This is a genomic window from Leptothoe kymatousa TAU-MAC 1615 (genome assembly GCF_018739865.1).
In the GTDB taxonomy this organism is placed as follows: Bacteria; Cyanobacteriota; Cyanobacteriia; order Phormidesmidales; family Phormidesmidaceae; genus Leptothoe; species Leptothoe kymatousa.
In genome coordinates this window covers 1-57671 of record NZ_JADOER010000011.1, presented here as the reverse complement: position 1 = coordinate 57671, position 57671 = coordinate 1, and the positions used below count along the sequence as shown (strand labels likewise).

At 50.7% G+C, this 57671-nt stretch carries 53 protein-coding genes and 1 riboswitch (1 of these 54 running past the window's edge); of the genes, 34 read left to right on the top strand and 19 right to left on the bottom strand.

The genetic code is table 11. From position 1 onward, the window contains the following. Positions 1-891, top strand: partial view of a serine/threonine-protein kinase gene (locus IXB28_RS11870; protein WP_215618815.1) — the 3' portion only. The gene continues 882 nt to the left of window position 1, outside the view; only the last 891 of its 1773 coding nucleotides appear in the window; the start codon falls outside the window, past its left edge; its stop codon occupies positions 889-891. 84 nt (positions 892-975) lie between these two features. On the opposite strand, the gene IXB28_RS11865 is transcribed toward IXB28_RS11870, so the two are convergent. Continuing rightward, positions 976-2790 (bottom strand): DUF1565 domain-containing protein, encoded by a 1815-nt coding sequence (locus IXB28_RS11865; RefSeq protein WP_215618814.1) that lies wholly within the window; start codon positions 2788-2790, stop codon positions 976-978. A 355-nt stretch (positions 2791-3145) separates the two neighbouring features. On the opposite strand from IXB28_RS11865, the gene IXB28_RS11860 reads away from it, so the two are divergent. From IXB28_RS11860 to IXB28_RS11840, 5 genes are all read left to right on the top strand, one after another. Next, the gene (locus IXB28_RS11860) at positions 3146-4183 is read left to right on the top strand and encodes a thiamine phosphate synthase (RefSeq protein WP_215618813.1); all 1038 of its coding nucleotides are present in this window, start codon (positions 3146-3148) and stop codon (positions 4181-4183) included. A gap of 10 nt (positions 4184-4193) precedes the next feature. Continuing rightward, positions 4194-4427 (top strand): sulfur carrier protein ThiS, encoded by a 234-nt coding sequence (gene thiS, locus IXB28_RS11855; RefSeq protein ID WP_215618812.1) that lies wholly within the window; start codon positions 4194-4196, stop codon positions 4425-4427. 263 nt (positions 4428-4690) lie between these two features. Continuing rightward, positions 4691-5650 (top strand): DUF1517 domain-containing protein, encoded by a 960-nt coding sequence (locus IXB28_RS11850; protein WP_215618811.1) that lies wholly within the window; start codon positions 4691-4693, stop codon positions 5648-5650. 269 nt (positions 5651-5919) lie between these two features. Further along, complete coding sequence (locus IXB28_RS11845; RefSeq protein WP_215618810.1) at positions 5920-7014, top strand: YdcF family protein; 1095 nt, start codon at positions 5920-5922, stop codon at positions 7012-7014. Between the two features lie 90 nt (positions 7015-7104). Beyond that, positions 7105-8853 (top strand): ABC transporter ATP-binding protein, encoded by a 1749-nt coding sequence (locus tag IXB28_RS11840; RefSeq protein WP_215618809.1) that lies wholly within the window; start codon positions 7105-7107, stop codon positions 8851-8853. A gap of 68 nt (positions 8854-8921) precedes the next feature. On the opposite strand, the gene IXB28_RS11835 is transcribed toward IXB28_RS11840, so the two are convergent. From IXB28_RS11835 to IXB28_RS11825, 3 genes are all read right to left on the bottom strand, one after another. Beyond that, a complete protein-coding gene (locus IXB28_RS11835; protein ID WP_215618808.1) occupies positions 8922-10145 on the bottom strand; it encodes a type II secretion system F family protein in 1224 nt (407 codons plus the stop codon). 122 nt (positions 10146-10267) lie between these two features. Then, positions 10268-11410 carry a type IV pilus twitching motility protein PilT gene (locus tag IXB28_RS11830; protein ID WP_215618807.1) on the bottom strand — a complete coding sequence of 381 codons (1143 nt, stop codon included), beginning with the start codon at positions 11408-11410 and terminating at the stop codon, positions 10268-10270. 143 nt (positions 11411-11553) lie between these two features. Beyond that, a complete protein-coding gene (locus IXB28_RS11825; RefSeq protein WP_215618806.1) occupies positions 11554-13563 on the bottom strand; it encodes a GspE/PulE family protein in 2010 nt (669 codons plus the stop codon). 454 nt (positions 13564-14017) lie between these two features. Here IXB28_RS11825 and grpE point away from each other — a divergent pair, with 454 nt between their 5' ends. From grpE to rsgA, 5 genes are all read left to right on the top strand, one after another. Then, the gene (gene grpE / locus IXB28_RS11820) at positions 14018-14698 is read left to right on the top strand and encodes a nucleotide exchange factor GrpE (RefSeq protein ID WP_215618805.1); all 681 of its coding nucleotides are present in this window, start codon (positions 14018-14020) and stop codon (positions 14696-14698) included. A gap of 406 nt (positions 14699-15104) precedes the next feature. Next, positions 15105-17213, top strand: coding sequence for a molecular chaperone DnaK (gene dnaK, locus IXB28_RS11815; RefSeq protein WP_215618804.1), 2109 nt, complete (start codon positions 15105-15107; stop codon positions 17211-17213). Between the two features lie 104 nt (positions 17214-17317). Continuing rightward, positions 17318-18445: a molecular chaperone DnaJ gene (gene dnaJ / locus IXB28_RS11810; RefSeq protein WP_215618803.1), complete on the top strand. Its 1128-nt coding sequence runs from the start codon at positions 17318-17320 to the stop codon at positions 18443-18445. Between the two features lie 18 nt (positions 18446-18463). Continuing rightward, positions 18464-18715, top strand: a complete 252-nt coding sequence (locus IXB28_RS11805) for a sulfurtransferase TusA family protein (protein WP_215618802.1) — start codon at positions 18464-18466, stop codon at positions 18713-18715. A gap of 10 nt (positions 18716-18725) precedes the next feature. Continuing rightward, positions 18726-19832 (top strand): small ribosomal subunit biogenesis GTPase RsgA, encoded by a 1107-nt coding sequence (gene rsgA / locus IXB28_RS11800; protein ID WP_215618801.1) that lies wholly within the window; start codon positions 18726-18728, stop codon positions 19830-19832. A gap of 9 nt (positions 19833-19841) precedes the next feature. Here the strand turns inward: rsgA and IXB28_RS11795 are convergent, their stop codons facing one another. The 4 genes from IXB28_RS11795 to petC form a co-directional block, all read right to left on the bottom strand. Continuing rightward, complete coding sequence (locus IXB28_RS11795; protein WP_215618800.1) at positions 19842-20546, bottom strand: TrmH family RNA methyltransferase; 705 nt, start codon at positions 20544-20546, stop codon at positions 19842-19844. A gap of 45 nt (positions 20547-20591) precedes the next feature. Next, complete coding sequence (gene cysS, locus IXB28_RS11790) at positions 20592-22040, bottom strand: cysteine--tRNA ligase (RefSeq protein WP_215618799.1); 1449 nt, start codon at positions 22038-22040, stop codon at positions 20592-20594. Between the two features lie 160 nt (positions 22041-22200). Further along, positions 22201-23169 (bottom strand): cytochrome f, encoded by a 969-nt coding sequence (gene petA / locus IXB28_RS11785; RefSeq protein WP_215618798.1) that lies wholly within the window; start codon positions 23167-23169, stop codon positions 22201-22203. Between the two features lie 54 nt (positions 23170-23223). Beyond that, positions 23224-23766: a cytochrome b6-f complex iron-sulfur subunit gene (petC, locus tag IXB28_RS11780; protein ID WP_215618797.1), complete on the bottom strand. Its 543-nt coding sequence runs from the start codon at positions 23764-23766 to the stop codon at positions 23224-23226. A 398-nt stretch (positions 23767-24164) separates the two neighbouring features. Between petC and IXB28_RS11775 the strand changes: the two genes are divergently transcribed. From IXB28_RS11775 to IXB28_RS11765, 3 genes are all read left to right on the top strand, one after another. Beyond that, a complete protein-coding gene (locus tag IXB28_RS11775; protein WP_215618796.1) occupies positions 24165-24476 on the top strand; it encodes a DUF3067 family protein in 312 nt (103 codons plus the stop codon). 631 nt (positions 24477-25107) lie between these two features. Further along, positions 25108-26100, top strand: a complete 993-nt coding sequence (locus tag IXB28_RS11770; RefSeq protein ID WP_326521026.1) for a ribose-phosphate pyrophosphokinase — start codon at positions 25108-25110, stop codon at positions 26098-26100. 335 nt (positions 26101-26435) lie between these two features. Continuing rightward, positions 26436-27233, top strand: a complete 798-nt coding sequence (locus IXB28_RS11765) for an ankyrin repeat domain-containing protein (protein WP_215618795.1) — start codon at positions 26436-26438, stop codon at positions 27231-27233. A gap of 11 nt (positions 27234-27244) precedes the next feature. Here IXB28_RS11765 and IXB28_RS11760 read toward each other — a convergent pair whose 3' ends face one another. The 3 genes from IXB28_RS11760 to IXB28_RS11750 form a co-directional block, all read right to left on the bottom strand. Then, positions 27245-27679, bottom strand: a complete 435-nt coding sequence (locus tag IXB28_RS11760; protein WP_215618794.1) for an NUDIX hydrolase — start codon at positions 27677-27679, stop codon at positions 27245-27247. Between the two features lie 88 nt (positions 27680-27767). Then, positions 27768-28517 (bottom strand): DUF561 domain-containing protein, encoded by a 750-nt coding sequence (locus tag IXB28_RS11755; protein WP_215618793.1) that lies wholly within the window; start codon positions 28515-28517, stop codon positions 27768-27770. A gap of 127 nt (positions 28518-28644) precedes the next feature. Then, positions 28645-29190, bottom strand: coding sequence for an adenylate kinase (locus IXB28_RS11750; RefSeq protein WP_215618792.1), 546 nt, complete (start codon positions 29188-29190; stop codon positions 28645-28647). 161 nt (positions 29191-29351) lie between these two features. Between IXB28_RS11750 and rpmI the strand changes: the two genes are divergently transcribed. From rpmI to IXB28_RS11725, 5 genes are all read left to right on the top strand, one after another. After that, positions 29352-29549, top strand: a complete 198-nt coding sequence (gene rpmI / locus IXB28_RS11745; RefSeq protein ID WP_193992679.1) for a 50S ribosomal protein L35 — start codon at positions 29352-29354, stop codon at positions 29547-29549. Positions 29550-29632: 83 nt separating this feature from the next. Next, positions 29633-29986: a 50S ribosomal protein L20 gene (rplT, locus tag IXB28_RS11740; protein WP_215618791.1), complete on the top strand. Its 354-nt coding sequence runs from the start codon at positions 29633-29635 to the stop codon at positions 29984-29986. A gap of 62 nt (positions 29987-30048) precedes the next feature. Next, on the top strand, positions 30049-30774 hold the full coding sequence (locus IXB28_RS11735) for a transporter substrate-binding domain-containing protein (protein WP_326521025.1): 726 nt from the start codon (positions 30049-30051) through the stop codon (positions 30772-30774). A 59-nt stretch (positions 30775-30833) separates the two neighbouring features. After that, entirely contained in the window at positions 30834-31382 is a 549-nt protein-coding gene (locus tag IXB28_RS11730) for a tetratricopeptide repeat protein (RefSeq protein ID WP_215618789.1), read from the top strand. Between the two features lie 8 nt (positions 31383-31390). Continuing rightward, positions 31391-31954: a hypothetical protein gene (locus IXB28_RS11725; RefSeq protein WP_215618788.1), complete on the top strand. Its 564-nt coding sequence runs from the start codon at positions 31391-31393 to the stop codon at positions 31952-31954. Positions 31955-32218: 264 nt separating this feature from the next. Here IXB28_RS11725 and IXB28_RS11720 read toward each other — a convergent pair whose 3' ends face one another. Next, positions 32219-33106 (bottom strand): 6-carboxytetrahydropterin synthase, encoded by an 888-nt coding sequence (locus IXB28_RS11720; RefSeq protein ID WP_215618787.1) that lies wholly within the window; start codon positions 33104-33106, stop codon positions 32219-32221. A 328-nt stretch (positions 33107-33434) separates the two neighbouring features. Further along, a riboswitch (Glutamine riboswitch) is annotated at positions 33435-33542 on the top strand. Between the two features lie 42 nt (positions 33543-33584). Between IXB28_RS11720 and IXB28_RS11715 the strand changes: the two genes are divergently transcribed. From IXB28_RS11715 to IXB28_RS11695, 5 genes are all read left to right on the top strand, one after another. Beyond that, positions 33585-34007: a DUF4278 domain-containing protein gene (locus tag IXB28_RS11715; RefSeq protein WP_215618786.1), complete on the top strand. Its 423-nt coding sequence runs from the start codon at positions 33585-33587 to the stop codon at positions 34005-34007. A gap of 138 nt (positions 34008-34145) precedes the next feature. Continuing rightward, positions 34146-34577, top strand: a complete 432-nt coding sequence (locus tag IXB28_RS11710; protein ID WP_215618785.1) for a tellurite resistance TerB family protein — start codon at positions 34146-34148, stop codon at positions 34575-34577. Positions 34578-34665: 88 nt separating this feature from the next. Next, positions 34666-35922, top strand: a complete 1257-nt coding sequence (locus tag IXB28_RS11705) for a CobW family GTP-binding protein (RefSeq protein ID WP_215618784.1) — start codon at positions 34666-34668, stop codon at positions 35920-35922. Further along, positions 35922-36377: a D-aminoacyl-tRNA deacylase gene (dtd, locus tag IXB28_RS11700; RefSeq protein ID WP_215618783.1), complete on the top strand. Its 456-nt coding sequence runs from the start codon at positions 35922-35924 to the stop codon at positions 36375-36377. Before IXB28_RS11705 ends, dtd begins: the two co-directional genes overlap by 1 nt. Before the next feature lie 368 nt (positions 36378-36745). After that, positions 36746-37519 (top strand): HAD family hydrolase, encoded by a 774-nt coding sequence (locus IXB28_RS11695; RefSeq protein ID WP_215618782.1) that lies wholly within the window; start codon positions 36746-36748, stop codon positions 37517-37519. Positions 37520-37558: 39 nt separating this feature from the next. Here IXB28_RS11695 and mreD read toward each other — a convergent pair whose 3' ends face one another. From mreD to IXB28_RS11680, 3 genes are read right to left on the bottom strand one after another with little or no spacing between them, the layout of a single operon-like run. Continuing rightward, positions 37559-38116 carry a rod shape-determining protein MreD gene (mreD, locus tag IXB28_RS11690; protein ID WP_215618781.1) on the bottom strand — a complete coding sequence of 186 codons (558 nt, stop codon included), beginning with the start codon at positions 38114-38116 and terminating at the stop codon, positions 37559-37561. A gap of 16 nt (positions 38117-38132) precedes the next feature. Next, positions 38133-38927 carry a rod shape-determining protein MreC gene (gene mreC / locus IXB28_RS11685; protein ID WP_215618780.1) on the bottom strand — a complete coding sequence of 265 codons (795 nt, stop codon included), beginning with the start codon at positions 38925-38927 and terminating at the stop codon, positions 38133-38135. A 43-nt stretch (positions 38928-38970) separates the two neighbouring features. Beyond that, complete coding sequence (locus IXB28_RS11680; protein WP_036053271.1) at positions 38971-40011, bottom strand: rod shape-determining protein; 1041 nt, start codon at positions 40009-40011, stop codon at positions 38971-38973. Positions 40012-40374: 363 nt separating this feature from the next. Between IXB28_RS11680 and IXB28_RS11675 the strand changes: the two genes are divergently transcribed. Continuing rightward, a complete protein-coding gene (locus IXB28_RS11675) occupies positions 40375-40740 on the top strand; it encodes a single-stranded DNA-binding protein (protein ID WP_215618779.1) in 366 nt (121 codons plus the stop codon). 68 nt (positions 40741-40808) lie between these two features. On the opposite strand, the gene IXB28_RS11670 is transcribed toward IXB28_RS11675, so the two are convergent. Together IXB28_RS11670 and IXB28_RS11665 are read right to left on the bottom strand one after the other, a co-directional pair. After that, complete coding sequence (locus IXB28_RS11670; RefSeq protein WP_215618778.1) at positions 40809-41162, bottom strand: hypothetical protein; 354 nt, start codon at positions 41160-41162, stop codon at positions 40809-40811. Between the two features lie 302 nt (positions 41163-41464). After that, entirely contained in the window at positions 41465-41992 is a 528-nt protein-coding gene (locus IXB28_RS11665) for a DUF2062 domain-containing protein (protein WP_326521024.1), read from the bottom strand. Positions 41993-42168: 176 nt separating this feature from the next. On the opposite strand from IXB28_RS11665, the gene mnmE reads away from it, so the two are divergent. After that, positions 42169-43554 (top strand): tRNA uridine-5-carboxymethylaminomethyl(34) synthesis GTPase MnmE, encoded by a 1386-nt coding sequence (gene mnmE, locus IXB28_RS11660; protein WP_326521023.1) that lies wholly within the window; start codon positions 42169-42171, stop codon positions 43552-43554. Positions 43555-43575: 21 nt separating this feature from the next. After that, the gene (locus tag IXB28_RS11655) at positions 43576-43980 is read left to right on the top strand and encodes a VOC family protein (RefSeq protein WP_215618777.1); all 405 of its coding nucleotides are present in this window, start codon (positions 43576-43578) and stop codon (positions 43978-43980) included. Here IXB28_RS11655 and IXB28_RS11650 read toward each other — a convergent pair. Further along, positions 43964-46258 (bottom strand): RelA/SpoT family protein, encoded by a 2295-nt coding sequence (locus IXB28_RS11650; RefSeq protein WP_215618776.1) that lies wholly within the window; start codon positions 46256-46258, stop codon positions 43964-43966. The genes IXB28_RS11655 and IXB28_RS11650 overlap by 17 nt on opposite strands. A 597-nt stretch (positions 46259-46855) precedes the next feature. Here IXB28_RS11650 and patD point away from each other — a divergent pair. The 3 genes from patD (at position 46856) to IXB28_RS11635 (ending at position 49682) form a co-directional block, all read left to right on the top strand. Then, positions 46856-47230, top strand: coding sequence for a heterocyst frequency control protein PatD (patD, locus tag IXB28_RS11645; RefSeq protein WP_215618775.1), 375 nt, complete (start codon positions 46856-46858; stop codon positions 47228-47230). Positions 47231-47362: 132 nt separating this feature from the next. Continuing rightward, positions 47363-47932 carry a TFIIB-type zinc ribbon-containing protein gene (locus IXB28_RS11640; RefSeq protein WP_215618774.1) on the top strand — a complete coding sequence of 190 codons (570 nt, stop codon included), beginning with the start codon at positions 47363-47365 and terminating at the stop codon, positions 47930-47932. A gap of 118 nt (positions 47933-48050) precedes the next feature. Further along, positions 48051-49682 (top strand): dipeptide ABC transporter ATP-binding protein, encoded by a 1632-nt coding sequence (locus tag IXB28_RS11635; RefSeq protein ID WP_215618773.1) that lies wholly within the window; start codon positions 48051-48053, stop codon positions 49680-49682. 147 nt (positions 49683-49829) lie between these two features. Here the strand turns inward: IXB28_RS11635 and petE are convergent, their stop codons facing one another. After that, positions 49830-50234, bottom strand: coding sequence for a plastocyanin (petE, locus tag IXB28_RS11630; protein ID WP_215618772.1), 405 nt, complete (start codon positions 50232-50234; stop codon positions 49830-49832). A 429-nt stretch (positions 50235-50663) separates the two neighbouring features. Between petE and petJ the strand changes: the two genes are divergently transcribed. The 4 genes from petJ to IXB28_RS11610 all read left to right on the top strand — a co-directional run. Then, complete coding sequence (gene petJ, locus IXB28_RS11625) at positions 50664-50996, top strand: cytochrome c6 PetJ (protein ID WP_215618771.1); 333 nt, start codon at positions 50664-50666, stop codon at positions 50994-50996. A gap of 340 nt (positions 50997-51336) precedes the next feature. Beyond that, entirely contained in the window at positions 51337-52935 is a 1599-nt protein-coding gene (locus IXB28_RS11620) for an alpha-amylase (protein ID WP_215618770.1), read from the top strand. A gap of 199 nt (positions 52936-53134) precedes the next feature. Further along, on the top strand, positions 53135-54991 hold the full coding sequence (gene ftsH, locus IXB28_RS11615; protein WP_215618769.1) for an ATP-dependent zinc metalloprotease FtsH: 1857 nt from the start codon (positions 53135-53137) through the stop codon (positions 54989-54991). A 224-nt stretch (positions 54992-55215) separates the two neighbouring features. Further along, a partial coding sequence (locus tag IXB28_RS11610) for an nSTAND1 domain-containing NTPase (protein WP_215618768.1) occupies positions 55216-57671 on the top strand: 2456 nt, incomplete at its 3' end.

Genomic DNA, 57671 nt, shown 5'->3' with positions numbered 1-57671 from the left:
CCTCAACCCCTCGGTCATATCCAGCCGTTGCCCTCGGAGCTATCCCCGGCGGCCGACAAGGTTCACCCTTGGCTGATGTCCCATGGTTCTCAGCTGGCCACGTTGGAAGAGAGCCGTCGTGTCCATGTATGTCAGCAGGTTTTAGATAGCCCTATTCAGGGGATTTATCCAACTAAAACAGGCGTAATGGTGGCGACTCACCGGGCCCTATGGTGTGGTCTATATCCCAAATTATTAACCCCCCTAATGCGATGGTCCGAACCGGCCTTGATCGCCGTGGATCAGAATCATCGGTGGGCGGTGGGGGTGGTGAATCAAACGAAACAGCTTACCCTGACCCATTTACGTAAGCCCAATCAGGTGGACCATCCCATTCGTCGCCCCCTGCCGCCAGATTTGGCAGTACATCAGGTGATTGCGGTGGATGGGGGACATTTTGCCATTGTTAGCCAGTCTCCCCAAAACGGAACCCAGCTACAGTTTTGGAATCGGCGCAGTCTATACCTTACGACCTTAGATCTCGGCATTACCCTTTGTCAGTTTACCTCCACCCGTCAGCGCCACCAATGGCTGGCCCTGGATCGCCATGCACCTGAAACGGTGATCTTACTCGGTCTAAAGCCTTTGCGCATGACCCGTTTGAATCTGGATATTTGTCCTGTGCTGATGTTAGATCTGCCCTGGGGATATTTGTTCGCGGATAAGGCTGGAAAAATTCTGTTGCTCGATCGAGATTTTCATCCCATTGGTGGGATTCAAGGGCCCGCTGGTATTACTGCGATCGCATCCCTAAATTCCCATGACCTGTTGGTGGCGACCTGGCAAAAAGACACCCAGGGCCAACTTTACTGCTTAAATTTGCAAGAGTATGACCTCGATATGATTTTTTAGGACGCAGACTATCGTTTAGCCGCCCTCTACTCAGAGATATGCAAACTGCGAGGGACAGATTTGTTATCAGCAGCCTTTACACCCTTAATCCCTCACATTAATGCGGGCTTCAATATCATGTTCCTCAAGCCATTCCAGCCGTTCTTGTGCTTCTGCTTCATCGACATAAGCCCCAGCTTGCATAAACGTACGTCTACCAACCTGGGTACGAAACGCATCGGGGACTAAGTCCTTTAAATGGTCCGCATCATCCATATCCACCAGAATCCGATAGCGAAACGCTTGGGCTAAGGATGCTGTGCCCGGTGGCGGTAGTTGGTTCGTGCCCAGACTGCTGGGAATCGCCACTGCCGGGACAGGTAGCCGCCCAGCCTGCCCATCGCGAGGAACATTGTTTGGCCGCGGGCTACTGTTGACTGGGGCAGACGGCTGACGATTTAACCGGGCCAATAGTTTAGAAATATTAGTGTCGTTCGGGCTGTCCTCTACCGACGTTGCAGAAGCCGCTGCCTCATTTTCAATCGGAATCACCGCTATGGGGATAGCGTCTGATGCTAAAGGCGGGCTATCAGCTTCACCGGCAACATCTGGCTCTGTTTCCTCTGGAGTCTCTTCTGTCTCCCTGGGTTGCGCCCCAAGGATTTCCAATGTGTCTGATGGCGTTGCTTCTGCCTCAGCTTCGAGACTTTCTGGGCTCAATAATTTAGAGAGCTGGATTTCGTCAGGGGTCGTCTGCTCTGGCGAGGGTACAGCGTCTACCTCGGGATCAGACGCCGTCTGCTCTGGTGAGGGCACAGCGTCTACCTCAGGGGGCTCGGCCACACTTGTGTCGGCGTCCCCTGCGTCCGCAGTGGCGGTAGTCTCTACGGGAGTGGGGCTGGGGGTAGGTGCATTCGATAGTGCAGACAGTGCCCTTATATTATGGGCCAGCGGTGTAGGTGCGCTGGCTTGGGCCGGCAGTGCGATGTTAGCTGTGGGTATAGAGGCTGCTGGTTCAGGCGCTGTGGGTGTGGAACCTGCTGGGTCAGAGGCTACCGCGACGGTATCTACTTCGACAACACCATTGCGCCGATTCTGATCGAGAATGTTCGCCTCCAGAATCGGGCGAGCATTGTTTTTTAGGGCAATGCCCACATCGTTACGAGCAATCCGATTATTGTTGATAGTGGGGGTGGCGGGGTTTGTAATGGTGATGGCTCGACCCGTGGCCTCAAAATAATTGCCGCGCACTACAGCGCGACTGGTGCCTTCAATTGATAAACCATTTTGGTTGCTATTAAAGTAGCTGTTTTCAATGATCGGAGCACCATTGCTAACGTGAATTCCGGTGACTCCGTTGGAAACAAGCGCTATGCGGCGTAGGACTGGTGAACCGGCCTCAATCCATACCCCATTTCCCTTAGGATTCGAAATAGCAACGTTGGCTAAACCTGAGCGTTCAGCGGTTACAACCGTAGCGCTGTGGCTGCTACCAGCGGTCACTGGGCCACTGCCAACAATCATTGTGTTGCGAGCTTCCCCTGCACTTCCCTGGATAGTAATGCCAGCTCTAAGCCGTAGTGGGAACGTTTCTCCCGAGGTTTGGCTATAGTGACCCGGGGCTAACAGAATCACCGTACTTCGGCCAGGGGGGGCTACCTCTAGGGCTTGGGTCACGGTTTTATAGGGTTGAGACGTTTCCCCGGTGCCTTGCTGATCGTTCCCATTGGCCGCATCCACGTGGAGCACAGAATAATTTTGCGGTTGTGGACTTCTCGTCAATACCTGGGTTTCGGGCGACCTGGTTTGAGCTGGGGCCGCTAACGGAGTCAGCAGGGTGGCTAACGCTAGCACCAGCCCCCCAAGGGAAACACTATTGAGTTTGCTATGAATTGATTTTATGTAGGTTGTTGCGTCCATCGTCACATTCACAAGGTGAGATTTTGGAGAGGCTACATGGGGGCTTCTCCATATTTAAATACGATGACGCTCTGCCCACCGTCCCAAATCGATAGTTACAGTTGCTGCAAAATTTGCTGTGGGTGCGTGGAGCAGGATGTCGCCTGAATTCCAGGTGAGTTGACCTAGATTGTGTTTGGAATTGTGGTGGCGACTCCGTTATTTGTCAAGCCTTTGTAACAGATCGGTGTAGAAGTCCCATGGTGATGTCGAGAATTGGCAATTGGGTTGATGCCGTTGTAACCAAGTTAAGGCTGAGTTTACAGCTGATACCATGGGGTAGCTTTGACGCTGTTGTGCTGCCGTAAGCTTTTTTATGAACTCTGGACCCATTGCTGAACAATCATCTCAGCAAGTTCTGTATCGAATTTTGGATGCCAATTTAGATCGGGCTCGTGAAGGATTGCGCATTCTAGAAGAATGGTGTCGATTTGGTTTGAATGATGGCACCTTGACTGAGATGCTCAAGCATTTTCGGCAAACCTTAGGGGGGTGGCATAGTGATGCCATGCGCCAATGCCGTGATACGCCTGGCGATCCGGGGACAGGCTTGAGTCATCCCCAGGAAGAGCAACGGGATTCGTTGCAAACGGTGGTGCAGGTCAATTGTTGTCGGGTACAAGAAGCTTTGCGGGTCTTAGAAGAATATGGCAAGCTGCATTCTGCGGAAATGGCGAGTGGTGCCAAGCAAATGCGTTACCAGCTCTATACGTTGGAGAGTCAACTGCTTGGCCATTCTCTTCGTCAGCAGTTGGCCAAAGCCCGTACCTATTTGGTCACATCCCCCAGTGAGCGCCTGGTGGCCATCGTGGAATCTGCCCTCAAGGGTGGGGTGGATATTGTGCAGTACCGTGAAAAATCGGCGGATGATGAAATTCGGTTAAAGCTGGCGACTCAGCTAAAACAACTCTGCCATCAGTACAATAGTTTGTTCATTGTGAATGATCGGGTAGATATTGCCGTGGCGGTGGGCGCAGACGGTGTGCACTTGGGGCAGCAGGATATGCCGATGGACGCCGCCCGACGAATTTTAGGTCCCATGCCCATTGTGGGGCGTTCCACGACGAATCCTGCAGAAATGCGTCGAGCCATTGATGAGGGTGCTGATTACATTGGTGTGGGCCCTGTGTATGCTACGCCTACGAAGCCTGGTAAAGCGGCAGCGGGCTATGGGTATGTGCGCTATGCGGTGGAGCAGGCGCCGATGCCTTGGTTTGCCATTGGGGGCATTGATCTGACTAATGTTGCCGCTGTGCGCGATGCGGGGGCCCCAGGGGTGGCGATTGTGCGTGCCATTATGCAGGCCGATGAGCCCACCCAGGTGACCCGTGAGTTTAATCAGTATTTTAGTTAAGGGGCCAACTATGAACAATGCTCAAACTCCTGGCTCAGATGCGATTACGTTGCAGGTGAATGGTGAGCGTCAAGCCTGTGCAGAAGGGACGACGTTGCCACAGTTATTGATTCAGTTGGAGATGGATCCGCGGCTGGTGGCGGTGGAATATAACGGTGAGATTTTACATCGTCAGTTTTGGGAAACGACGGTGATGCAGACGGACGATCGCCTAGAGGTGGTGACCATTGTGGGGGGGGGCTAATCTGTTGTAGCTATTGGCTGGCTAGGGCCATGGGCCAGCATCCTTTAGGGTCGGTAATCCGTCCTCTGGGTGCTATCGGGTTGAGCTAGCTAAACGCGTTACAGTAAAGATGGTTACACCTTTGGTGGGCCATGAAAATTTCGGCGTTGCTGATCTTTGGGGCGGTTTTTTTGTGAAATTTTGCTCGATGGCATTGTTCGCGGATGATCGCTTTATCCCCTCAATCAACAACGGCAAATCCTCGCGTTTTGGCAACTTGCATCATGAGTCGATTATTCCGAGTAAAGTCTTGGCTACGTCCCCTTATCAAACCTTTTTTGGTGTGTGCTCTAGCATTGGTTTTAGTGTTTTCTCAAGCTGATGGTGCTTGGGCCGCACGGGCTGGTGGACGTATTGGCGGTGGTAGTTTTAGGGCTCCTAGACCTTCCTATGGCCGCACCTATTCTGCGCCTCGCTCCTATCGGGGACCGTCTAGGGGGTACTACCCTGGTGGCGGTTTTGGCTTTGGCTTTCCCTTCATGATGCCGCTGTTTGGTTTTGGCGGTGGCGGTCTGTTTAGTTTGCTGGTCTTCTTTGCGATCGCATCCTTCCTAGTTCGCAGCTTTCGGGCCAGCGGTTTGGGGGATGGCGACATGGGAGAAGTTTACAGCGCTAATCCCAAGGTCTCCGTCGCCCGTTTGCAAGTGGGTTTGCTGGCCAAGGCACGCCATTTACAAGACGATCTCAATCGTTTAGCAATGTCGGCCGATACCAGCTCCTCGGCAGGGTTAACCAAGGTGTTGCAAGAAAGCACCCTATCGTTGCTGCGACACCCCGAATATTGGGCCTACGCTGATACAGATACCGTCGCGACTAAGCTCATGTCCGCAGAAGCTGAATTTAACCGTCTAGCCCTGATGGAACGCAGTAAATTTAGCCATGAAGCCATTTCCAATGTGAACAATCAGGTATCGGGTAATAACGCTGCGGCCCTAGCGGATGGTAATGGTAACGAGGATCCTGGTGAGTACATCATTGCGACACTAATTGTGGCCACCCAAGGTAAGTTCGCGTTGCCCGACGTGCAGTCAGAGCAAACGGTACGGGATGCCCTGAATCAAATCGGAGCAATTTCCAGCGATTCCTTAATGGCGGTGGAGGTATTGTGGACCCCCCAGGCAAGTGGACAAACCCTCACCAACGACGAAGTCATTGCCCAATATCCCAATCTCAAGCTGGTGTAATTTTCTTCCCTGAAACATTATTTATCAGTTTCCATCCAACGCATTGCGGGAGCCTGCCAGGGCTCCCGTTTTATTTTGTTTTAGTAGGGTGGGCGGGCTGTTGCTGGCGCTAGCGATAAATATTGTCAAATGTTTTTAACAGTTTTGAGTCCATCTACGTACAGATCCAGGTATATTGGTTCCGGCTTTAGGGCTTGACCCAGTAGCCGAAACGAAGCGAATGTGCTTAACTTTTGAACAATTCCGCGCCTGTTCTTTAAAAGGTCACTATGCTTGTCCTGCTCACCCGTGTTTTACTTTGGGCCACCCTTGGGCTACTAATTTGGTATATCCTGACCAAAATTATCCCGCAAAAGTACCTCACTTGGTTTGGCGGCGTAGTCGTCCTAACCCTGATTATTGCTTCATTTGCCGATCCTAACGATGAAACGATTGGCACCATTTGGCGATTGATTTCTATGCCGTTAACGCCTTTGGGGGCGACGGTGTTACTGCTGGGCTCATCCATCAGTGATGGCATAGAAAAAGTTAAGGGGAGGCAGGTCGTTGCAGCTTTAGCCATTTTGCTAGTGACAAGCTTGCCAATTTTTAGCCGCTACATCGTCAGTCGCTCAGAGCTGGAGGTGCAAAGAGCATTTACGGCTCGGGCTGAGCAATGTGCTGAAGTTTGTCCAGCCAGCGTCATTGGTGGGCAGCTAAATCGCGCGGGCGCTATTGTGGTCCTAGGCAGTGATGCGGGGGATGCAAAAGAATCTGTTGCGTTTCAAAGCTCCACTGACCAAGCCTACAACTCAAATTTAGTGCCTCGGTTAATCTATGCCTCTCAGCTATATGGTGATGCTCGTCAAGCTGGGGCAGACCCCTTTGTCATCGTGACCGCAGATCCCGGTGGTGAGAGCGAAGCGAGCGAAGCCAAGCGTCGCAATATGCGCACTGTTTTGCTCAACAATGGTGTACCTGAGCGGGCTATTGCCTTTGAATCAACCGGGCTAAATGTTCACAGTACGGCGCGTCAAGTGGATGGTTTTTTACAAGATCGCCAGGTCTTACCCGCCCTGAGCAATCGCGACGAGCCCACCGATGCACGTATTCTGTTGGTGGCACCCGCGATGACCATGACCCGCTCAGCTCTCACATTTGAGGAAATGGGGATGCAGGTCATTGCTAAGCCCACCGACTTTTATTCGGTGAATACCTGGTCCGGTGGCGATACCTTTTCAAGATTGCCTGACATTATTCCCAGTGTGGATGCTCTACAGCTCACTTCCCGCTATTGGGATGAAGTCCTGACATCTACCTATTACTTTTTGAGAGGCTGGCTACCTGGGTTCGACTTTGGTTGGAATCCAAATATTGAGGTCTAATCTGTTCTCTGGGGTTCCCCAGTTAACTCTTCCTCTGGAGTACTAGGATAGTGAAGCGGCGCAGGCTGCAATCACGTTTCGAGTATTTCTATGGCACAGTCGAGGCTGCAGTATCTACAAGGTTATCTTCGGCCCCATCGCCAGCAGCTCATGCTGGGGGTTGGGGCTCTTTTGCTGGTCAATATTCTCAGTGTTTGGATTCCCCTAATTATTGGGGATGCCGTTGAACGTCTGAAAATTGCCTTTAGCCAGGGCACTATTCTGCGCTATGTGGTGCTGATTTTGGCCCTAGCAACGGTTATGTGGGCCATTCGGATGGCGTCGCGAGTAATGCTTTTTGGGGTGGGGCGTAAGGTTGAGTTCGATCTTAAGCAGCGTATTTTTGAGCATCTGTTGTCTCTGGAATCTGCATATTTTGCAGAGAACACCATTGGCGATCTGATCAACCGAGCCACCAGCGATGTGGATAATATTCGTCGCTTGCTTGGATTTGCCGTACTGAGTCTGGCGAATACGTTATTTGCCTATACCTTTACGGTGCCAGCCATGTTGCGGATCAGTGTGCGACTGACGCTGGTGGCGTTAGTCATCTATCCAGTCATGATGTTCTTGGTGGGGTCCTTTAGCAATCGTCTACGGCAGCAGCAGCTAGATGTGCAACAGTCCCTATCGGATTTGAGTACGCTGATTCAAGAGGATATGAGCGGCATTGGGCTGATCAAAATCTATGCCCAAGAGTCCAATGAGCAGCAAGCCTTTGCCCAGCGAAACCATGCGTTGTTAGATGCTAATTTGGCCCTGGCCCGCACCCGCAACACCTTATTTCCTCTCTTGGGTGGTTTGGCCAGTCTCAGTTTGGCGATTATTTTGGCTGTGGGGGCTCGCAGCATTGCCGCTGGTACGTTAGCCGTGGGCGACTTCGTTACGTTATTGCTGTATGTCAATAACTTGGTTTTCCCCACTGCATTGCTTGGGTTTACGATTACGGCCTACCAGCGGGGTGAGGTCAGTGTGGACCGCATTGAGGCCATTTTTACGGCCCAGCCGAAAGTGGCCAATGTCAGTGGTGCCATTACATTGCCCATAGACCATGTGGCCGGTCGGTTGCAAGCTAAGGGGTTAACGTATCAATACCCTGGTACATCGACGCCTGCCATTGAGAATATTGCCTTTACGCTAGAGCCGGGGGAAACGGTGGCGCTAGTGGGGCCGATTGGTTCGGGGAAATCTACTTTAGCTAAGGCACTGCCTCGAATTTTGGAGATTTCTGCGGGGCAGCTATATATTGATGGCCACGATGTGACCCAGGTGACCCTGGAGGATTTGCGGCGGGCGATCGCATTTGTCCCGCAGGATAGTTTCTTGTTTAGTACCAAAATCAAAAATAATTTGCGCTACGGTATGCCCCTGGCAGAAATGCCCGAAATTGAGGGGGCAGCAAAGCTAGCGCAAATCCAAGGGGAGATTCTTAATTTTCCGAGTCAGTATGAAACCTTGGTGGGTGAACGTGGCATCACGCTATCTGGGGGGCAACGACAGCGGACGGCCCTTGGACGGGCGTTGTTGATTGATGCGCCAATTTTGGTTCTAGATGATGCGCTTTCGAGTGTGGATAATCAAACGGCGACTCAAATTTTGGATAATTTGTCCCAGGGAACCCAGCGGAAGACGGTGATTTTTATTACCCACCAAATGTCAGCTGCTGCTAATTGCGATCGCATCATGGTGATGGAGAAAGGAAAGATCGTCCAAACAGGCACCCACGATAGTCTTGTCACCAGACCAGGTCTCTATCAAAAACTCTGGAATCAGCACAAGCTGAAAGAAGTACTGCAATAAAGCTACAAAAAAAGCAACGGCTTATGCCGTTGCTTTTTTATTTCCTGCATCCAAAAATAATGCCGTTGTTAACCACCCACCGCATTCGGTAACGCAAAGATTGGCAAATACATCGCAATCAAAATGGACCCCACCATGCCGCCCAAAAAGACAATCATTAAGGGTTCCATAATACTGGTTAAGGCTTTAACAGCCTGCTCGACCTCATCCTCATAAAAGTCAGCGACCTTCATCAGCATCTGGTCCAGTTCGCCTGTTTCCTCACCAATACTAATCATCTGAATCGCCATCACTGGAAATACCTGGTGCTTTTGGAGTGCCAAGCTAATCATTCCACCCGTCTGAATTTCCGAACGAGCTTCTTCAATTGCATTGGCAATTACCTGGTTGCCAGACGTATCTCGAACAATTTCCAGTGCCGTCAAAATGGGCACGCCAGAGCGAGAAAGAGAACCAAATGTTCGGCAAAATCTTGCTGTGGAAGACTTTTGTACCAAGTCGCCAAATAGGGGCAGCTTCAAATACAGACGGTCCATGGTTTCTCGACCGGCACGGGTCTTGTAATACTGCCTATAGGCAAACCCTCCCACAATAAATCCCGCAATGGTTAATAAAACCAGAATTGGATTACGCAAGAAGCGGCTAATGTTGATCATAAACTGCGTAAACGCAGGCAGTTCCGCCCCTAATTCAATAAAAATATTCTCGAAAATAGGGAGCAAAAACACCGTCATGCCGACGAAGATAGTCACTGCCAGGATGCCTACGGTCACCGGATAAGCCATGGCAGACTTAATTTGGTTCTGCAACCGGTTGAGGTCTTCTAGAAGCTTGGCTAAACGATTTAAAACCTCATCGAGGACACCACCCACCTCGCCAGCTTGCACCATGCTGACATACAGCAAGTCGAAGCTAGATGGATGTTTTCGCATAGAGTCAGACAGGTTATTACCCTGCTGCACGTCAGCGTTAATGGCCAATAGGGCTTTTTTCAGCTTCGGGTTTGGGCATTGCTCGCCTAAAATGCCAATTCCCCGCACCAGACCAACCCCCGCACTTACCAGGGCTGCAAACTGCCGCGAAAAAACCGCTTTATCCTTTACAGAAACCTGAGCTAAGGACGTTTTAATGTCCTCAAGATTAAAATTAAGCCCTCGCTCCTGCTTGATACTTTGAATAAAGACACCACGCTCCTTGAGCATTGTTCGAGCTTCACCAGGGGTAGCGGCGATCACCTTTTCTCGTCGAGTACGCCCGGTAGTATCTCGCCCTGTCGCAACATAGGTAGGCATGGGTTTTACCTCTGCAAAGTTTTATGCTTAGACGTCATTGAAGGCTTTATACAGTGTTGCCTTAAACTTAAGCAACCCCTGGTTACCGGTTAAGGTGAAATCCAGGGGTTGGAGTAAGGCCGCTATCGCCGTACACCGCCAGTGGCGGGACGACCTCTTTGGGCCGGATTCCGATTAGCTGTCCCTGCGCCGCCCGCAGAGATTAAACGTTGGAGTTCGTCGACTCTAGAGGACTTACCAATGGCATCTTCAAACTTAATAGTTCCAGACTTGTGTAGATCCGCCAGAACCATTTCCAGCGTTTGCATGCCAAGTTTTCCGCCAGTTTGGATGGCACCATAAATCTGCGCCGTCTTACCTTCCCGAATTAGGTTAGAGATGGCAGGCGTGACCACCATGATTTCTTGGGCCATCACACGGCCAAATTCACCAGGTTTAGGATTAGCCTTAGGCACAAGGGTTTGGCTGAGCACAGCGACCAACGAGTTGGAAAGCTGTACCCTAACTTGCTGCTGCTGGTCGGGAGGGAAAACATCTACCATCCGGTCTACGGTTTGAGCTGCAGAGCTTGTGTGGAGGGTGCCAAATACTAAGTGGCCGGTTTCTGCCGCCGAAATGGCTAGGGAGATAGTTTCCAAATCTCGCATTTCACCCACCAGAATAACGTCTGGATCTTCCCGTAATGCAGCCCTCAATGCGTTAGAGAAACTTTTCGTATCCTCTCCGATTTGGCGTTGGTGAATTAAGCTCTTGATCGGTTCATACACAAACTCAATGGGATCTTCCACCGTGAGAATGTGTTCCGCCCTGGAGTGATTAATATCGTTAATCATGGACGCCAGTGTGGTCGACTTACCAGAACCTGTGGGCCCAGTTACCAAAATCAGACCCCGTGGCTTACGCGCAAGCTCAATCACAATGTTAGGTAATCCCAACAGTTCAGCACTGGGGATTTTGGAGCTTAGGGCACGCAAACAAGCCGCATAGGTACCCCGGTCTTTATAAACATTGACGCGAAAACGGGCTAACCCTTTGACGCCATAGGAACAGTCCAACTCCCAGTTTTGCTCCAAATGCTTTCGCTGGGTATTGTTGAGCATACTGAAAATGAGGCGCTGACACTGTTCCGGTGTCATCGGGGGATGTTCTGTCGGTGTGAGGTGTCCACTGATGCGGATATAAGGAGGAAGACCAGCTGATAAGTGAAGGTCAGACCCTCCCCGTTCAACGACTTCTTCCATCAAGTCTTCGATCATCATTTCCATGGCGCCACCTCAGGTAGATATCTACAAAAACGTTATAAACAAAAATATAAAGAAGTCACAGGAACCTTGTAGGTCGCGTAACCAGCCGATAGTGATGATACTACCCACTCTAGGGTGAGGAATTACATCGCATGCCCCCGATGCTATGCATTTTGAAAGCGTGGAGTTAAGCAGTAAGGACAATCAAGCCAATCGTGATGAAGTTCTGCGCTACAAGTGAGGCAGCTGAGTACACTTTTACGTCGTGCTTTTAGCTCGGCTTCTAAGCCCGTATCCGTAAAGGTCACTCGCTCAACTTCTTCCAAGGTGGTATACCCCTGCTCTACCAGCTTGAGACTATAGGCCAGTAAAGTTTGCATGCCCTCACCGACGGCTGCTTCCTTAATGTTCTCAGCAGGCGCACCATCAGAAATCATTTGCTGCAGATTTTCTGTGATGCGCATGACCTCATACACACCAACTCGACCTTTATAGCCTGCTCCCTGACATGTTTGGCAAAGCTCGTCTGCATTTTGACTAGATTCTACCTGGTCGGGGGAAATAGTATTCGCACGATAGAACGTAACATCGCTCCCGGAAGCACTTAAGCCAAATCGCGCCAATTCTTCACTGCTGGGTGTATAGGGTATGCGGCAATCACTGCATACCCGTCTAACTAAGCGCTGGGCCAGTATGCCCACCAATGAACTAGACACCTGGAAGGCTTCTATCTCCATTTCCCCAAGTCGAGAAATGGCACCTGCCGCATCATTGGTGTGCAGTGTGGTTAAAACAAGGTGCCCGGTCAAGGCAGCTTCAATCGCTGTCTTAGCAGTTTCCGCATCCCGAGTTTCACCGACCAAAATAACGTCGGGGTCCTGGCGCAGAAATGCCCGCAGCAACAGGGAAAAATCAATGCCCTTTTCACGAATTACCTGTACCTGGGTGATCCCAGGCAAAGCATATTCAATCGGGTCTTCAGCGGTACTGATATTAATGCCTGGATCGTTACGCTCTGCGAGGACCGAGTAAAGTGTCGTTGTTTTACCTGAACCGGTAGGGCCCGTAACTAGAATCAACCCATAGGGTGAACTAGTCATTTCCCTCACAATGTTGAGGGTATCGTCGTCAGTAATGAGCTTATCTAAGCCTAATTGAGTCGTACTGTTGTCTAAGATCCGTAGAACCACCTTCTCGCCATAGCGGCTGGGGATAGTACTAACGCGAAAGTCTACTTTTCGTCCCTGGAAAACTCGGCGAATACGACCATCTTGAGGCACACGGCGTTCGGCAATATCTAACTCAGAAATGATTTTTAGACGAGCCGTAACCGCTGGAATAATCTTTTTGGGTAACTTTTGAAAAGCTTGTCGTAAAACGCCATCCCTACGAAATCGAATGCGCAGAAATTCTTCTTGGGGTTCAACATGAATGTCAGATGCGCCTTCTTGCAGAGCTTTGACTAAAATTTTGTTGACTAATGCAATGACGGGCGCGGCTCCAGCATCCTGAACTGCTGCACCCAGATCAGCCTCTTCATCGATGGCCTCTTCAAGATCGGCTCCATCAAGATCTAAATCCTCTAACGTCGTATTGACATCAACGGATTGCTCAAAATCTCGCTGCTTTTCCTTAGCGACCTGCTCATCCAAATAAGCTGAAATCATCCGTTGATAGTCTTCAACGGTGATAACCATGCGGCGCAACTTGAGGGATTTAGGACGTAATATCCTATTTAGATCATCCTGAGCCTCTAAATTTTCTGGGTCCACCATGGCAACTAGCACGGTGGACACCCCATCTTGAGTTGTTTGCGAAAGGGGGAGTAAACGATGGCGGCGGCAGATATCGACTGGAATCAAGTCATCAATAAGACTGCCAACTTTTGTATCGGATACGCTTTCAATTTCTGGGTCGAGGGACTCTACTCCGTAGAGAATTTTTAGTTCAAACAGCTGCTGCTTCTTATATTGCCGTAGGAGCTCTGGACTCAGCTGTTGACCGGTTAGAGATTCTAAAACATCTGTTAATGAGCGCCCTGACTTGCGACTCTCAACCAATGCTTGTTGCATTTGGTCCGTATCAACGTAACCAGCCTTAATCAGCTGATTACTAAATGGAGAAAAGCTTCGTTGTAAAACAAGCGCTTTTCTAGAGGAGGAGGAGTTGGTCATAGTCGCCGCAGAAAATCCTTAAAGAAGGTTGCCCACAAAATGCTTTTCTGTAGACAGCTACAGGAAAGAATTCCGAGCTAGGAGCTTGCAATGCTTCAAGAGGGCACACCGTGATATTCCAATGTTGCCCCATTCACCGATAATAACTTGAACCTTGGTATCCAGCTAGCTACATGCTTACTCAGTTCTACTGTGTAGGATATGTGAGTAGTGCATTTTGATCTGAAATGTGATAGCCATCACGTTGCAAAATGGACTATCGTGATATCGCTAAGACGCTCAACTAACCTCTAAGTGTTATAGATTGAACTATTGATGAGTGGTCTGCTTAGACAGCAGTTTTAAACTCTTAAATTCTACGGTTTGATAGGACGTAAGGGAGGCAACTCCTCTAGAATAGTCTGCGTCTAAGATAAAAATTGCCCCTTGGTTCTGTTATTGATGAGGTTCAACGATGGTAGAGGACGTTAATCCCACAGAAAATAGCTCTATTCAAGAGGATGAAGACATTTCTTCCGCTAATAATCCGGAGGTCAATATTGAAGAGCTAAAGCTGGAAGATGCTGACGTTGAAATTGATTTCGAGGAAGAATTTTCCGAAGCTGCCCCTGGTGATGAAGCTGTTGCTGGCGTGACAGACGACGCGGGCGATGCTGGTAGCGCTGCATTGATAGAAAAAGTGGCTCAGTTACAGGCTCAGTTGGAAGATAGGAATGGTCAGTATCTAAGACTCACGGCTGATTTCGAAAATTTCCGCAAGCGTACTGGTCGAGAGAAAGAAGAGCTGGAAGTGCAGGTGCAGTGCAGTACCATCAGCAACATGTTGGAGGTCGTGGATAACTTTGAGCGCGCTCGTGCTCAAATTAAGCCCCAGAATGATGGTGAGATGGCAGTTCACAAGAGCTATCAAAGCGTTTATAAGCAACTGGTAGAAGCTCTAAAGCGTATTGGGGTTTCTCCCATGCGGGCCGAAGGTAAAGAGTTTGATCCGAATTTGCATGAAGCCGTGATGCGCGAGCCTACGGATGAGCATCCTGACGGTACAGTCCTTGAAGAACTTGTGAGGGGCTACATGCTAGGAGAGCGGGTTCTCCGTCATGCAATGGTTAAGGTGGCAACGCCTCTTGAGGACTAGCTTGACAGCTCTAGTATGGATATTCCGTTCATTGCTGAGCTAGCTGCAATGCTGGCTCAGGTATAAAGCTTTCTTGAAATTGAAACGCTTTATCAGAGCTTTGAGTTTTGGGTATTGTATCTATATACAAAGGCAGTTTGTTTGAACTGTCCTGTTAGGCTTTGAATAAAGTCAGGAATTTAGGGATTTTTTGCTGATTCAGAGTTTTACGTTGTAATAATTCTACTCAAGTATATTTGGCACCCTTACGATTAATTTTTCTTGTAGATCGGTAAGTTTTCGGTGGTTTTTACCGAGTGCTTAATCTTTAACATTTGAATATTGCAGTTCAAATGGCATGTGCGTATCTATAAGTATTTAAATTCCTTAAAAATTAAGTGATTTGCTAGAGTGAGTGAGCTCTCAGATGGGAAAAGTTATTGGCATTGATTTAGGGACGACAAATAGCTGTGTTGCGGTTCTCGAGGGCGGTAAACCCGAAGTAATTACTAACACGGAAGGCGGTCGAACAATGCCTAGCATTGTTGGCTTTGCTAAAAATGGTGAGCGGTTGGTGGGCCAGCTTGCGAAGCGTCAGGCAGTGACTAATGCTGAAAACACTGTCTACAGCATTAAGCGGTTTATTGGTCGTCGTTGGGATGATACCGAGAGCGAGCGTTCTCGAGTCCCCTATACGTGTGTCCGAGGCAAGGATGACACTGTAGATGTTTTGATTCGTGGTAAGGCCTACACTCCTCAAGAAGTGTCTGCCATGACTCTGCAGAAACTAAAGCAAGATGCGGAAGCGTATTTGGGCGAAGAGGTAACTCAAGCGGTTATCACTGTGCCCGCTTACTTTACCGATGCTCAGCGACAGGCAACTAAGGACGCCGGTAAGATTTCCGGACTAGAGGTTCTTCGAATCATCAACGAGCCAACAGCAGCGGCTTTATCCTACGGCCTTGATAAGTTGGATCAAGACCAAACCGTATTGGTGTTTGACTTGGGTGGAGGAACATTTGATGTCTCTATTTTGCAGCTCGGTGATGGTGTTTTTGAGGTGAAGGCGACCTCTGGCAACAATCACCTGGGGGGAGACGATTTTGACAATAGCATTGTGACCTTTTTGCTAGATCAATTTAGAGAGCAAGAAGGGATGGATCTTTCGGCCGATCGGATGGCGTTACAGCGGATTCGTGAAGCAGCAGAAAAATCTAAGATTGAGCTTTCAAGTCGATCTACAACGTCTATTAATTTACCGTTTATAGCTGCTGACGAATCGGGGCCTAAGCATCTTGAAGCCGATATGTCTCGGACTCAATTTGAAGAGCTGGCTAAGTCGCTGGTGGAAGCTACTTTGGAGCCTGTGGCTCAAGCGCTCAAAGATGCTGAATTATCCCCGGAGGGCATTGATCGAATTTTGCTCGTAGGCGGTTCCACCAGGATTCCGGCGGTGCAAAAAGCTATTACCGGGTATTTCAATGGCAAAGCTCCGGATCGCTCCGTAAACCCTGATGAAGCCGTGGCCTTGGGTGCTTCTATTCAAGCCGGTGTGCTGGGTGGTGAGGTTAAAGATCTGCTGTTATTGGATGTGACGCCTCTGTCTTTGGGGATTGAGACGTTGGGTGAGGTTTTCACTAAGGTGATTGAGCGGAATACCACGATTCCTACTAGTAAGTCCCAGACGTTTTCAACGGCAACGGATGGCCAAACGTCTGTGGAAGTGCATGCTCTACAAGGAGAGCGTGCCATGGCTAGGGATAATAAAAGCCTGGGACGGTTTGAATTAACGGGGATTCCACCGGCGCCCCGAGGAATACCGCAAATCGAAGTTTCCTTTGAAATTGATGCTGACGGTATCTTGCAGGTGGCGGCAAAAGATAAGGGGACTGGTCGGGCTCAAAGTATTCGAATCACGAATACAGGGGGGTTGACCTCTGACGAAATTGACAAAATGCGTGAAGAGGCCGAGGCCTACGCTGATGAAGATTCTCGTCGCAAGGTGGTCGCTGAAATGAAAAATAAGGCGGATTCACTTTTCTATAGCTATGAGTCCACAATGCGAGAAAACGCCGAGTGGATTAGTGATGAGCAAAAGGCCCAGGCCCAGTCGTCGGAAGCGGCCCTAAGAGCGGCCCTAAATGATAAAGACATTATGCCTGAAGCATTGCAAGCCGCTTTGGATGCACTGCAGCAGACTATCTTTGCCATTGGCGCTGAGATGTATCGTCAGGTCAATGAAGATAGCTACGACATTGCCATGGATGAGACAACGCCAGACGTTCCGCCGGCGTCAGATGGTTCATCGGCACCAGATGTTCCACCGCCACCGGCACCCAATGTTCCACCGGCACCGCCTGCGGCTACTCCTAGTGCGTCTGTAGAGGCTGATGCGAGTATGGATCCGTTTGCTGTGGTGATGGAATCTTCTGAACCAGCTGTAACGCCTACACCTGATGCAATTGATTTGTTGGCAGATGAGCCTGAGTTTGACTTGGATGCCACGATCACGGCTGATTATGAGGCGATTGAATAGCAGACCGAATGGCTCAGGGTACGGGAATTGCTAATTATTAATGTTCCGTGCTTGCGTAGAATAGTTGGAAAGGTTTTCAGTTGTCGTTGTTCAGCTAGCACGCTATGGCTCGTGATTACTATGAGGTACTCGGTGTTTCCCGGGGGGCCGATCAGGACGAAGTAAAACGCGCTTATCGTCGGCTGGCACGTAAGTATCACCCTGACGTTAATAAAGATCCGGGCGCTGAAGATAAGTTCAAAGAGATCAATCGAGCGTATGAGGTCCTATCGGAACCTGAGATTCGTGCTCGTTATGATCGATTTGGTGAAGCTGGTGTAGGTGGTGCAGCCGCTGGTGGGCCAGGCTTCCAAGACTTTTCAGATATGGGCGGTTTTGCTGATATCTTTGAAAGTTTTTTCAGTGGCTTTTCTGGGGGCCCTACCCAGACAAAGCGGCGTGGGCCTGTGCGCGGTGATGATCTGCGTTTAGATCTGAAATTGGATTTCTCGGAGGCTATTTTTGGTGGTGAGAAAGAAATCAAGATTAGCCATCTAGAAAATTGTATGACCTGTAAGGGGTCGGGGGCTAAGCCTGGAACTCGTCCTCGCACCTGTTCCACCTGTAGTGGTTCGGGACAGGTACGTCGGGCTACACGCACCCCATTTGGTAGCTTTACTCAGGTATCGGCTTGCCCTACATGCAACGGTACTGGTGAAGTGGTTGAGGACCGCTGTGAAGTTTGTGGCGGTGCTGGGCGAAAGCAGGAGACCAAGAAGTTAAAGATTACGGTGCCTGCTGGTGTGGACAATGGGACCCGCCTGCGTGTTTCTAATGAGGGCGATGCGGGGATGCGCGGTGGCCCTCCTGGCGATTTGTATGTTTACTTATTTGTCAAAGAGCATGCCAAGTTCAAGCGCGATGGCATTAATGTGTTGTCAGATTTGAAGGTGAGCTATTTGCAGGCGATTTTAGGCTGTGACTTACAGGTGGAAACGGTGGACGGGCCTTTGGAAGTTCAGGTGCCTGCTGGAACGCAGCCCAATACGGTGTTGACGCTGGAAAATCGCGGAGTGCCGAAATTGGGTAATCCGGTCAGTCGTGGTAATCATTTGCTGACGGTTTTAGTGGATATTCCTACGCGCATTAAGCCTGAGGAACGGGAATTGCTGGCTAAGCTGGCGGAAGTGCGTGGAGATTCTATTTCAAAAAAAGGACTTGAGGGGTTTCTAGGTGGTCTTTTTAAGGGATAAGTCGGGAGATTTCACAAGATGATGGACGCTTTGTCTAGCCCCGATGAGACGCTTGATTTACGCGGAACGCCTTGCCCTTTGAATTTTGTGCGCACCAAGTTGAAGCTGCAGAAAATGGCTGTGGGTGCGTTGCTTGAGATTTGGCTAGATGCCGGTGAACCGATTGAGCAGGTGCCCGATAGTTTGCGTTCGTCTGGGTTTCTGGTTGAGAAATTAGAGGAAACGACTGAGGGGTATTTTATGCTTCATGTGCGGCAGCCAGTGGGTTGATGGTGAGTGTATGAAGCAGGAGGCCCAACAAGTTTCGTCTCAAGTGGGTACCGTTGTTGCCTGTCAGGCGAATTATTATCAGGTTAGATTTCTGGTCGCTGGTGAGCCTTTGTATTTTTTGTGCACCCGTCGGGCTCGGCTGAAAAAGCTAGGCCAGCAGGTGGTGGTGGGGGATCAGGTAGTCGTCGAGGAAATGGATTGGCAAGATCAGCGTGGCGCGATCGCAACCATTCATCCCCGCAATAACCTACTAGATCGACCGCCGGTTTCCAATGTGGATCAAATTCTGTTGGTGTTTGCCCTGGCGGAACCCCAGTTAGATCCAATTCAGCTCAGTCGTTTTTTAGTCAAAGCAGAATCCACCGGGATTCCCGTTCGTTTATGTCTTAATAAGCGAGATTTATTAACGCCGGAGGACATTGAGCAGTGGCAGGCTCGCCTTGGGGTTTGGGGCTATAAACCTACATTTGTAAGCGTACAGACTGATCCATGCCTGCCATCCACATTAATGGATACCCTAAAGCAGCGGGTGACCGTTGTGGCGGGGCCTTCTGGTGTGGGTAAATCGAGTCTGTTAAATCGATTGGTGCCCGATGTGGACGCTCGCACGAATACCGTGTCAGGCAAGTTAGGTCGCGGGCGCCATACCACCCGCCATGTGGAACTATTTGGTTTGCCCGGAGGAGGGCTACTGGCTGATACGCCTGGATTTAACCAACCCGACATTACCTGTGATGTGGCAATGCTGATGCGGTGTTTTCCAGAAATTCGCCGTAGCCAGGGGCAGTGTCAGTTCAATGATTGTGTGCACCGCGACGAGCCCGGGTGCTGTGTGCGGGGGGATTGGGAACGCTACCCCCACTATTTGTCGCTATTAGATGAGGTGTTGCAACATCAGCAGCAGCAGGAACATCGGCCCGATGCTGAAGCGGTGGAAAAAGTGAAAATGGGCAGCGATGGCCAAGTGCAGCACGAGCCTAAGCTGGAAGCGAAAAAGTATCGTCAAAAGTCCCGTCGTCGCAAACATCAGGATTTGCAGGACATGTGTTATGACGTGATGGGCGCGGATTCCATTGATGATTTGGATGATGCTGTTTTAGAAGAGTATGGCTTCTAGCAAGCCTGATTAAGTACGGGCTTGTGTGGTCCAAAAGTTAGCTTCTATCGCCTGCAAATTTTTGCAAGAGTTGCGATACCACTGTAGCTTTAGGGCTTTTTGTTCTAAGGGAGATAGCCGCCAGGATATGGAGGATTGGCGCAAGCGATCGCACACACTCTGAAAACACAGGGCTGTGCTCACCGAAATATTAAAACTCTCGCTGAACCCATACATGGGAATTTTCAAATGGAGATCCGCCTGGGCCATTGCCATTGCCGATAGACCGTCTAATTCATTACCAAACAGTAGGACAAGGGGCCGATCTAACGGTAGCCCTGGTAGCTCACACGCATCGGTGTGGGGCGTAGTGGCCACAATGGCATAGCCCTTTGCTTTCAAGGCTGCAATACAGTCATGGGTATTATTTTGCTGTTGCCTGTAGCGGTGGGTGGTTAACCACTTTTGGCAACCCCGCGTCACATTGAGGTTTACCTTAAAGCTGGTGGTTTTCTCAATAATATAAACATCCTGAATGCCAAAGTTATCGCAGTTGCGCAGGACGGCCCCGGCATTTTGACTGGTGTGAATATCTTCTAGGGCGACGGTGACATAGCGAGTGCGAGCAGCCAGAATTGTTTCAATTTTGGCCTTTCGTTCGGCTGTGAGAAACGTCCCCAAATAGTTCATCAGGGCGTCTATTGCCTCAGCATCCATGGTGTCAGTTGCTGCCATCCATGGTTTAGCCAGTGCTACGACGGGGCGCTCAGGCCTCACCATTCACCGGTGCCATTCGGTCACACCACCCGGCTTATCGATCAACGTAATTCCCTGGGCAGTGAGGTCATCGCGGATTTTATCGGCTAGGGCAAAGTCCTTGCCTTTTTTAGCGGCGAGGCGTTGTTCAATTAATCCTGCGATTTCGTCATCGCTAGGACCATCATGCTGAACAGCAATATTATCAGCAGTCGCTTCAATGCCGAGGACCTGGGCTAAGCAAATCAGGGTGTGCCACTGCTGTTGCAAACCTTCACTATCTGCATCAATGCTGCCTTCATGGACCAATAGGTTGCCCTGACGCCGTAGCTCTTTTGCCAGCTCAAATAGCACAGCGACAGCTTCCGGGGTGTTGAAGTCGTCGTCCATGGCAATTTGGAACCGCTGCACCGCATCATTTTCAGGGTTTAGGGTGACATCAGAGTCAGGCCAATTGAGCTGCGGGCCGTAGTTATGGCCAAACAGTAAACCGTCTTTTAGGGTTTGCCAGCTTTTGGTGGCGGATGCGATCGCGTCTGCCGTAAAGTCCACCGGTTTACGATATTGGGCTTGGGAGAGAAATAGCCGCAGTGCCATAGGATCTAATCCATCCTCGGCATCCAGCAGCTGACGAATGGTGGTGAAGTTGCCCAAGGATTTGGACATTTTTTCTCCGTTCACATTCACCATGCCATTGTGCATCCAGTACTGAGACAGGGGATGCCCGGTGGCTGCCTCCGACTGGGCAATTTCATTTTCATGGTGGGGGAAGGTGAGGTCGCCGCCACCCATGTGAATATCGATGGTGTCGCCCATGCGATCGCGCACCATGGCAGAACACTCAATGTGCCAGCCCGGTCGGCCTGCACCCCAAGGAGAGTCCCAGGAGGGTTCCTCAGGTTTAGCCCCTTTCCACAGGGCAAAGTCAAAGGGATATTCCTTGATGGCATCGCCCCCAGCCACACGACCGCTGGCTCCAGCCTGCATATCCTCTAGCTTGCGACCCGAAAGTTTGCCATAGCCGTCAAACTTTCGCACCTTGTAATAAACGTCTCCACCGGCGGCATAGGCGTAACCCTTGTTCTCCAGTTCTCCAATCAGCCGCTTGATGCCATCAATGGTGTGGGTGGCATAGGTATACTCATCCGCTGCTTGGATATTGAGCCGCGCCATGTCCTCGTGGTAGGCGTCAATAAAACGCTGGGAAATGGCTTCCATGGTGGTGCCTTCTTTACGGGCACGGTTCAAAATTTTGTCGTCGATGTCAGTAAAGTTTTGCACGTAGTGCACATCGTAGCCGCGCCATTGTAAATAACGTCGCACCGTATCCCACACCACGTAGCAGCGGGCATGGCCCAAATGGCAGTAGTCGTATACGGTCACCCCACAGCAGTAAATTTTGGCAGTGCCAGCTTCTAACGGTTGAAACGGTTCTTTGCGGCGGGACAGGGTGTTGTAAAGGACTACGCTCATTGAAAAGGGACTAAATAACTGCGCGAAAGCTTAATTGCCTTTTATGGTAAGCCGCTTTGGGCTCCTATTGGCCTGAATGTTATGTGGAAGCCAAATAAAAAAGGGAGGACACATAAGTGCCCTCCCCAAGGATTGAAGTAATTTGACTAAGCCAACACCATTAGAACGTCATGTTGGCAGCCTGTACAGTTTCAACCTGCTTCTTCTTCAGAACAAGCATGATTTGGGTCAGGGCAGCAGCAGCCAGAAACGCTAGTAACCCTTTGATGCGGTTGGGGCTCTGCAGCACGATTTCAGTATCGTGCTGACCAAAACCACCGACATTGGGGTCATTAGTCAATGCAGCACCTGCTTCAACAGCCTCGCCTTCAGCAACAATGAGCTCAGGTCCAGGCTGCAGGCTTTCAGTAACGGTGTCGCCATCAGCAGTCTTGATGGTGACCTCGGTGCCATAGTCGCCCTTGTCGATCTTGGTAATCACACCGCCCTTGGAGGCTGTGTAAACAACATTGTTAGTTGCTTGACCGGTGGGATAAACCTGACCACGGCCGCGGTTACCGCCTACGTGTACCTGATACTTACCAAAGCTAACGTTCTTGTCAGCAGCAGGGTCAGGAGAAAGCACAGGAAAAATAATTTCCTGATACTGCTCACCAGGTACAGGACCCACTAGCAACCAGTTGGGGTGCTCATCACTGTAGGGAGTATAGAAAGTGCTACCGATCTCTTCCTTCATTTCTTCAGGAATACGGTCGTCGGGAGCCAATGTAAATCCATCGGGCAGCATCAGCAATGCGCCCACATTTAGACCACCCTTACTACCGTCGCCCAATACTTGCTGAGCATCTAGGTCGTAGGGAACTTTAACCACAGCTTCGAACACTGTGTCGGGTAAAACTGCCTGGGGGACCTCAATCTCGGTCTTCTTTTTACCGAGGTGACAGTTGGCACAAACGATTTTGCCAGTGGCTTCCCGAGGCACATCGTAATTTTCCTGGGCCCAAAAGGGATAGGCCTCTGCAGATTGCGCATTGCTGAGAACAAGACCCATAGTTGCAACCGCAACTACTGTCCCAGAAACAGCGGCTTTCAGCAGCTTATTGAACACACTTAAAAAATTAAATTTCATCCGTCGCACGCCAGCAATTCAATTACGTAGAGAGAAATCAAGTGAAACAGATACCTAAGCCCAGTAGGGTGCTTCGCCGGTTCTGAAGTCAGTCTCTGTCCAAGGGCTCAAAACTACCTTGCCATCTTCTGCAACCTCTGACTTCGCCAACGGTAAAGAAAGAGGCGCTGGGCCACGGACTACCTTGCCGGTAGAGTCATACTGAGAACCATGGCAGGGGCACATAAACTTATTGGCGCCAGCGTTCCAAGGAACAACACAACCAAGGTGAGTGCAAACAGCGTTAACAGCATAGCTATCAATGCCGCCATCATCAGTTATGACCAAGTATGTTGGATCACCCTTGAGGCCTTGCACTAGGGAACGATCACCAGCGCCATGGGTTTCCAAATAAGTGCTAGCGATGACGTCGTTACCCAACTCATCTTTAGCAGTTACACCGCCGCCAGCAGAACCACTGCTGGGAGGTAGAAAGTACTTAACAATGGGATATAGTGCGCCCACAGCTGTACCAGTGGCTGCTCCAAAGGTGAGCAGATTCATGAATTGGCGACGCCCCAAATCGGGGACATCAGGGTTTCCAGAAGCTTGAGCCATAACTATCAGACTATGTACGCGAGTATGAATTCAAAGGCTGCATCGCCCAGTGCAAAACCTCTGAAATCGATAGTAGCCATATACGCACAGCTTTTATCGTCACAGAAGTTTGCAAATTGCTATGAGTATTATTACATTTCACCGTCTCAGATAACGCGCTCTTCCTAAGGGTTTTACTGCTAATAACCTGCGTAATTGGTTGGGGCAGCTACAGATGTATGCGATCGCATACATCTGTAACAAGACCTACAGCCCCCGCGAACTCAGGCACTATGAAGGTAACGTTGGAGACAAAATCTTGGTCCTTGGCGGTAGCGAAAGCATGTGGGCCATGCCACGCCAGGGTTAGTTTATTCTTTGGAATAGTGTAAATAAATGTAAAGACCCGTAGGTGCCCTATGACTCCCGAAGACTTTCAAGAGCTCCTGATTGATAAATGGGGATACTCCTTTGATGTCCAAATTCGTAAAACAGCCACTAAGGTGTTTTTTCAAATCATGTGGCGTTATTTGGAGCAAGTCTCATTTCCTATGGACGAAGAGGAGTATTTGGCCCATCTAAAGGACGTTGTTATGTATCTTGAGGCCATGGGCTGCTTGACCCAGGTGCAAGAAGCTATCGAGCAAACCAATGAGCGGCCGCGTCTAGGCAAAGCCGTCAACATTCCCATTGATTTAGGCCGACGTTCCTCGGAATGGCTATTGGATTAGGGGCCTGTTGATATTCTGAGCCGTACCTTTGCGGCAGCGCTTAAGTCCCGTGAACGGGCTAATTGCGGAATTAAAAGATACGGATACTCAATCTTTAACTCGTCTGATACCATTAATTGAAAATGTGTTAAAGAACACATTAATTAGTGCCTGGATCTACTGAACCAGGCGCACTTTTGATAAATCATCTTTAATGTGAGCTCAGATTAGTTTTGCATGTGTGCAAAAGTAAATTTTAAACGGGCTTTAAGGCGTTATGTTTGCCATTAGTTCTTTTCATAAATTATTGGCTATTTACATGAATAAATAGTGTTCATGTAAATGGGCATTATTGGGATGATGTGAACTGGCTAAACTGCCGGATGTACTGCACTTTTAACAGATATCTAAATCTCATTGGCTGCTTGTCACTATTGTCATACTTAAGAAAGCGGCCAGGCGTTCAGATCGCCATGAAAATCAATAATGTTGTGCAGCATTGAGTGGTCTGTTACGCGTTTAATATTTTTGCTAATTTCAGACACTAGTGTGTCTTCAAAAGTTAACTCGCTTAGGTAAAATCCAGTCAGATTTGCCTAGGACCGATGTTACGATTTGCATGAACTCGCTCAGTATGCTTTGAGGGCTTGCCGTGATCCGCTCTGCAACGTTGCCTGCTAAAACAACCCTGCCAAGTTTGGAAGATAACAGTCGCCTGAAGTTATTTTCAGGGTCGTCTAATATAGCCCTTTCCAGGGAGATTGCTCGTTACCTCGGAATTGATTTAGGACCGATGGTGCGTAAGCGATTTGCCGATGGTGAACTATATGTGCAAATTCAGGAATCCATTCGGGGGTGTGATGTCTATTTAATTCAGCCCACCTGTCAGCCTGTTAATGACCATTTGATGGAATTGCTCATCATGGTCGATGCCTGTCGGCGTGCGTCTGCACGTCAGATTACGGCTGTGATTCCTTATTATGGCTATGCCCGAGCCGATCGTAAAACGGCTGGGCGTGAATCCATCACAGCCAAGCTGGTGGCTAATTTGATCACTAAATCTGGGGCGAATCGTGTCCTAGCGATGGACCTGCATTCGTCTCAGATTCAGGGGTATTTCGATATTCCCTGCGATCATATCTACGGTTCACCTGTGCTGGTTGACTATTTGGCCAGTAAACGTTTGAGCGACCTGGTGGTGGTTTCTCCCGATGTTGGTGGCGTTGCGCGGGCACGCGCATTTGCAAAACGCCTAAACGATGCACCTTTGGCCATTATTGATAAGCGTCGCCAGGCCCATAATGTGGCTGAGGTGATGAACCTGATTGGCGATGTGGATGGCAAAACGGCTGTCCTCGTTGACGACATGATTGACACCGGTGGCACGATTTCTGAAGGGGCTCGACTGTTGCGTGCCCAAGGGGCTCGTCAGGTCTATGCCTGCGCCACCCATGCTGTTTTTTCGCCCCCTGCGGTTGAGCGGCTATCCAGTGGTGTGTTCGAAGAAGTCATTGTGACCAATACAATTCCTGTGCCCCTCGACCGTCAGTTTCCGCAGCTAACTACCCTCACCATTGCTAATTTGGTGGGAGAAACTATTTGGCGGATTCATGAAGAGAGCTCTGTGAGCAGCATGTTTCGTTAAAGTCTAGGTTTGCTCAGTTCTGTATACGCTGATTGGGGGAAGTCTTTGATAGGCATCCCCTAATTTTTTTGGGATGTTGAGCATCAGGAGAATAGCTTTTTTATAGTTTTAAATATTGGGCTTAGGGGTGTGCCTATCCCTTGTGTCACCTTGATGATGAGGTGATGAAGGTTAGGGTGTGTTGTACCGGCAGTGGAAACTTTGTGCTGTAGTTGACGGACTGTGAATATAGCGTTTGGTGAAAGTCAGTGCTTGCTAGCTGGCTGGTAGGCAACAGCTATGTGCGGTTCGCTTCGTTGCTTTGGCAAAGGGCTATCTATTATCCGTTTACAACCATGGTTAAAGGCACATCTATTTTGCGGTTAGCCAGCACTTTGTTGGTTATTAGTTTTTTCAGTACTAGCTTTCTGAAGGTCCAGTCCCAGCGTTTGTTGTTCGGTGCTTCGGTGGCTCAGGCAGAGGCGTTGGATAACGGTTTGCCGGAGTTAGATCGGCGGTTGTTGGATGCGGTCCGGCGTGGTGATGTGCCGCAGACAGAGCTATTGCTTGGGCGGGGCGCTCGGGTGAATGCAGGGAATCGGTATCTGGGGTATCCGGTTGCGATCGCAGCTGAGCAAGGCAATCGAACCATGGTGCAACTGTTAGTGGCCCAGGGGGCCGATGTCGATGTTGTCAGTGCCGGTGGACAAACGGCCCTGGGCCGAGCGGTGGACATGGGCAACCTGGAGCTGGTGCGTATTTTAGTCGAGGCTGGGGCATCTCCAGATCGGCGTACCGCCTATGGTGTGCCGTTGCTTTACCGCGCAACCGAAGTTGGTAACGTCGAAATGGTGCAGCTACTATTGCGTGGCGGCGCCAATGCCAACGCCCAAGTAGCCGGCATCACACCCCTATATAAGGCGGTGGAAGCTGGCAATATTGCCATTGTGCGTCTATTGCTGGAGGGCAGTGCCGACCCCGATGTGGCGATGCCCTTGTACCGGGCTGTAGAGGCTGGCAATAGCGAGCTAGTGAGGTTGTTGCTGCGCTACGGTGCAAATCCACGGGCGAGCCAACGGGGCGTCAGTGTGTTGAAACTTGCCCAAACCCAAGGGAATCAAACAATTTCCACGATGTTACGCAATGCCATGTAGGGGCAGCTGGCTCAGTCGTAGAGATAGCGATAACAGCTTTCCGGGACTAGATTTAAGTTGCCGGCTTGCACCTGGTCAATGGATATCCACATGGCATCGTGCACGTTTTTGCCTTCCACTAGGGGGTAGATTTTTTCCAGGTTGTGAAACTTGGAATCTACAAAATCGCATTGAAACAGTTGGATCAGTTCGTGACCTGGCTTGCCCCGGCAGGTAAAAATATTTTCTAGACAGCCCAGGTATCGAATATTGGTGAGCTCGGCTTGGATCTCTTCTCGAAATTCCCGTTGTAGGGCATCGAGGCTGGTCTCCCCAAAATCAATGCCGCCCCCTAGAAACCGATAAAACCCTTGGTCTTTGACGGGGTCGTATCCTTTGCTGACAAAAATATGACCCTGGTGTTTAATCAACCCCAGGGCAATGGGGCGAATGCGGGGCTTTCCCATGGATTTTCTCCATTTATGAGGAGATAATGGTGTCTCTAGAATAAGAGAGAGGCAATCAGTGCTATCTCTTATTCTAGAGGCGATTCTCTTACGCGTTCACGGTTGTACGCGTCACGACGTGCAGAGCTTCGCGTAGGCTCCGGACCGCTGCCACCATGGCAATGGTGTCATTCAGTTTATTCACGGCGGAGCCTACACCCACACCCGCCGCACCGGCTGCGATCGCCATCGGTGCGGTGATGTCTGAAATCCCAGAGGCACAAAGCACCGGGATGCCCACAGCCCGTGAGATTGCGTGGGCTGCGGCTAAGGTCGGCGTTGCTTTTTCAATCAAGCCAACGGTACCCGAGTGAAGCGGCTGGCTACTGGTGCCGCCTTCAGTTTGAATAATGTCTGCGCCGAGGCCCACTAAGTCCTCCGCCAGTTTGACCTGGGCATCTAACGGCAGCGTGTGGGGAACAGTCACCGACAACGTAATGTGGGGCAGTAGTTCCCGGGTGCGTCGGGTCAGGCTGAGGACATCCTCTGCTGTGAACTTCAGACCCTGGGCATAAAATGCATCGAAATTACCAATTTCAATCAGGGTGGCCCCTGCGGCGACAGGGGCTAAAAATGCCTCAGGGTCAATGGCCGAAACACAGATAGGTAGGTTTATCTGTTGATTAACCTGGCGTACCAGTTCAGCGTCGGCTGCAATATCAACAAATGTGGCGCCGCCCTGCTGGGCGGATTTGGCAACCGCTAAAACATGGGCCGTATCAAAGTTGGTCAAGCCGCTAATAATCTTTAATGCATGACCTTGGGCAAATGCTGTGCGGAGGTTGGGGTGGATAGTCATAAGTCGTTATCGGACAAGATCGATTCAGGGCTATTGTGCCAGATGTGGGGGCGGCCAATGGTTAAAAATCATGCTCCGGGCAACCCTGATTATGGTTTTTGAGCTCCTGTCAGAATTGAGCCATGGCTTACAGGTTCGCTAAAATCGACCGTTTCACCTCATCTGGGGCCTGGTTGCCATCAACCCGCATTAGCCGTTGTCGGTAGTCGTAGTAGTCCAGCATGGGCACGGTTGTGGCCAGAAGGGTTTCAATGCGCCGTCGGATGGCATCTGGGGTGTCATCAATCGCTCCTCGATGTTCCGAACGTTCAATTAGGCAGTGAATGGGCAAATCGAGCCAAATAACGTGGTTTACCTTGCGGTTGAGCGTATCGAGAAAGAAGTCGAGTTCTTCTGCTTGAAAGGCCGTGCGGGGATAGCCATCCAAAATCCAGCCGTTGTGAGTATCTGTGGCTTGCAATCGCTGTTTAATCACATCAATCATTAAGGTGTCGGGCACCAGTTTGCCCTGGGTCAAGGTATCAGAGACCTGTTTTCCCAAGGTGGAATTTGCTGTAATTTCTGCGCGCAGGATATCCCCGGTCGAAATCCATGGAATCCCAAAGTGCTGACTAAGTTTGTTAGACTGCGTCCCTTTCCCCGAGCCAGGGCCACCTAAGATTACTAGCTGCATCAATATCCTTAGTTATGGGCTAAAAAGTAAAAAGCGAGGGGTACTGCTTCCACAGACCTGGTGGCCATAGCCGATTTTAGTGGCGACTATTGAAGCTAACCCTGCAAACGTAGTAGACTTGTAGACCGTGTAAAAGCGGCTAAAGTCTAACAGGTTTAATTATGCCCAAGCTCAAAACTCGTCGGGCTGCTGCAAAGCGTTTTCGCCGTAGTGGAAGCGGTAAAATTATGCGTCGTAAGGCGTTTAAGAATCACCTGCTGCAGCACAAGTCAACATGCCGTAAGAGCCGTCTTTCTAAGAAGGCTGTTGTGGTTGATGCAGATGTACCCAACATCGAAGGTATGATGCCTTATTTGTAGACCGATTACGCTAATGTCCTTGGTGGCATAGGTAATGAGTCTGCAACTTTCCAATTGTTTACAGTTAGTTAAAACGACCAAGTATGGCACGTGTAAAACGCGGCAATGTAGCTCGCAAGCGCCGCAAGAAAATCCTCAAGCTTGCGAAGGGGTACCGGGGCTCCCATTCTAAACTCTTCCGGACGGCTAACCAGCAGGTGATGAAAGCCCTGCGGTATGCCTATCGCGACCGTCGTAATAAGAAACGTGATTTTCGCCGGTTGTGGATTACTCGTATTAATGCTGCAGCTCGCCTAAACGGCACTACCTACAGTCGTTTAATTGGTGACCTGAAGACAGCGAATATTCAGATCAATCGTAAAATGCTGGCCCAGATGGCCGTTCTAGATCCAGATACCTTTACCCAGGTGGTTGAGCTAGCGGGTAAAAAAGGGTAGGCATTCTCCCATAGCCGATGTGGAGATATGTGCTGGTTACAGCTCTAATGTTGGGGGTACAGGTGTCTGTGCCCCCAATTGCTGTATCTTCAGAATTATCAGAAATTCAAGCCCGTGGCCGTTTGATTGTGGCTGTGAAAGACAATCATTATCCTTTGGGCTATCGTGATGCCACGGGTGAGCTACGGGGTTTCGAAATTGATCTGGCCCGTCGTTTGGCGACAGATTTATTGGGTGATGCCGATGCGGTGGAATTGCTGCCGGTCAGTAATGTAGACCGGGTGAATGTGGTGGTTGAGGGCAATGCAGATATTGCGATCGCAGGCATCACCGTCACCGCCCAGCGACAGCGCATTACCAGCTTTAGTGAGCCCTATTATTTAGACGGTGCCGGGTTTATAACGACGTCACAGCGCATCAATGGTCTAGGCGACCTGACCTTTGGCCGCATTGCTGTGCTGGCAAATTCTAGTACCTTGGCCCATGTGCGGGCGCAACTGCCCCAGGCCACCCTCGTAACAGTGCCATCCTATCAAGCGGCGCTGACCCAACTAGATGCGGGCCAGGTCGATGCCTTTAGTGGCAATGTTTCGTTGCTCACGGGTTGGCAGCAGCAAGATAGTCGCTATCGGCTATTGGATGACGTGATTTCCATAGAGCCGGTGGCGATCGCAATTCCAAAAGGCACTCACCATAGCGATCTGCGTCGTGCCATTAACCAAGCCATGGGGCAATGGGATAGCGAAGGTTGGTTACAAGATCGGGCTACCTACTGGGGGTTACGGTAACTACCGTGGGAGAATAAACTTGGACCACTGCTGTAAGTATTCACTGATTGAGCGAGTTCATGGAGAATAGCACCCTATTTCTGACATACCTAGGCATTTTGCTAACACTGCTAGGGTTATCCGCCTTTTTTATTATTCGCCAGGTATTTAAGACTCGCCGTATTGAAAACACCCTAGGGCGTTTGCAGAAAAAACTAACCAAAGAAAAGGGAACCGCCCAGGAGTATTACGAGCTAGGCAGCTTGCTGTTAGATAAAAAGTTATTTTCTCAGTCGGCACTGTATCTGCAACAGGCTTTGAAGGCTCTGACAGAAGAAGAAAAAGAAGCAGAAGAAAATGCGCCACTGATTTATAACGCCCTTGGGTATGCCTACTTTGCTCAAGGTCAATACGATTTAGCCATTCGTCAGTACAAGTCAGCTTTAAAAATTGCTCCAGGCTATGTGACTGCCCTGAATAACTTGGGCCATAGCTACGAAAAAAAGCAACTGACTGTGCAAGCATTAGAAACCTATGACCAAGCTCTAAAAATTGAGCCAGACAATGCAACGGCGAAGCGACGGGCTCAGTCTTTACGTAAGCGGGTGGCGATTCCGATGAAGCAGTAGTTTTTGCGGTGACTGAAAACGACCTATCTCTAACCGCCATTCATGAGGCTAGCCACTGCTGTCTCTATCAAGCGTTCGGTATCGTGATGAATGGAGTCAGAATTAATTCTGACGGCACCGGGCGGGTGCATCGCTACAATTTTGAACTGCAGCAGGAAACTCCGCCATTGATGGCCAAGGTTCAAGATGGGGCGATATCAGTGGCAGGCGTTGTCGGCGAGGCCATTTATAACCACGGGGATGTGCGGGTCAACGCCATATTGACTGAGCTAACGTGTGGCGGTGGCCAGGGCGACTACGCTTGGATACAAAAATGCGGCGTTGAGCATTTGCTGGAGGCGTTGATTCCGTTTACCTATGGGGTGCTTACGGAGCATTGGAGCAAGGTCTTGGCGCTGGCCACTAGGCTGGACGAGGTGCAATATTTAGACTCGGACGAGATATCCAGCGAGCTGCCCAACGTGTGTGATGCCAGTCGTTACTTAGCTGAATTACAAAAGGCGATCGGTAATCATGGTGATTGGGCTTGGAATTCGAGTCCGACCAAGGGCATTATCCAGTGGCCTGGATAATGCGTCATTGCTGATTTACAAGAGTGAAACGTTATCCCACTGCGGCTAACAGCCAGGATGTGGTGACTGTAACTAATCCAGGAATAGCCTGGAATGGCCGCAACCTAGTCTGTCAAGATTAAATTTAGGATGGATGGGGGGATGGGCTAAAACGCGGTTCAACCTGACACACCATTCACGCCTTACTATTCTCCATTCCCCATCTCAACCCTAACTTTTTAGCGTTGACGCTACACTAGCTACCCATTCCAGGTTCTAACAGCTTTAAACCGCCGCTAATTCCGGTGTTTTCATGGCTTGCTCAACATTCGACTCTGCTGGTTCCTCGCAGTAAACTTCAGCCGAATTGTTGGGGCTTTCAATCAACTTGACCTTATGTAGGCTGGCACCGATTTCTTGGATGGGTTGGCGCAGCAGGTCACGAATGTGCACAGCAATATTTTCAGCGGTGGGGACTACTTCTGCAAAGTAGGGAATGTCCTTATTCAAAAAAGTGTGGTCAAAGGGTTTAACCACATGGGCTTTGACCGCATTTTGAAACTCCACCAGGTCGGCAATCATGCCTGTGCGTGGGTCCATTTTGCCTTTGATCGTGACTTCTAGGTGATAGTTGTGGCCATGGCCATTTTCCCTGGCACAGAGACCATAGATTTCACTATTTTGCTCAAGGGTGAGTGTGGGTAATGCCAGACGATGGGCGGCACTAAAGTGGGTGGAGATGGTCAAATAAGCTTCCATGTCGTTTCCTTGGTAATCAGCCCAGAGGGTAGAGGTTTCAAATAGTTGAACGTTGGTGATGGGCAAGTGGGGGGCTAAACGTTGCCAAATAACTCGAGCGATATTTTCCGTGGTCGGCAGTCCGGCCCCGGAACGGTCAATCTGAAACTCGGGCCAAACATCATTGAGGTAGGAAAAATCTAGCTGCTCGGTCACTTCCTGTTTAATGACCTTTTTGACATCGGATAAATTGAGCACCATGCCATATTCATCCAAGTCTCCTTCCATAGAGACGAACAGCTCATAATTGTGACCGTGACCAGGGGCGCGAGTACATCGGCCAAATTTGGCTTGATTGTCCACGTCACTGAGTTCGGGCAGCCAGTAGCGATGGCTGGCGGAAAATTGAGCCCGACGGTTGATAGTGCATTTCATAGCAGGAACAAGAAGAGCAAAACGAATATTAACTTTTATTAAACGCTTTTCTTCAGCATAGACCATGGCCGTGGGTCTATGGTGCAAACAATGGCCTGTATGACTTCCTATGGCAGGCTCTTAGGTGAAAGGGAAACATCTGAAACCGAAGATTCTTGACTAGTAGTAGTCGCTTGAAAAGTTATGAAGTTTTGACACAATTTTCAGTCATTTTACTGAGAGAAAACGGCAAAAGGCTTGATAAGACTACTGTTTAGAATTTCTAATCAGAAATATCAGGAGTTGATAATTTAAGCTGAAAACGGTAAAAATAGATACAGAACACATCCTCGTTCATCTCCATGAATTCGTCCCTATTCGGCGATGAGACGGAAGTAAGGTGTCCGCTACAGCCATTGTCCCATAGGTTGTATTGGTCTACCTGAAGGAACGCACTATCCCTACTTAATTAGTGCATATTTCAAGAGGAGACACACTTATGAAACTGACTTACCGTGGTGTCGAATACGACCACAACCCGCCTATGTTAGAGGTTTCTGAAAGCGATATTCTTTGTAACTATCGTGGCCGAACCCATCGTTATACCTATGTGGGTCACGTGCCTTTTCCCCAGTCTCAAACAGGGTTAACCTACCGTGGCGCTGCCTACAAAACCGATCGCTATGGTCAGCGTCAATCGGTTTCTGCTGCAGAGTCTAATTCTGTATTTTCAGCTTTTCAGCGCAAGCTGGCACAGCTTACGCCTTTGATGGATGAGCGTCGTCAGATGTTGCGTCACTCTGCTCGCAGCCATAGCGATAGTATTCAGCGTTCGTTGGAGCGTCGCATTGCGATCGCCCGTGAGCAGGGTAACTCCAACTTGCTACAGCAGTTGGAAGATGAAATGCGGCAGATGGCTTAGCGGTCAATCCGCATAGTTCCCTAAGTTTGTGGCTAGAGTAAGTTAAGGAGAGGCTGATTCAGTCTCTCCTTTTTATTTTCATGATGTTTCTCAATAGTCTTGGGATATTCTGAGCCAAGAGTTAGTTGTAGGGGTGCTATGGGACTGTTTGATCCATCGCCGGATTCGTTAGCGTTAAGCCCGGCAGAAGCTCTGGCGGCCATTTGCTTGGTTGCGATCGCAGCTGACGGCTATCTCTCCAACCAAGAAAGCCGCGAAATGGATATGTTGCTCAGCCGCATGCGACTATTCAAAAGCTATTCATCCGAGATGGTGAACCGCATGAAGGATGGCCTGTTGCAAAAGCTGCAGCAGTATAGCCCCAGTCGCTTAGTAGAAGCCGCCAATGCCGTCTTGCCCGTAGAACTCAAGCCCACGGCGTTTGCTCTAGCGACTGATCTGGTCTTAGCAGATGGCAACGTTACCCCTCAAGAGCAAGCCTTTTTAGACGATTTGCATCGTATTTTAGAGATTCCTAGTGAGCAAGCGCTCACCATTGTTGAGGTGATGACGATCAAAAATCGCGGTTGAAGTAAAAACTTTTACTTCAATTAAGTCTGAACATCATTATCTGATAAGTACGAGATAATAAAGCTAATCCAACCCACAATTAACCTCTATGACTGCTGCCGTATCAGCCCCATCAAAGCAGATGGATGACTCCAAACACGGATTGCCGGTGACCATCATTACCGGTTTTTTAGGAAGTGGTAAAACCACCCTGCTGAACCACATCTTGACCAACCAAGAAGGTGTGAGAACGGCGGTGCTCGTGAACGAGTTTGGTGAAATTGGCATCGATAACGATCTGCTGATCACCACTGGCGATGACACCATGGTGGAGCTGAGCAACGGCTGTATTTGCTGCACCATCAATAACGATTTGCTAGAGGCAGTCTATAAAGTCCTAGAGCGGAAGGATAAAATTGACTACTTGGTGGTAGAGACCACAGGCTTGGCCGATCCGTTGCCGGTGGCGCTCACATTTTTGGGCACAGAACTGCGGGATCTAACGCGGCTAGACTCCATTGTTACCCTGGTGGATTCCGAAAATTACAGCGTGGATCTGTTTAACAGCCAGGCTGCCCACAACCAAATTGCCTATGGCGATATCATTTTGCTCAATAAGTCCGATTTGGTTGATGAAGCCGATCTAGATCTACTGGAGGTCAAGGTTCGCGACATTAAAGAAGGGGCCCGAATCTTACGAACTACACAGTCCCAAGTGCCGTTGCCGTTAATTTTAAGTGTCGGCTTGTTTGAGTCAGATCAATATTTTGAGTCGACTGCTGACAAAGAGCATGATCATGCAGAGCATAGCCACGCTGAACACGACCATGCCGACCATGGTCATGGTGAACACGATCATACCGACCATAGTCATGCTGAACATGACCATTCTGAGCATAGTCATGCTGAACACGATCATACCGACCATAGCCATGGCGAGCATAGCCATGCTGAACACGACCACCACGATCATGCCAACTGCGATCACGATCATGGCCATTGTGAGCACGACCACGAGCATGACCACAGCCACTCTCATTTAGATGTGGATGGGTTCACATCCGTTTCGATTGTGCGGGATCAGCCCCTAGCGATTCGCAAATTTCAATATTTCCTAGATAACAAGCTGCCTGAGAACGTTTTTCGAGCTAAGGGAATTTTGTGGTTCGACGAAAGTGAAAAGCGTCACGTATTTCACCTCAGCGGTAAGCGCTTTTCCTTAGAGGATGAAGAGTGGAACAACCGTCCCCGTAAGACGCAGCTAGTCTTAATTGGTCAGAATCTTGACCATGATGCGTTAAAAGCTGAAATTGAAAATTGTTTCTGCGTTGAATCCAAAGCCCGCGGTCGAGGCTTTGGCAGTTAGTGAGGGTCATCATTCAACGGGTTTTATCCTCCCACGTCATGGTGAATGGCGAGTTAGTGGGTCGCATTGGTCGGGGCTTAAATTTATTAGTTGGCATTGCGGCGACGGACACTGAGGCAGAACTCGATTGGATGGTTCAAAAATGTCTATCCCTCAGGCTTTTTCCATCATCGGAGTCAGGCCGGTTTGATTTATCGGTGCAGGATATCCAGGGATCGCTCCTGGTGGTTAGCCAGTTCACCCTGTATGGCGATTGCCAAAAAGGCCGGCGTCCATCTTTTAGTGCAGCCGCTGCGCCCACTCAGGCCGTAAAGCTCTATGACCAATTTGTATCTAAACTACAGCGCAGTGGATTGTCTGTGGAAACTGGGAAGTTTGGGGCCCACATGCAAGTCAACATTGAGAATGAAGGCCCAGTAACGTTGATTTTGGAGCGAAATGCTGGGCAGTCTTAAGCCTAAGACAGCTGCTGTACTTGTCGTTTTACCGTTACTGATTGGAGGTTGAGATAATCTGTAGAATGCTTGGTTCAGCCTTTGTTTGCCGATAAAACCATAGTGACATCGGTACTATGGTTGTTATAAAACTCAAATTTTTACCACTATGTAGTTTTCCGCATATTGGTTTGTCTAGGGGACAATCTGTCGCGTTTATTCTCTAGTGGAAAGAGTCATTGCGCCTTTAGTTCAGGAACTGTGACACTTTATTTTGTCTTAATGTTGTGGTGTAACTTCCGGGTTCCCTTGATAAGGTAAAGAAACATTAAGCGGGCTAGCTAGTTTTTATAGAAACCATATCGAAATACGACTATCCCATCCTCCTCATGTTGCGCATTCATAATCAGATGTCCTCGTTTCAAGAACTGTCTGAACAAGTATTATTCTGCGATTTTGACGGGCCTATTGTTGATGTCTCAGAACGCTACTACCGCACCTATAAACTTGGTCTCTCAGCGCTTCAGGCTAGTTATCGAGAAGACCATGGTACCGATCTGCCGCTGCAGCTTCTGTCTAAAAATCAGTTTTGGTCCATGAAGCGCAACCGTGTGGCGGATGTGGAGATTGCGCTTCGTTCTGGTGTGCCCAGTGACTTAGTCGAATCTTTGTTGGGTCAGGTGCAGCGCATTGTTAATCATCCCCATTTGCTTCAGTGGGATGGGTTGCAGCTGGGGGCTGATGCGGCCATACGTCAGCTCAAGGCTAGGGGGATCCGGCTGGTGATTGTCACCTTGCGCCACCCGCGACAGGTGCAAGCTTTTTTGCAAGCCCACGATTTGAGTCAGTGCATTGATGAAATTTTTGGTGCCTCTGATATTAATGCGGCCCACTTAAATCGTGCAGAACAAAAGGTTGCCCTGTTAGAGCGAGCGATTACGGCGCAGCAAAGCCAGGGATATCAGACCAGCCCCACTTGCATGATTGGGGATACTGAGGCCGATATTATTGCCGGGCAGCAAGCCGGAATTACCACTGTGGCTGTGACCAGCGGTATCCGTAGCCAGGATTATTTGACCCGCTATCAGCCTACTGAGATTGTCTCTAATTTACTCCAGGCTGTTCAAAGCCACTGTATGCAGCAGGTTGTGCAGGCGGCCTAGGAGCGCGCTTGCAGGCGGCCTAGGAGCGCTGGTTAGGGCCTATAGGCTCTTCCACCAGCGGTGCAATGGGTAGTAGATGGCAGGGGTCCACAGGCTGCTAAGGATGGCTGAGCTGAGGGCGACGCGCTGATGGGTGCGCCAGATTTGCCAAAGCGTTAAATAGGGTGAATTGGGCCATAGGAGATGGCGGAGACTCATTTGCAAGGCCATAGTTGTGGCAGCAACTACCGCCATGCCAAAAACGATAAAGGCTACGAGCACTACATTTTCTTGAATCAGGCGCTGCCGCTGGAGACGCGCAGTCAGCATGCCCACTATCATCAGGCTCAGGGCATGGGTGGGAAACGGGCCAGTGAGGCCATCTTGCAAAAGGCCTAGGACGATACCTGCGATCGCGCCGTCCACAATGGGATGGTGAATGCTCCAAATCACGACCCAAATCAGTAGCCAATTGGGGGCTACCCCCAAAAGCTCGATGCCCGGAAATCGCATCGGTGAGAGCAGCAAACATAGCAACCCCGATCCCAACACAATGGCAATGTTGAGACAGGTTTTTTGGAAATCAGATAGCTGAGACTTCCCCTTAGAAGTGGTCATAGCAATTGGGGGCTAGCTAGGGCGTCGTGGAACTATCGTCTGCGATTTCTGCCGGTGGAGCATTGACATCGGTCTTTGCTTCGAAGGGGTGGATAGTGACCCACTCTAAAAAACTGAGGGGTGACGAAAGTTGGATCACCGCTTCAGGTGCTGGACTCTTTTTCAAATCCATACTTTCAATGCGGCCCACAGGTACCCCTTGGGGAAAGAGTCGGCTATAGGACGATGTCACAATTACGTCCCCAGGTTTAACATCCGGGGTGGTTTCGAAAAACTGCATCACCACGCGCCCGTCAACATTGCCCCTGACCACACCCAACGCACGGCTGCGGCTGACCTTCACCCCCATTTGGCTAACCGGATCCGTAATCAGTAAAACCTGACTAGTGTTGGCCGAAGCACTGGTGACCCTGCCGACCAACCCCCCAGGGCCGGTGACCATGTCGCCTTCCGTAATGCCATCGTTGGTGCCCTTATTGACCGTAATCTGCTGCCACCAATTATCAGCACCACGGCCAATCACCGCTGCAACGGTTACTTGGCCCTGGTTGGCGGCGTAGTCAATATTTTCCCGCAGGCTCCGATTTTGATTTTCCAGCTCGATTACCCGCTGCTGAAGTTCCAGCACATAGGCATTTTCTAGCCGTTCTGCCTGGGTTAATCCAGGATGCAGGGGGGATGTAAGCACCTGATAAATTTCATAAATAAACGCTCCCTGACTTTGTCGCATGGCCCACGCTAGGACAATTACAAGGGAAGCAACACCTGCCCTTGCTGCATGCCTATCCCACCAGCGCCTGAGTGCAAACATAATTAATTTGCAATAAAAATAGTCGTTATTTGTCTACAGAGACTTATAAATCACGGGAACGCGCACTAAAGACACGCTCCATTTGGCTGAAGTTTTCCAGGACTCGTCCAGTTCCGAGGACCACACAGCTGAGCGGATCAGCCGCAACGTGGACTACTATGCCAGTTTCGTGACTAATGAGTGTATCAAGACCTTTTAATAATGCCCCGCCACCGGCAAGCATGATACCCCTATCAATAATATCAGCTGCTAACTCAGGTGGAGTTCTTTCCAAGGTGCGTTTAACTGCTTCGACGATCACCGACAGAGGTTCTGCCATGCTCTCGCGGATTTCAGCACTTTTTACGGTGACTGTGCGGGGTAAACCGGAGAGTAGGTGTAATCCACGAACATCCAGTACGATTTCACCATCGTTAGGGCTGGGATAAGCGGAGCCAATATTGATTTTGATTTCTTCAGCGGTGCGCTCACCAATCACTAGGTTGTGAACCTTTTTCATGTACTGGGAAATTGAATCGCTGAGTTCATCGCCAGCCACCCGTACGGACTCGCTGAGTACGGTGCCTTGCAAACTGAGGACAGCCACTTCGGTGGTGCCGCCACCAATGTCAATGATCATATTGCCCGTGGGTTCTGCTACGGGCAGTCCAGCACCAATGGCCGCTGCTACGGGCTCATCAATTAGATAAACCATGCGCGCCCCTGCTTGCAGCGCGGCATCCATTACTGCGCGCCGTTCTACACCCGTGACGCCACTGGGGATGCCAATGACGATGCGGGGCATGCCTAACGCACGTCCCTCGTGCACTCGTTTAATAAAGTGCTTCAGCATCAGTTCAGCGGTATCAAAATCAGCGATGACACCATCTCGCAGGGGGCGTAGAGCGGTGATATTGCCAGGGGTACGCCCCAGCATGCGCTTGGCTTCTTCGCCAACGGCTAGGGGTTTACCATCTTTATCCCTGGCGACAACAGAAGGTTCCTGCAGGACAACGCCTTTTCCCGAAACATAGACAAGGGTATTGGCAGTACCCAGGTCTATGCCCATATCACGGGAGAATGAAAAGCGATCGAGTAAACTCACTGTTAGACGTGCCCCCAAACGAGCTGTGTAAGAACAATTAAATGGGTCAGTAGGTCGTTGTGGATTCTATTACGTTTTGTATAGACTCGTCCAGTCTGCGCCTTAAGCTTTTTTAGTGTCCGGGCTAGCGTCGTACTTTTGCTTACAATTTTTACGAAGAGTAGCCGAACCACTTGGTTTATGTATCTACCTTACTTTAAGGTTACACAGTCTTAGACTGTTAACCGAAAGAGTTAGCTAGGGCTTTTAAACTGGCCTACTGTTTACGGAATCTGTGTACTGGCCGAAGATTAACGATACCCTAGATGCCTGTACATATCTTCCGTATAAAGTATTTAATACGTTATTCGCTGGTGGAGATCGATGAGTTTAAATGTTGTCAATCTTGTTGGACGTGCAGGCCGAGATCCTGAGGTTCGCTATTTTGAGTCGGGCAATGTTCTGTGTAAATTTGCGATCGCAGTAAATCGCCGCACTCGCAATAGCGAGCAACCCGACTGGTTCAACTTAGAACTGTGGGGACGGAACGCCGAGGTGGCTGCAAATTACGTCAAAAAAGGCAGTCTTGTTGGTATTGTCGGGGCCTTGAAGCTAGATAGTTGGGAAGATCGTTCAACGGGGGCACAGCGTTCTAGCCCGGTTATTCGTGTTGATCGTCTAGAGTTGCTAGGTTCCAAACGGGACAATGCGGCTCCCATGTCCAGTAACTATGACGATGACCAGTTTTAGACGAATCAAGCAATCTTTCTGACGGAGCGGGCGCTGCAGGCCTGTGGGTGCCCAGTTCGGCATTTGCCCTAGCTGGCTAAGCGCTCGCTTCTGTCAGAGTCATTTTCAGATGGATCTCCATCTACCTTTATGTTGGCCTGGGAGCCACACCAAGAGGCTCCTGGGATCACTTCGATTTTGCCCCGATGGGGAAAATTGAGATTTTCCACGGACGTGACACCGTTGGTATATAGATAATCTCGCAGCAATCGGTAGGCATCATCTATGCTGCTAACGGTGTAATTGGCTGCGTAGAGATATGGCTTCAGTCGGTTTTGATTGCGAGGAGCTGTTTCTCGAAACGTTAGGCGAGTAGTTTTAGGTGAATTATGTTGGCAGCTAATGCGGTACTTAATAGTGTGGCGAGCTGTGTTGGGGAACATTTCACTTTGAAAAAAGGTGATTCTGGTAGTGCGGCCAAGATGAACCAGCTAGCTAATAAAATAGGATTTATAGAATTATCCTACCTAATATTATTGACGAGTACTAATAAACGAACCGTAATCCATATTGCCTAAGGTTGTCAAAAGTAATGTCGAAATCGTGATTACATTTAATTACTTTTGATCACATGCATTTTGGCAATACGTGGCTGATTGGCAGCGGCTTCTATCAAGAAACTGTTGCTTCTCGGTCTATCTTTAGGTATGACCTAAAGGACAGCTGGGTTCTATTACCTATTGGTCTAATATTTTTTGCGGCTAGTTTTAACTCTGTGGGCCAGATGCAACCCGCTGTAGTAGCCAATGGTGGCTAAACATAGTCCAACAATTGTACTACCTACCATCAACGCGATGGTGATATCCAGGCCCAGGTTCATCCATTCTTCAGGGGATCGGTTGCTGATGCTGATTTCCAGCGGCTGCCGCAGAATCCAGCGACCTATTTGGTAGTTAAAGGCATAGATCGGGACGTAGGTGAGGGGATTGCTGATCCAAGTGCCAGCGGCGGCGATGAGTTTGTTACCACCGATGGCCGCTGCGATCGCAACTCCCACCAATGTTTGCAGGCCGAAAAGTGGGTAGCTGCCTGCAAATATACCGGCTGCCAACCCTCTGGCAATGGCTTGGGGATGGCTTCTCAGCCGAATAAACCGAATGTAGATATACCTGACTAGCCGTCGGAATTTAGTGCGCCTTTTGCGTAGAGAACGTTGGCTCACCAGAGGTCTAACGCTATTGGGATATTTAGAATCATCGGGTTTAGCCGCCACAGGAAATTTCCTTTTATGGGTAATTCGATCTTAATCGGAGTGCCGGCCAGGATTCAGTGGCCTACTAGTATCAATTATGACAACATGGGCGGCTGATTCAATTCCCCATAGTCCTGCTTAGTAGGCGGCATAGGGTATGGTTACAAACTGAGATGGCTGAAGGGGAACGTGCATAGGTGTCCAGTCAAGGTGGAACGGTGATTCAGGGGGAAACCATTGCTGCGATCGCAACGGCCATTGTGCCACAGCAGGGCAGTGTGGGGATTGTTCGCCTGTCTGGGGTGACGGCTGTAGCCATTGCGCAAACGCTGTTCCATGCCCCCGGTCAGCAGGCTTGGGAGAGCCACCGCATTCTTTATGGCTATGTGCTCCATCCAGAGACCCAGGCGACGGTGGATGAAGCCCTATTACTATTGATGCAATCACCGCGCTCCTACACTCGTGAAGATGTGGTGGAGTTTCACTGCCATGGCGGCATCATGGCAGTGCAGCAGGTGTTGCAGCTGTGTATTGCCCAGGGGGCAAGGCTGGCCACACCGGGGGAATTTACCCTGCGGGCGTTTCTCAACGGGCGGCTGGACCTGACCCAAGCCGAAGGCATTGCCGATTTGGTGGGAGCCCAGTCGCCCCAGGCGGCCCAAGCGGCCATGGCTGGGATTCGAGGGAAGCTAACGGATGTGATTCGTCACTGTCGTAGTCGTTGTTTGGATGTTTTGGCTGAGGTGGAAGCCCGCATTGATTTTGCCGATGACCTGCCCCCCTTAGATCAAGGGGAGGTGAAGGCACAGCTAGGGGCCATCTTGGCGGATGTGACGCAGGTTTTGGATACGGCCCACCAGGGAGAGCTGCTGCGCACGGGCCTCAAGGTGGCCATTGTGGGCCAGCCCAATGTGGGTAAATCGAGTTTGTTGAATGCCTGGAGCCGTAGCGATCGTGCGATTGTCACCGCGCTGCCTGGCACCACCCGCGATGTCGTCGAATCCCAGTTGGTCGTCGGTGGAATTCCCGTACAAGTCTTAGACACCGCTGGCATTCGCGATGCCACCGATCAGGTGGAGCAAATGGGCATTGAGCGTTCCCAGTCAGCGGCCCAAGCGGCGGATGTGGTGCTCCTCACCATGGATGCTTCTGTGGGGTGGACCCAGGCCGAAACCGACCTATACGCAACCATCCGCCATAAGCCCCACATCATTGTGGTGAACAAGTTGGATCTAGGGCCACCTGTGGCTCTGCCGGATTTGTCAGTTCCTTTGGTGAAAACAGCCGCAGCCCAGGGGGAGGGCATTGATGCCTTGGAGCAAGCGATTTTGACCATTGTGAATGCGGGGCAGGTGACTGCGGCGAATACCGAATTGGCCGTCAACCAACGCCAGGCAGCGGCGCTAACTCGGGCCCATGTCGCCCTGCGCCAGGTGCAATCCACCATTGCCGCCCTATTGCCCCTAGACTTTTGGACTATTGACCTGCGGGATGCTATCCGGGCGCTAGGGGAAGTCACCGGAGAAGAAATGACCGAATCGATGTTGGATGAAATTTTTAGCCGATTTTGCATTGGCAAGTAGGGTGGGTGCTGCCCACCGTCCATGGACTTTAGGGACGAGGGAAAATTGAACATTCAAACCGCATTTATCACCCTGGCTGCAGAAAATTTATCGGAGGTGGTTGCGTTTTATCAGGCGTTTTTCCAGCAGGCACCCACTAGCCACAGGCCCAACCGCTACGCAGAATTTAGTTTGCCCGGCTGCAAGTTGGCCCTGTTTCAACCCAGTTCTAACCACAGGGCAGAATTTGCGGGGGGGGCCGCCAGCATGAGTATTTGCTTGGAGGTGGACGATTTAGCCGGTGCGATCGCTACCCTGACCAATGTGGGCTATCCGCCCCCAGGGGAAATTATCCACGCTAGCCACGGGCAAGAAATCTACGCCTATGACCCCGCTGGCAATCGCCTGATTTTGCATCAGACATCGGCCCCTAGTCCATCTGACTGATGCGTTTGAGCTTTAACACATCGGTCATTTTTCTGAGCTTTTGAATGGTTTGGTCAAAGTGGGCATGGTTTTTCACATCCAGGCCCAGGTCAATTTCCGCAATTTGATCCGGGAATGTGGTCACCGTGGCCCGATGTACATTGATCTTTAAATCAGACAGATGACTCAAAATATCCTTGAGCACACCGACGCGGTCAATAACTTCCACTTTCAGGGTGACTGGATAGGTTTGGGGGCGACCCGTCGCCGCATCGGTTGCGTTCCACTGCACTGGGATCAGCCGATCTCCGGGCACAGAGGCGATATTGGGACAGCCCTGGCGGTGAATCGCAATTCCCCGTGCGCCCATGGATACCGCGCCCAAAATAGATTCCCCCGGTAGCGGATTGCAGCAACCGGCAATGTGATGTAACAGGCCTTCCACCCCCATGATGGAGCTGTCCGATGCATCCCCGCTAGATTCGCCTCGCCAGCGTGTGCGCACAACAGCGCCGTCATTGTTGATTTGTTCGGCCAGGGACTCATCATCGATTTCTTCGACTGGTTGCAGTTCCTTCGCCGCTTCCTGCAAGCGATTAACCACAGAGTTCAGGGTGATTTCCCCATAGCCCAGGGCCGCCAGCATGTCTTCCACACAGGGATAGTTGCTGCGCTGGGCGGCCTCTTGGGCAGGGGCCGATTTGAGTAAAGAATCCAGACCGTCCCGACCCATGACTTTTTCCAACATGGCATGGCCCCGGGTCATATTTTCATCATGGTGACACTGCTTGTACCAATGTCGGATGCGACTGCGGGCCCCGGCGGAAACCACAAAATTGAGCCAATCTAAGCTGGGATGACTGTTTTTGTTGGTTAAAACTTCAACGATATCGCCATTTTTGAGTTGGGTATCGAGGGTGACAATGCGGTCATTGACCTTGGCCCCCGCGCAGTGATTGCCGACTTCGGTGTGGATACGATAGGCAAAATCTACGGTCGTAGCCCCTTGGCTGAGGGCAAAGACATCCCCCTTTGGCGTAAACACGTATACCTCTTCATCAAAGAGATTGTCCTTGACGTCACTTAAATATTCCTGGGCGTCTTTGAGTTCGCTTTGCCATTCCAGTAGCTGACGTAGCCAGGTGAATTTCTCGTCTTCGGCGTTCACCTTAGTATTGCTATTGCCAGTTTCTTTATATTTCCAGTGAGCGGCAATGCCGTATTCCGCGATGTGGTGCATCTCCATGGTGCGGATCTGCACTTCAATGGGCCGTCCTTGTTCCCCAATAACCGCCGTATGGAGGGACTGATATCGGTTCGCTTTGGGCAGGCCAATGTAGTCTTTAAATCGACCTGGTATGGGTTTGAATCGGTCGTGAACCACCGCCAGGGCCCGATAGCACTCAACTTTGGTGCTGACAATAATGCGGATGGCCGCAATGTCATAGATCTGGTGAAAATCTTTTTGCTGGCGCTGCATCTTGCGGTAGATGCTGTAGAGGTGTTTCGGACGGCTGCTAATTTCAACGCAGCTGATCCCATCGGCTTCTAAGTGGGTTTCCAGGAGACCGGCCACTTGTTGCAAGCGGGTTTCTCGGTCGGTGCGTTTTTCGGAAATAAGGCTTTTTATTTTCTGGTAAGCGTGGTCCTCTAAATATTTAAAGGACAGATCCTCTAGCTCCCATTTCATGCGACCGATGCCCAGTCGGTTGGCCAGGGGGGCAAAAATTTCAATGGTTTCGCGAGCTTTTTGTACCCGTTTTTCTGGCGGCATATGCTGTAGCGTGCGCATATTGTGCAGTCGGTCTGCTAGCTTCACCACAATCACCCGAATGTCTTGGGCCATGGCCAAAAACATGCGCCGAAAGTTTTCGGCCTGGCGCTCTGTCTTACTGTTAAATTGAAATTTTGAAAGTTTAGTCACCCCCTCTACCATTTGGCGGACTTCTGCGCCAAAGTGAGCTTCGATTTCATCCGCTGTGACGTCTGTATCTTCTACGACATCGTGTAGGAACCCAGCGGCTATCATGGCACTGTCGCCCCCAAGACTGCGGAGGATATTGGCGACAGCTACGGGATGGGCTATATAGGGATCCCCTGAGGCCCGCATTTGCCCTTTATGTAGCTGGTAAGCGAAGGCAAAGGCTCGACATACAAGCTGGTTATTATCTTTGGGCAGCTTTATGGGGGCACTATTCTCCCCATCTTCTGCTACTGGCTGACTGTGTTCCAGAATGCAGGACCTTAACCAGGTGGGTAAGGGGCAATCGTTTGGCAGGACAGGGGCCGCTAAAGTCATGGTAGATAGAAGTTAGGAGAATAAATACAAAGGCCAAAGCTGACTCCACGCTGGAGATTTACTGGTCCCATTTCGATCCGTGTTGTTAATCGTTTATGGAGTAAGTAAGCCCTCAAAGTGGAGGCGTGTGACTATTAAGCAAGACCCGTAATCAATCCGATTAACCTAAGAAAATTTCTCTTGTGACAAGTAAACCGATTCTGTAATCCCTACACTGACCCAAGAAGACTGACTAAGAAAGTTTTATCTTCTATTTTTAGCCTAAGGAATAATTTAGCCCAGGGCTGTTGCCAGCAGACTTTCCAGAATAAATTCTAATTTTCTTAACTTGATAATCGCTGTTGCTGGTTCCAAGGAAGAAGCGCTCTGTAAAACACAAGGTGTGTTTCGCAGATGAACCAACGTTTGGAGCTGCAACGGTCGGTGATCTCTAGCGTTGTGGTTATATTACCGATTGCGGCAGGCGCATACCCATATGTGGAGATGATTATTAGCCGTAAAGCGGTAATGGATTTATATAAAAGAGTATAGGTATGCAAAAAGGATGGAAATCAACCTTATTGAAATCTCATTTTGTTATTAAAATATGACATTACCATGGCGCTAGTTGGGATCGTGGAAGCAATTGCTGGTTACAGCCACCGTCTGGGGCAGTTGCAGCAGTTGTTGGGGGAGGATGGTATGGCGTCGCACGCCGCTGAACTTCAGCAGTTTTTTCAGCAAACTGTATGGATACGGATCACGGCCGCTGATGTGGGGCAGCGGCAGTCTCGCTGGGATGCGATCGCGACCGAAATGTATCGAGACATGCGCCTTTTGGTGGTGGAAGTAAACTTTGCCAAATCTGCCCATCAACGCGACACTCGCCAACAACGCCTTGAGCAGCTCCAGCAGCGAATTGAAAGACTGCAAGGGTTTGTGCAGCTTTTGCAGTCCCTAATGGCCGATGAAGTTACCGAAAGGGCATTGTGACTGCCACAAGTTGCTTACGCTTCTTTGCAAAGCTTGAGTTTGCTCCTAGGAGACCCTAAAGTACTGGGGTGGATACGGCCCGTGATCACAACCTAGCCACCATGTCATTTTTGTTCCTTACCTGCGTGGACGATGCGTTGTCCGAAACATCCTCAAGAAGCATTGATATCAAGCCAGTTAGTGGATGGATTACAAACGCATAGCTGCCCTACCTGTAGTGGTTCCTGGTTAGGGGCTGACGACTATCAGACCTGGCAAGTTGACCATGTCGATCCGGATCTAAAGCTAGAAAATCTGGTGGTTCCCATTACCCAGGATGTTGATTATCAGCCATCACGCTACGACAATCGGGCTGGTCTTTGTCCGAGCTGTGGCTTCTATTTGGTGCGAGGGCGCATTAACTTAAGCCAGACAGCATTTTTTATTGAGCGCTGTCCTGGTTGTAAGGGGATGTGGCTGGACGATGGCGAGTGGGATCTGTTGCAAACCTTGTGCCTAAATGCCTATATTCCATTGCTGTTTACGGATGAATGGCAAAGCCGAGTGCGTGTTGCCGAAGCAGAATATCGCGAGCGCACAGCGACGGCATCTAAGCTAGGGCCTGACATTGCCGAAAAGTTATTTGAGCTAGCCAAACTGCTAGAAGATCATCCCAATGGCGATTTTGGGGTGGCCTATTTAATGCGGCGATTTGATAAGTAGGGGCAACGCATGCGTTGCCCCTATGGGGTTAAAGGCCCCTACTGGGTTAAAGGCCCCAAAGGGTTGAATGTAATGCCCCCCAAAGGGTTGAATGTGTTAAGTATTGCGCTCCATTTTTATGACCTTTCCTTTGTTGCAGCTTGATAGCTTTTGTGTGGCCTATCCACAACAAGCGACTTGGGCTGTGGATCATGTGTCCCTATCGTTGCAGCCAGGGGAAATGCTAGGTCTGGTGGGGGAGTCTGGCTGTGGGAAGTCCACCTTGGGGCGAGCGGCCCTGCGACTCTTGCCCCAAGGCAGTCGTACCCAGGGCCAGTCTTTGTTTGAAGGGCGCGATGTATTTGAATTTTCCCCCCAAGAGATTCGCCGTTTTCGAGGAGAAGCGGTTTCCTTGGTATTTCAAGACCCGATGACCCGGTTAGATCCCTTGATGACCATTGGGGATCACTGTGTTGAGACCCTCCGCGCCCATCGGTCTGGGTTGTCTAAACAGGCGGCTAAGGACATTGCCATTGCCACCTTAGAGTCGGTGAGCATCCCGGCCAATCGTTGGGGCCAATATCCCCATGAATTTAGCGGTGGCATGCGGCAGCGGGTGGCCATTGCCCTGGCTTTGTTGCTCGATCCGAAGTTGATTGTGGCGGACGAACCAACCACCAGTTTGGATGTGACCGTCTCGGCCCAAATTTTGGATTTGCTCACCCAGCTGTGCCGTGAGCGAGACATGGCGTTAATTTTGATCTCCCACGATCTGGCCCTGGTGGGCGAATATTGCGATCGCATCGCCGTCATGTACCAGGGCAAACTCGTAGAGCTGGGGCCAACCCAACAGGTGCTATACCAGCCCCAGGCCGACTATACCCAGGGGTTGCTCAAGGCCGCCCACCAGCTACAGAACTATGTCGCGGATGAGGCGGTGGTTGAGACCACGGCGGCTCCCCTATTGCGGGTCCAGGACCTGGTAAAGCACTACGCCATTGAACAAGGTCTGCTGGCCAAGCTATTTAACCGCACACCGCCGGAAACCATCAAGGCGGTGGATGGCGTTTCCGTCGATTTGCATCCCGGTGAAGTATTGGGCCTGGTGGGGGAATCGGGCTGTGGCAAAAGCACCTTTTCCCGCACCCTGATGCAGATTATTCCGCCCACATCTGGCCAGGTGGAATTTATGGGACAAAATTTAGTCGGTCTGTCTCGCCCTGACCTCCAGGCCCAGCGGCGGAACTTTCAGATGATTTTTCAGGATCCCCATGCCTGCCTTAACCCCATGATGACCGTGGGGCGAGGGATTGCGGATCCCTTGCTGATTCATGGGTTGGCCAATGCTGCCGCTGCCAAGCAGCAGGTCCATGCCATGTTAGAACGGGTGGGGCTCACCCCCACAGAGGAGTACTACCAGCGCTACCCCAGTGACTTATCCGGCGGTCAGCAGCAGCGGGTGGCCATTGCCCGCGCCCTGATTACCAAGCCTAAGCTCGTTATCTGTGATGAACCGGTGAGTATGCTGGATGCCAGCGTCCAGGCCCAGGTGTTGTCCCTCATGCTAGAGCTAAAGGATGAGCTGGACCTGACCTATTTATTTATTACCCACGATCTGTGGGTGGCCAGGTATTTGTGCGATCGCATTGCCGTGATGAACGGTGGCAAAATCGTTGAAATTGGCCCTACCGAGCGGTTGTTTAAATGCCCCGAGCATCCCTATACAAAGAGTTTATTGTCTGCGGCACCCTTGCTGGCCAAGCAACCATAGGCCCGATGAAATCAGTACCCAGCAAAAAGCCGACCCATATCAGGTCGGCTTTTTGACTTTTTCAATTAATGAGCAACGTCTGATGGTGGGAGATTACTCAACGATGATTTTGCCAACCATGCCAGCGCCACGGTGGGTGCCCCACGTTTACTCAACGATGATTTTGCCAACCATGCCAGCGCCACGGTGGGGGGCACAGAAGTAGCTGTACTCACCAGGGTCGCTGAAAGTGGAAGAGTAGGACTCACCAGGGGAGAAGGTTAGCTGGTCTTGGGATAGGGCGTCAGCAACGGCCTTACCACCGGGAACAGCGGCTTCGTCAAAGATAACGTTGTGGGGGGCCATCTTGTTGTTGACCCAAGTAACTGAATCGCCAGACTTGATGGTGATAGTAGCAGGCTCAAACTGAAGCAGACCTGCATCGGAGCCCATCTTAACCGTGTGATCAGTGGCGTAAGCAGGAGCTGCATTGAAAACAGTGCCAGCGAAAACCAATGCGGCGGTAACTACCAGTGCACCGATGGCTCGCAAAGCGCGGTTGATAAAGGTCATGGTGATTTTCTCAAGGTTGATTTATGGGTAGCTGAATATACTCAGCTACTTTTGCATAGTTATTTTAGAATGCTTGCCGTCTCCGTAGGTAAATAAACAGAAAAAAAAGCCGGACTGATAAGAACGAAGCGGTTGCTCAATTAATTGACATAAATTTAGGGCAATTGGGTCGCACCGAAAATCCAGATAAAATCATGGTTGAAAACCGTTGTCAGAAAAGCGGTTCATCGTTTTTGTTACCCCGATTTTAAAAATTGACGTAGAGACTCAAGGACACTCCATGGGGGCAATGGAAACTTTACAGTTGTTCATGTTTGACCCACCGTCGTTTGACGCAGCCTCAAAAAGATAAGGACGATACTTTTTGGTCAAGGTTTAAGTTATTGACCGTAATTGACCAAAATCGATGAACTTTGAGAGGAGTACCCGATGAAATCTATTCTGGCTACAATCGTGGCGTTCGTATCGAGTGCCGTGTTCTTGTTTGCATCCCCTGCGATGGCAGCTGATGCGGCAGCTGGTGCCCAAGTATTTTCTGCGAACTGTGCCGCTTGCCACATTGGCGGTGGTAATGCCGTAAACCCTGCTAAGACCCTGAAAAAGGATGACTTAGTTGCAAATGCTAAGGATACGCCTGGGGCTGTGATTACGCAGGTGACTAATGGCAATGGCGGTATGCCTGCGTTTGGTGGTCGTTTGACCCCTGAGCAAATCGAGAACGTGGCTGCCTATGTTTTGTCTCAGTCTGATAAGGGTTGGTAATCTGCTTGGCCCTTTAACAAAAAAAACTTTAACTGAGTAATCATTTTCACTGAGTTCAAAGTTTAAATATTTATCTGTTTAACCTGTTTTTAAGGGGTGTTCCCCCCCTGGAAGCAGGTTTTTGTATTGGGTAATCTAGAAGACCCGAAGTCTAAAACAGATCTCAAGCAGCCTGGTTCAGGTATCGTAATCAATGTAAAAAATGCTACTTGCCTAGTCGGGCGTTTATCCTGGTAAATACTTGGCGAGCAGTGTCTTGTAAACCTTTAGTTGGGGGCTATGTGATACGTATGGTCTTCTGTAATGTGGCTAATTTCTCTGCGATCGCGGGCGGCTCTCAGTGGATCCTTTGGTAGTTCCAAGGCGTCTGGCTAAATATGTCAGACGGTCGGCGGCGGTGGCCCTGGCCTTCGGGGTGGGTGGCTGTCAGGTGGCGGCACAATTGCCCCCAGCTGCCGGGGGGCGTTCGTTGCCGGCTGCTCGCACGGTGATTGTGCAGCTATTTGAATGGGGCTGGTCTGACATTGCTCAGGAATGTGAGGCGTGGCTGGGCCCCAAGGGGTATGGTGCTGTGCAAATTTCCCCACCCCACGAGCATCGCGTCATTGATGATGGCAGCGTGCCTTTTCCTTGGTACCAGCGCTATCAACCGGTGAGCTATCAGCTTTCTAGCCGCAGCGGCGATCGCGCGGCCCTAGAGGACATGGTGCATCGCTGCCACCGGGCTGGTGTGAAGGTGTATGCCGATGTGGTGATTAACCACATGGCCAGTGCCGGGTCTGGCCAGGGGATTGGCGGCAGTGAATTTGATGCGGCCACCTTTGACTATGGTGCGGTGCCCTATGACCGCAAAGATTTCCATGAGCCCTGTGACATTGAAACCAGCGACTATGGCGACAAGCCCTGGCGTGTGCAAGAGTGCCAGCTGCTGGGAAAACAGGATTTGGATACGGCTAGCGAGGCGGTGCAAACTGCGATCGCAGATGCCATGAATGAGCTACTGGCGATGGGCGTGGCGGGCTTTCGGATCGATTCTGCCCAGCACATTCCCCCAGAACACATCGCTAAGATTCTGCGACAGTTGCAACCGTTAAACACCCAGTTCCATGTCAATGGTGGTCGGCCATTTATCTATCAAGACGTGGCTGGCAAGGGGGCCGATAGCATTCGGCCCAAAGCCTATTTCACCAATGGTGCGGTGACTGAATTTGGCTATGGTCGTCATTTGGGCGAACAGGTGCGCTATGGACAGTTGAAAAACCTGGTGCTATTTGGGGATGAGGCCTGGGGCCTAATGCCCAGCCACAAAGCCGTGGTATTTACCGATAACCACATCACCCAGCGCAGCCGCGATCGCAACATTCTCACCTTCTTCGCCCCAGCCGATGACGGCGTGCGTTATCGCCTAGCCAATATCTTTATGTTGGCCTGGCCCTATGGCATGCCACGGGTCATGTCCAGCTATGACTGGTGGCCCAAAGAACAGGGCACAGCGGTCGGTCCCCCAGCCGATGAACAAGGCAATACCCTACCCGTTACCTGCGATGACGGTTGGGTGTGTGAACACCGCTGGCCCGAAATTGCCAACATGGTGGAATTTCACAACGTCACCCAGGGGGTGCCCACGGTAGAACACTGGTGGGACAACGGCCATAACCAAATTGCCTTTGCCCGCGAAGGCCGCGGATTTGTCGCCATTAATAATGAGGATGTCGCGTTGCAACAAACCCTAATGACGGGATTGCCCGCCGGGGTCTATTGCAATATCCTGGCTGTCCCAGAAACCACCGAGGAAAACCTACCCGCTAATGCCGCGGGCGTTAGCGATGCCGTGCCCGGCTGCGACCTTGCCACCATTGAAGTCGACAGTTCTGGTAACGCCCAAATTGAGGTGCCCCCCTATCGCGCCCTCGCTTTGCACATCGGCGCTCAGCTCTAGCCAGGGCGCTGACGCTGCCCTGGGCCAAAAAACACCATAAATTAGCAAAACCACGGCATAAAGTTGGCCATGGCAGCACCGAAAACGTTGGAAACCCGACCGTTGGAGTACGGTTTTCAATCAGTTTTTTTCTATGACCCCATTGATAGGCTAAAGCTAAGGACACATAAGGATACATTCCTAAGGAGCTTTAGGGTATATGCCGGTAAACAAAGATCCAAGACCGCCACGCTCGCGCCAAATTAGTAATCTACTGTTTCTGCTGGGGGCAGTTGTACTGTCGCTGAATATCTTTTTACCCATTCAGCGCACCCCTCGCACCCCCTACAGCATGTTTATCCACCAGGTGCAGGAGCATGAAGTGGTCAAGGCTTCGGTGGGGCAAAACGAAATTCGCTACCAGGTGAAGAACGAACTAGGCGACCCGGGTGCCGTCTATTCCACCACCCCAATTTTTGATCTGAAGTTGCCGGATGTACTAGAAGCCAACGGCGTGGAATTTGCCGCCACCCCGCCCGCCCAAAATCAGTGGATTGGTAGCCTACTGAGCTGGGTGCTACCCCCTTTAATTTTCGTTGCCGTTTGGCGCTTTTTCCTAGCCCGTGGCGGTGGCCCCCAGGGTGCTTTGTCCATCGGTAAAAGCAAAGCCAAGGTCTATGTGGAAGACGAAGACACCAAAATCACCTTTGAAGATGTGGCCGGTGTGGAAGAAGCCAAAACCGAACTAGTGGAAATCGTTGACTTCCTCAAAACCCCCAAACGGTTCACCGACATCGGGGCCAAAATCCCCAAGGGCGTTTTGCTTGTGGGGCCACCGGGAACCGGCAAAACCTTGCTAGCCAAAGCCGTCGCTGGCGAGGCCGGGGTGCCCTTCTTTAGCATTTCCGGTTCAGAATTTATCGAAATGTTTGTGGGGGTGGGCTCCTCCCGAGTGCGGGACCTATTCGAACAAGCCAAGAAGCAGGCCCCCTGCATTATCTTTATCGACGAGCTCGATGCCATTGGTAAGTCCCGCGCCTCCGGCGGTTTCTACGGTGGCAATGACGAACGGGAGCAGACCCTAAACCAGCTCCTCACCGAAATGGATGGCTTTAGCGCCGGGGACAACACCATCATTGTGCTGGCCGCCACCAACCGCCCCGAAACTCTGGATCAGGCCCTGCTGCGCCCCGGTCGCTTTGACCGCCAGGTGCTGGTGGACCGCCCTGACCTCAAGGGTCGCCAGGCCATTCTAGAAATCCACGCCCAGGAAGTAAAACTGGGGGACACCGTGGACCTCAACGCCATTGCCACCCGCACCCCCGGCTTTGCCGGTGCCGACCTGGCCAACCTGGTGAACGAAGCCGCCCTCCTCGCGGCCCGCAACCATCGCCAGGCCGTGGAACAGGCCGACTTTGCCGAAGCCATTGAACGGGTGGTGGCCGGTTTAGAGAAAAAGAGCCGGGTGCTAAACGAAAAAGAAAAGGAAATCGTTGCCTACCACGAAGTGGGCCACGCCATGGTGGGGGCGCTGATGGAAGGCGGTGGCCAGGTGGAGAAAATCTCCATCGTGCCCCGGGGCATGGCCGCCCTGGGCTATACGCTGCAGCTACCCACCGAAGATCGCTTTTTGCGCAGTGCCGACGAACTCAAGGGCCAAATCGCCACCCTGCTAGGCGGGCGCTCCGCTGAGGAAGTGGTGTTTGGTTCCATTACCACCGGGGCCGCCAACGATTTGCAGCGGGCGACGGAAGTGGCGGAGCAAATGGTCACCACCTACGGCATGAGCGAGGTGTTGGGGCCCTTGGCCTACGACAAGGGGCAGCAAAATTCCTTTTTGGATAGTGGCATGCCCAATGCGCGCCGCAATATGAGCGAAGAGACGGCCCGCGCCATTGATGCGGAGGTGAAGGGCATTGTGGAGTCGGCCCATGACCAGGCGCTAACGATTTTGCGCAGCAATCGGGAGCTGCTGGAGACGATTTCGCAGCAGTTACTGAAGGAAGAAGTAATTGAAGGGGAAACGCTGCGGGGGATGTTGGCCCAGGTGAAGCCGCTGGAGGCGATGGCGGTTTAGGGTTGCCGTTATGACCATCGTTTTTAAATAGTTACAGATTGCCTCGGGTATATGCCTGGGGCAATTTTGTATGTATGGGTTGGGGTAGCCCCTGTGGGGGCTATGGCTTGTGGATGCCCCTACGGAAGCTGGGATTTTGGCCATGATTTAAGGAAAATATGCGGAATATATCCAGTTTTCTTTGGGTATGGTAGAAGCACACTGCAAGGCATGGTAGTCCCGGAATGAAGCGATATGCCCTAATCGTTGGTATTGGTGAGTACAAATATCTAACGGATTTGTCCAAGCCTGCCGGTGATGCCCAGGCGGTGCACGATTTGCTGTTGGCCCACGGCAATTTTGACAGTATTGAGTTACTACAAAATCAGAATGCTACGCGACAACGGCTGTTTAACGCCCTGGAGAAGATTTTGCTCCAGCAGGGAAATACCCAGGATGTACTGATTTACTTTACGGGGCACGGGTTTACTGCGGGGCCAAGCAAATACAGCCAACAGGGCTATCTTTCCACCTACGATTGCCAGGTCGAATTAGACGATAAACAAATTGTTGGTGCGTCTAAAGCCATTCCGTTTCAAGACCTGAATGGGCTCATTGCCGAGGCGAATCTGAGCAGTTTAGTCATGCTGCTGGACTGTTGCCACAGTGGTTACTTTATTGAGCAGGCCCTGGTGCAAAAAGGGTTGACCACCGCCTTTAGTCAAGAGGGCTATTTTCTCAGTGCCGCCTGCCGCAGCTTTGAAGTGGCCCGGGCCAAACGAGTTGAGGACCACAGTATCTATACTGGGGCCTTGTTAGCCGCCCTGGGCCGCAAAGATGAACCCAAAATCACGGCGCTCAGCGTGCATCAATATATTGCCGAGCGCTTAAAGCGCTCTGGGCAAGAGGCCATTTACTACGGCTATGGCGGTGATTTGGAACTGGTGAGCTATAGAGCCGTACCAGAGATCGCAAAGACGACCCCGGATGTGTGCCCTTACCAGGGACTCTATGCCTTTGACCGCGATACCCAGGAATATTTCTATGGGCGGCGGGATGAGGTGATTGACCTGCGACAAAAACTTGACCAGTGCAACTTTGTACCGGTGGTGGGACCATCGGGCATGGGTAAGTCATCGGTGGTGCGGGCGGGACTGTTGCCCAGGCTAGAAGAACGGGGCTGGCAGGTGTTGATCATGAAGCCAGATGATGAGCCCATGGGGCGACTGCGGCGAGCCATTAAAGACTGGCTCGAAACCCAGAATCATATGCCTCGCCGAAAACAGCAAACGTTAGTCCAAATCTTTGATGATCAGGACTTAGTGGCTTGGGCCAATGCTTTGCCAGGAGGCGATCGGTTACTGCTGGTGGTGGACCAGTTTGAGGAGGTATTTACCCAGCGGAAAGAGAAAGAAACTGAAGAACAGCAGCGATTACCGGATGAACAGAGCCGATTTATTCAGCAAATTTTAGCCGTAAGTGATTTGCCAGAATCGCGCCTGAAGATTGTGACCACCATGCGGTCTGACTTTTTGGACCTGTGGCTAGCCACGGGGCAACCGCCCAAAGTAGTGCAGCGGCAGACGGTGTATTTAGGCCCATTGCAGGATCAAAACCTGAATGATGCCATTGTTAAACCCGCCCAGACCCAGGGATACGATATTGGACCTGGGTTGCTGGAGCTGATTTTAAATGATGTGGAAGCCGAACCCAATAGCTTGCCATTGTTGGAGTTTGCCCTGAGTGAACTGTGGAAGTGCCGCGATGTCGAACAACGGCTGCTAACGGCAGCGGCCTATCGGCAAATGCAGGGATTGAAGGGAGCCCTGAACAAACGGGCGGAGGATGAGTATGAAAAGCTCTTGGAGACCGAACAAAAAAGGATTCGGCAGGTGTGTTTGGCCCTGGTACGCATTGGGCGAGATGAAAAGGATACCCGCAGACGCAGGTTAAAGACAGAATTGCTGGCTTTGGGAACAAACGACGTTGATAAAGAGACCATTCAATATGTAATCGACGGGTTTGTTGCCGGTCGGCTGCTGGTCACCGACGGTGATGAAACCAGCGGCTATGTGGATATTGCCCACGAAGCATTGATGGCTGGCTGGCAGCGCTTTGCCCACTGGCGGCAAGAAAACCGGGACCAGCGCCGACTGGTGCAGCGCCTAGAGGACGCCCGAGAAGAATGGGTGAGTAAGGGCAAAAATGAAAAATACCTGCTCCAGGGCGGACTGCTAGAAGAATGGCGAGGGCTGGACGCCCCGTTGCGGGAGACACTGCTGCCCCAGGGCGAGTTGCGATCCTTTTTTGCCCTGAGCGACGAGCAAGAGCAGGCAAATGCTGCCGCACTGCAGCGAACTTTAGACGCCCTTCAGCTAAAGGAGCGGGCCGATAGGGTTAACAACAAGCTAAACAACTTTGGCCAATACACCGTGGAGGCCACCCTGGAAGCCCTGGATATGGTGGGGGATAGCCTACAGCGGTTTAATCAGACGGTGAAAACCCCGGCCCAGGATGTGCTGCAGCGGGCCTGGTCAAAAATTCGGGAGCGACTAACGCTGGAGGGCCATAGCGGCTTGGTTAATGCGGTGGCCTTTAGCCCGGAGGGGGATCGTATTGTCTCCGGCAGCGCTGACAATACGCTGCGGCTGTGGGATCGCGAGGGCAATCCCATCGGTGAACCCCTCCAGGGCCATAGCGG

Excerpts from the sequence above, each read along its gene's own strand:
- IXB28_RS11825 (WP_215618806.1), bottom strand. The coding sequence starts at position 13,563 with ATGACCAACTCCTCCTCCTCTAGAAAAGCGCTTGTTTTACAACGAAGC.
- IXB28_RS11765 (WP_215618795.1), top strand. The coding sequence starts at position 26,436 with ATGGTTAAAGGCACATCTATTTTGCGGTTAGCCAGCACTTTGTTGGTT.
- IXB28_RS11845 (WP_215618810.1), top strand. The coding sequence starts at position 5,920 with ATGCTTGTCCTGCTCACCCGTGTTTTACTTTGGGCCACCCTTGGGCTA.
- IXB28_RS11775 (WP_215618796.1), top strand. The coding sequence starts at position 24,165 with ATGACTCCCGAAGACTTTCAAGAGCTCCTGATTGATAAATGGGGATAC.
- petE (WP_215618772.1), bottom strand. The coding sequence starts at position 50,234 with ATGACCTTTATCAACCGCGCTTTGCGAGCCATCGGTGCACTGGTAGTT.
- IXB28_RS11730 (WP_215618789.1), top strand. The coding sequence starts at position 30,834 with ATGGAGAATAGCACCCTATTTCTGACATACCTAGGCATTTTGCTAACA.
- patD (WP_215618775.1), top strand. The coding sequence starts at position 46,856 with ATGGCGCTAGTTGGGATCGTGGAAGCAATTGCTGGTTACAGCCACCGT.
- IXB28_RS11695 (WP_215618782.1), top strand. The coding sequence starts at position 36,746 with ATGTTGCGCATTCATAATCAGATGTCCTCGTTTCAAGAACTGTCTGAA.
- IXB28_RS11720 (WP_215618787.1), bottom strand. The coding sequence starts at position 33,106 with ATGAAATGCACTATCAACCGTCGGGCTCAATTTTCCGCCAGCCATCGC.
- IXB28_RS11830 (WP_215618807.1), bottom strand. The coding sequence starts at position 11,410 with ATGGAAATGATGATCGAAGACTTGATGGAAGAAGTCGTTGAACGGGGA.
- mreC (WP_215618780.1), bottom strand. The coding sequence starts at position 38,927 with ATGTTTGCACTCAGGCGCTGGTGGGATAGGCATGCAGCAAGGGCAGGT.
- rsgA (WP_215618801.1), top strand. The coding sequence starts at position 18,726 with ATGAAGCAGGAGGCCCAACAAGTTTCGTCTCAAGTGGGTACCGTTGTT.
- IXB28_RS11840 (WP_215618809.1), top strand. The coding sequence starts at position 7,105 with ATGGCACAGTCGAGGCTGCAGTATCTACAAGGTTATCTTCGGCCCCAT.
- IXB28_RS11670 (WP_215618778.1), bottom strand. The coding sequence starts at position 41,162 with ATGTTCCCCAACACAGCTCGCCACACTATTAAGTACCGCATTAGCTGC.
- petC (WP_215618797.1), bottom strand. The coding sequence starts at position 23,766 with ATGGCTCAAGCTTCTGGAAACCCTGATGTCCCCGATTTGGGGCGTCGC.
- petJ (WP_215618771.1), top strand. The coding sequence starts at position 50,664 with ATGAAATCTATTCTGGCTACAATCGTGGCGTTCGTATCGAGTGCCGTG.
- ftsH (WP_215618769.1), top strand. The coding sequence starts at position 53,135 with ATGCCGGTAAACAAAGATCCAAGACCGCCACGCTCGCGCCAAATTAGT.
- dnaJ (WP_215618803.1), top strand. The coding sequence starts at position 17,318 with ATGGCTCGTGATTACTATGAGGTACTCGGTGTTTCCCGGGGGGCCGAT.
- IXB28_RS11860 (WP_215618813.1), top strand. The coding sequence starts at position 3,146 with ATGAACTCTGGACCCATTGCTGAACAATCATCTCAGCAAGTTCTGTAT.
- IXB28_RS11760 (WP_215618794.1), bottom strand. The coding sequence starts at position 27,679 with ATGGGAAAGCCCCGCATTCGCCCCATTGCCCTGGGGTTGATTAAACAC.
- mreD (WP_215618781.1), bottom strand. The coding sequence starts at position 38,116 with ATGACCACTTCTAAGGGGAAGTCTCAGCTATCTGATTTCCAAAAAACC.
- rpmI (WP_193992679.1), top strand. The coding sequence starts at position 29,352 with ATGCCCAAGCTCAAAACTCGTCGGGCTGCTGCAAAGCGTTTTCGCCGT.
- IXB28_RS11750 (WP_215618792.1), bottom strand. The coding sequence starts at position 29,190 with ATGCAGCTAGTAATCTTAGGTGGCCCTGGCTCGGGGAAAGGGACGCAG.
- thiS (WP_215618812.1), top strand. The coding sequence starts at position 4,194 with ATGAACAATGCTCAAACTCCTGGCTCAGATGCGATTACGTTGCAGGTG.
- IXB28_RS11705 (WP_215618784.1), top strand. The coding sequence starts at position 34,666 with ATGACTGCTGCCGTATCAGCCCCATCAAAGCAGATGGATGACTCCAAA.
- petA (WP_215618798.1), bottom strand. The coding sequence starts at position 23,169 with ATGAAATTTAATTTTTTAAGTGTGTTCAATAAGCTGCTGAAAGCCGCT.
- IXB28_RS11805 (WP_215618802.1), top strand. The coding sequence starts at position 18,464 with ATGATGGACGCTTTGTCTAGCCCCGATGAGACGCTTGATTTACGCGGA.
- IXB28_RS11865 (WP_215618814.1), bottom strand. The coding sequence starts at position 2,790 with ATGGACGCAACAACCTACATAAAATCAATTCATAGCAAACTCAATAGT.
- IXB28_RS11635 (WP_215618773.1), top strand. The coding sequence starts at position 48,051 with ATGACCTTTCCTTTGTTGCAGCTTGATAGCTTTTGTGTGGCCTATCCA.
- rplT (WP_215618791.1), top strand. The coding sequence starts at position 29,633 with ATGGCACGTGTAAAACGCGGCAATGTAGCTCGCAAGCGCCGCAAGAAA.
- IXB28_RS11710 (WP_215618785.1), top strand. The coding sequence starts at position 34,146 with ATGGGACTGTTTGATCCATCGCCGGATTCGTTAGCGTTAAGCCCGGCA.
- IXB28_RS11655 (WP_215618777.1), top strand. The coding sequence starts at position 43,576 with ATGGACTTTAGGGACGAGGGAAAATTGAACATTCAAACCGCATTTATC.
- IXB28_RS11715 (WP_215618786.1), top strand. The coding sequence starts at position 33,585 with ATGAAACTGACTTACCGTGGTGTCGAATACGACCACAACCCGCCTATG.
- IXB28_RS11650 (WP_215618776.1), bottom strand. The coding sequence starts at position 46,258 with ATGACTTTAGCGGCCCCTGTCCTGCCAAACGATTGCCCCTTACCCACC.
- IXB28_RS11850 (WP_215618811.1), top strand. The coding sequence starts at position 4,691 with ATGAGTCGATTATTCCGAGTAAAGTCTTGGCTACGTCCCCTTATCAAA.
- IXB28_RS11675 (WP_215618779.1), top strand. The coding sequence starts at position 40,375 with ATGAGTTTAAATGTTGTCAATCTTGTTGGACGTGCAGGCCGAGATCCT.
- grpE (WP_215618805.1), top strand. The coding sequence starts at position 14,018 with ATGGTAGAGGACGTTAATCCCACAGAAAATAGCTCTATTCAAGAGGAT.
- cysS (WP_215618799.1), bottom strand. The coding sequence starts at position 22,040 with ATGAGCGTAGTCCTTTACAACACCCTGTCCCGCCGCAAAGAACCGTTT.
- IXB28_RS11795 (WP_215618800.1), bottom strand. The coding sequence starts at position 20,546 with ATGGCAGCAACTGACACCATGGATGCTGAGGCAATAGACGCCCTGATG.
- dnaK (WP_215618804.1), top strand. The coding sequence starts at position 15,105 with ATGGGAAAAGTTATTGGCATTGATTTAGGGACGACAAATAGCTGTGTT.
- IXB28_RS11835 (WP_215618808.1), bottom strand. The coding sequence starts at position 10,145 with ATGCCTACCTATGTTGCGACAGGGCGAGATACTACCGGGCGTACTCGA.
- IXB28_RS11755 (WP_215618793.1), bottom strand. The coding sequence starts at position 28,517 with ATGACTATCCACCCCAACCTCCGCACAGCATTTGCCCAAGGTCATGCA.
- IXB28_RS11640 (WP_215618774.1), top strand. The coding sequence starts at position 47,363 with ATGCGTTGTCCGAAACATCCTCAAGAAGCATTGATATCAAGCCAGTTA.